We start from the raw sequence: 57,671 nt of genomic DNA on the forward strand, positions 1-57,671 counted from the left end.
CTGCACCGCCAGCATGAGGTGGGTGGCCTGGAAGTTGCGGCCGAAGACCGGGATGGACGCCCAGACCGTGTCGTCGGCGCAGTAGAGGCGACCGATCGGCATCCGGTTGGTCAGCTCCGACAGCTTGACGTAGAGCCGTTCGGTCGGCTCGACCTCGGTGAGCACCGGCGAGAAGACGTCCACCAGGGATGGATCGTCCCGCACCCGCACGAAGACCATCGCCGAGCCGGCCCGGATGGTGATGTCGCCGTCCGAGTCGATCTGCAACCGCTCGGCGTCGGACTTCAGCATCGTCGACACGACGGTACGGACGCGATCCGCCAGATCGAGCACGTCGTCCCGCTCGACCTGCGCGGCGGCCGCCTCGGCCAACGCCTCCTGCAGGTCACCCTCGACGTCGGCGTCCGGCCCGAACTCGCTGCGCGCGGTGCCCAGCGGCCCCACAGTCAACGGCTCACCCTCGGCGTCGTGCACCAGGTAGACGAGGAAAGCCGGGTGCGGGGCGCCGTACACGTCGCGCAGCGTGCGGGACAGCAGCGGGGCGATCCGACCGGCCTCCGCCGTCGTACCGTCCAGCCCGAACGAGCCGCCGGAGCCGGCCACCACCCCGGGCGGGGACCAGCCCAGCGCCACCATGTCCGCCACCGCGGCACGGTCCAGCCGGTAGCCCTGCGGCAGGGCGGCGTTGCCGACGGCCCGAGCGGAGAGCCCGCCGTCGCCGGTCACGTCGACGCTGATCGAGTAGACGGCGTCCCCCGTACCGGAGGCGGTGGGGTCGAGGGTCAGTTCGAGGTGCGCGCCGGCGGGCAACTCCCGCAGCCGCACGGCGAGCATCCGGGCGAACTCCCGCCACGCCTCCGTCACCTTGGCGCGCAGGTCGGTGGTGCTGGGCTCGTCGAGCAGGATCGACTCCGCCGGCTCGGATGTGCCGTCGGGCTCACCGTCCGGCGCCGAGGGGTGGTCAGCCGTCATGATCGCCTCCGTCCGTCCCGATCACCCTACCCACGCCGTCCGGGCGTCGAATCAGCCCGGACCGGGATCGGACACCACAGTCCTCGCGTCGTGGAGACGGCCTGGTCGCGGGGGCGCGGCGGTGGGCGGGTCAGGAGGTGGGGTCGTCGGGATCGGCGCCCAACCGGACCGGCCAGTCGGCCGCGAGGGCGCTGAGCCGGGCCGCGGCGTCCGCCGGGTCGGCACCCCTGCCGACAGCCAGTCCGAGCAGGTACGCGGTGACCGGCGCCCCCGGCCGCAACACCTGGTGGGCGACATCGCGGGCCAGGTCCAGCACCGCCGACACGGGCACCTCGGTCGGGTCCAGACCCACCTCGGCACAGGCTGCCGTGACCCAGTCGTCCAGCACCGTCATCGCACCCACTCCTCCGCCCGGCGTACGTCCTCGTCAGTGTCGCAGTCGAACCACGGCGGCGGACCGTCACCGGCCCACGGCACCTCCCCGACGGCGAGACCGGCCAGCAGCGCCCGTACCGGAGCACCCGCCAGGTTGCCGCCCCGCTCGGCGGCCAGCCGGGCCAGCCCGGCCCGAAGCGCGGCGACACGCCACACCCCGCAGAGCGACTGCCGCCGGCCGTCCGCATCGACGAAGCACACCCCCTCGACCGATCGCTCCCGGTCGAGGTGGGTCAGCAGGTCGCCGATCGCGGTACGGGTGAGCAGTGGGAGGTCTGCGGCGAGCAGCGCGACAAGCGTCGTGCCGGGATCGAGCAGTGCCAGCCCCGCCGCCGTCGCGGCGACCGGCCCGCCGCCGGGCGGGTCCTCCCGGGTGACCCGCACCCCGTCCGCGACACCGTCACCCGGGCCGACCAGCACGCGCGGCGCGGCATCGTCCACGGCGGCCAGCACCCGGTCACGCATCGACCGGCCACCGACCGGGAGCGCGGGCTTGTCCACCCCGCCCATCCGTCGGGCGGCCCCACCCGCGAGCACCACGGCGGCGTACGTCCCCATCCGGTCACGGTATCCGGGCCGGGTGCCCGGTGCCGGCGCGCGCTGCCCGGTGCTCCGGTGGCGGCGCGCGCTCCGCGATGCTGGTCGGCCGGTCACGGTGCCCGGCGGGGCCTTGCCGGTGGCCGGTGCCCGGCGGAGCCCTGCCGGGTGCCGGATGACCGGCGGCCGTGCGGGTGTGCCGGGCCGGGGTGCAGGATGGCGGGATGGGACGGGCGACTGACCGACGGGGCGTACTGCGGATCGACCTGGACGCGGCGGCCGAGGGGCGGGCGGCCGTCCGCCGGCCGGACACCCTGGCCGTGGAGGAGCCGCTGGAGATCCGGGTCGGCGCGGCCGGCCCGGGCCGGCGAAAGCCGCTCGCCGTCACCATGCGCACCCCCGGCGACGACCTGGACCTGGCGATCGGGTTTCTGCTGACCGAGGGGCTGATCCGCTCGACCGACGATGTGCTGACCGCCCAGCTCTGCGCGGGCGCGGAGACGCCGAACACGTACAACGTGGTGGACGTGGTGCTCGCCCCCGGCGTGCCGGAACCGACCACCGATCCATCCCGGAACTTCTACACGACCAGTTCCTGCGGGGTGTGCGGCAAGGCGAGCATCGACGCGATCCGGACGCGGTCGCTGTTCGACGTCACGGCGGACCCGCTCACCGTGCCGGCCGCGCTCCTCGCCGAACTGCCCGACCGGCTGCGGGCCGCCCAGCGCGGTTTCGACCGCACCGGCGGGCTGCACGCGGCGGGCCTGTTCAGCCCGGCCGGGGAGCTGGTGGTGCTCCGCGAGGACGTGGGCCGGCACAACGCCGTGGACAAGGTGATCGGCTGGGCCGTGCGGGAACGCCGGCTGCCGTTGACCGGGCACCTGCTGCTGGTGTCCGGCCGGGCCAGCTTCGAGCTGACCCAGAAGGCGTGGATGGCGGGCCTGCCGCTGCTGGCCGCGGTGTCCGCGCCGAGCACCCTCGCCGTCGAGCTGGCCGAGGAGGCGGGCATGACGCTTGTCGGCTTCCTGCGCGGCCGAACCATGAATGTCTACGCCGGCCCGCAGCGGATCACTGTCGACCAGCCGGCCTGACGCGGCGATGATCCACACCACATCGCCGATGTTGGGCCATCCAGACGTCCAGACACCCCCACGTCGCCGACCTGCAGTCGATCACCTCTCACGGGGGGCCTTTGCTGGTGGGGACCGGTCGCGCGCGGGTCAGCGGCGACCACGTCGGCTCCGCTTGCGGGGGCGGACCACCCCCGGCATCCCGACCGACGGCCAGCCGTCCAGCTCGGAGGGCGGCACACCGCGTCGGAGCAGGTCGTCCAGGAGCACTGCCAGCGAGTAATCGGGGTGCAGGCTCAGCGTGCGCTCCAGCGCGACCGCCGCCAGCGCCCCCTGCCCCGCCCGCCAGGCCGCGAAGGCCAGCAGCGCGCCCGGCGCGGCGGTCAGCTCCGGCTCGGCCCGGCGGAACACGTCGGTCCAGAGGGCGATGTCCCGGTCACGACCGTCGGTGCGCTCCCAGGCGTGATCGCGCACCGGCAGGTGACTCAGCAGCATGCTCAACCAGGCCACCTCGTCGTCGTCGAGGCGCTCACCGCGCCGCTGCCGGCGTTGCGCCTCGCGGACCGCCGCCACCCCGGCGGTACGCAGCGCCCGCCCGCCGAGCAGGTCACTGGCGGGCGCCTGCTCGACCAGCTCGACCAGTCGCCGTTCCGCCCGCACGGTGGCCGCGTGCAGCGCGTCGCGGGCCGGGCCGTCCACCGGCGACACCTGCGCCACGAGGGCCGCCCGGTCGGGGAGGGCGACCTGACCGGCGAACACGGCCGACGCGGTCACCGGGTTGGCCGTCGGGTCGTAGCGCCGGCCCTCGGGCGGGCAGCAGTCGGCCTCGGTGCACAGGTACGACCACCACCGGCCGTCGGTCACCCGCAGCGCGTCGAGCACGTCCAGGCCGGCGCCGGTCAGGGCGGCGCGTACGGCGTCCACGCTCGGCGTCACCCGGTCGGGTGGTCCGTAGCCCACGACGGTGGCCGCGTCGGCGCCCTGTCGAGAGATCACTCCGGCCAGGTGTCGGGCACGGTCGACCGCGTCCGTGGACGGTTCGGGCAGGTCGGCGCGGGCGGCGAAGATGATCTGCCGGCCGCGCAGCGCGACCGCGACCACGCTGTCGGCGGGATGGAAGCCGAGCAGGTACGGCACGGCGGCGATCAGGTCGGCGGGCGAGCGGACGGAGAGCTTCGCGCGTTCGGTCGAGGTCATGCAGGAAGGCTGCGTCCGGCCTGCGGAGGCTTCCAGACCCTGTGGATGACACGCGGCTTATCCACAGTTACCGAACGTATTGCCGCAGGTGGACGCGTTCTGATGTGCGCACACGACACCGCCGTGTCATGGGCGGCGGCTACCGTGCGCTGATGGACCTGGCGTACCTGCGCGCTCATCCGGCACACCTGCCGACGTTCCGGACCCATCAGCGACTCCGCGAGACGCCGGTCGCCGGGGGAGACATCTGCGCCGCCGCCCGCCTCACCCTGGACGACGGTCACTCGGTCTTCGCCAAGTCCTGGCCGGAGCGGGCCGACCGGCCGGTGCCCGAGGGCTTCTTCGCCGCCGAGGCCGCCGGGCTGCGCTGGCTGCGGGAGGCCGACGCGATAGGCGTACCCGAGGTGATCGTGGCGTTGCCCGACCTGCTGGCGCTCGACTGGGTGGAGCCCGGCGAGCCGACGCCGGCGGCTGCCGAACGCCTCGGTCGGGAGCTGGCGGCCCTGCACCGGGCCGGCGCACCGACCTTCGGTGCGGAGTGGACCGGCTTCATCGGGGCGCTCGGGCAGGACAACACGCCCGACGACGGTCCCTGGTCGACGTGGTTCGCACGACGCCGGCTCGCCCCCTACCTGCGGCTGTCGGTCGACGGCGGTGCGCTCAGCAGCGCCGACGCCGCGCTGGTCGAGCAGGTGATCGGCCGGGTCGACGAGTTCGGCGGGGACGAGCCGCCCTCCCGGATCCACGGCGACCTGTGGCCGGGCAACGTGCTGTGGGGCGTCGACGAGCGGGCCTGGCTGATCGACCCGGCGGCGCACGGCGGGCACCGCGAGACCGACCTCGCCCAACTGGCGCTGTTCGGCGGCGTCGCGCACACCGATCGGGTGCTTGCCGCCTACCGGGAGAGCTGGCCGCTGGCCGACGGTTGGCGCGACCGGGTGCCGCTGCACCAGCTGCACCTGCTGCTCGTGCACACCGCGCTGTTCGGCGCGGGTTACCGCGATGCGGTCATCGAACTCGCCCGAGCCGCCCTGGGCAGCGTCGAGCGCGCTACGGTCGACCGGTGAGTGTCGCCCCACGAACCGACGGCGTCCTCGTCGACCGGTACGGCCGGGTCGCACGGGATCTGCGCGTGTCCCTCACCGACAAGTGCAACCTGCGGTGTACGTACTGCATGCCGGCCGAGGGGCTGCCCTGGTTGGCCGGGCCGGAGCTGCTCACCGACGAGGAGATCATCCGGCTGGTCCGGGTGGCCGTCGAGCGGCTCGGTGTGACCGAGGTGCGGTTCACCGGTGGGGAGCCGCTGATCCGGCCCGGGCTGCTCGGCATCGTGGCAGCGGTCGCCGCGCTCGACCCCCGCCCACGGGTCTCGCTCACCACGAACGGCATCGGCCTGGACCGGTTGGCGCCCGCGCTGCGTACGGCCGGCCTGGACCGGGTGAACGTCTCGCTGGACACGCTGGACCCGGCCCGGTTCACCCAGCTCACCCGCCGTCCCCGCCTCGACGCGGTGCTGGCGGGGCTCGCCGGGGCGGCTGCCGCCGGGCTCAACCCCGTGAAGATCAACTCTGTGTTGATGCGCGGTGTCAACGAGGACGAGGCGCCGGCCCTGCTCCGCTTCGCGCTCGACCACGGCTACCAGCTGCGGATCATCGAGCAGATGCCGCTGGACGCGCAGCACGGCTGGGACCGCAGCACGATGGTCACCGCCGAGGAGATCCTGACCTCCCTGCGTACCCGTTTCGATCTCAGCCCTGACCCGGCCGAACGCGGCGCGGCACCGGCGGAGACCTGGCTGGTCGACGGCGGCCCGGCCCGGGTCGGCGTGATCGCCAGCGTGACCCGGCCCTTCTGCGGCGACTGCGACCGCACCCGGCTGACAGCTGACGGCCAGATCCGCGCCTGCCTGTTCGCCACCGAGGAATCCGACCTGCGGGCGGCGCTGCGCGACGGCGCGACCGACGACGAGGTGGCACAGCGGTGGCGCACCGCGATGTGGGGCAAGCGCGCCGGGCACGGCATCGACGACCCCACCTTCCTCCAGCCGACCCGGCCGATGTCCGCGATCGGGGGCTGACCCGTGCAGCCGAGACCGCTGACCGTCCGCTACTTCGCCGGCGCGCGCGCCGCAGCCGGCCGCGCCGAGGAGGTCACCGCCGCAGGCCGGTCACTCGACGACCTCACCACCGAGCTGGCCCAGCGCCACGGTGACCGGCTCGCCGCCGTGCTGCGGGTGGCCAGTTTCCTCGTGGACGGCGTCGCCTGTCATGATCGTCGGGCACCCCTGCCGGGCGGGGCCACGATCGATGTCCTGCCCCCGTTCGCGGGCGGCTGAGGGGGGCGCACACATGTTGGCGGTTCTGGGGTTCATGGGCGTCCTGGCGCTGGTCACCGGCCTGATCCATCTCTACCTCTGGAAGCGTCTCATCCGGGACACCACCACGCCGGGTCGCTGGCGGCGGGTCGGCGGGATCGTCGCCCTGGTGCTGGCGGTGCTCGTGCCGGCCACCCTCGTCGGCACGCAGGCCGGCCTGTACTGGCTCGCCTGGCCCGGCTACCTGTGGCTCGCGGTGATGTTCTACCTGCTGGTCACGCTCGTCGTGCTGGAAGTGCCGATGCTTGTCGTCCGGATGGTGCTGCGCCGCCGGGTGACCGCCGCCGAGCCGACCACCGCCGCGCCCGAGCCGGTTCTCGTCGGGGCCGCCGGGCCCGCCGATCCGCCGGCCACCGGCGCCGTCGCGACACCGGACCACGACCCGGCCCGCCGTCTGCTGCTGGCCCGCGGAGCCGCCATCTTCGCCGGCCTCACCGCCACCGGCATCACGGGGTACGGCGTCCGCACGGCACTCGGCCCGCCCCAACTCGACCGGGTGCAGATCCCCCTGCGCAAACTCCCGCGCAGCATGGACGGCCTGCGCATCGCCACCGTCTCGGACATCCACCTCGGCCCGCTGCGCGGGCGGGCGCACACCGAGCGGATCGTCGCCGCGATCAACCGTCTCGACGCGGACCTGGTCGCGGTCGTCGGTGACCTGGTCGACGGCTCGGTCGCCGAACTGGGGCCGGCCGCCGCGCCGCTTCGCGACCTGCGCTCCCGGTACGGCAACTTCTTCGTCACCGGCAACCATGAGTACTACTCCGGCGTGGAGGAGTGGGTCCAGGAGGTGGACCGTCTCGGCCTACGGGTGCTGCAGAACCGTCGTCAGGAGATCCAGGCCCGGGGCGGTGTGCTCGACCTGGCCGGCGTGAACGACCTGAACGCGGACCCGGCGGGCACCGGCCTCGCCGCCGGTCCGGACTTCGCCGCCGCCCTCGGTGACCGCGATCCGAGCCGCCCGGTCGTCCTGCTCGCCCACCAGCCCCTCGCCGCGAAGCAGGCGGCCAGCTACGGCGTCGACCTGCAGCTCTCCGGGCACACCCACGGCGGGCAGGTGGTGCCGTTCAACCTGGTCGTCAAGCTTCAGCAGCCGGTGGTCAGCGGCCTCGGCGAGGTCGACGGCACGAAGGTCTACGTGACCAACGGCGCCGGTTTCTGGGGCCCGCCGGTGCGGGTGGGCGCCAAGCCGCAGATCAGCCTCGTGGAGCTGCGCTCGGCATAGCGGACGTCACGTCCGCGCGTGGCGGAAGGCGGGCCGCGCGGCGGGCGTGACAGGATGCGGCGTGCCCCCGTTCAGCGCCGTACCCCCCGGTGGCCGTTCGCCCTTCGTCGCGGACCTGCACATCCACTCGAAGTATTCGCGCGCGTGCAGCCGTGACCTGACGTTGCCGACCCTCGGCTGGTGGGCGCGGCGCAAGGGCATCGCCCTGCTCGGCACCGGCGACTTCACCCACCCCGCCTGGTACGACCACCTGACCGAGACGCTGCGCCCGGCCGAGCCCGGGCTCTACCGGCTCGCCCCGGAGGCGGAGCGCGACATCGCCCGCCGACTGCCGCCGCGACTCGCCGGCACTAGCGACGCCGACGCGGTCCGGTTCATGCTGAGCGTGGAGATCTCCACCATCTACAAGCGGGACGACCGGACCCGCAAGGTGCACCACCTCATCTACCTCCCCGATCTGGAAGCGGTGGCGCGGTTCAACACCGCGCTCGGCCGGATCGGCAACCTCGGCTCCGACGGCCGGCCGATCCTCGGCCTGGACTCGCGGGATCTGCTGGAGATCACCCTGGAGGCGAGCCCGGACGGTTATCTCGTCCCGGCGCACATCTGGACGCCGTGGTTCTCGGCGCTCGGCTCGAAGTCCGGCTTCGACGCGATCGCCGACTGTTACGCCGACCTGGCCGAGCACATCTTCGCCGTGGAGACCGGCCTCTCGTCCGACCCGGCGATGAACTGGCGCGTCGGCAGCCTCGACGGCTACCAACTGGTCTCCAACTCGGACGCGCACTCGCCGCCGGCCCTGGGCCGGGAGGCCACCGTGCTGACCGCCGAGCGGGACTACTTCGCCGTCCGGGAGGCGCTGCGCACCGGTGACGGCCTGGCCGGCACCATCGAGTTCTTCCCGGAGGAGGGCAAGTACCACGCGGACGGACACCGGCTCTGCGGGGTCAACTGGTCCCCCGAGCGGACCCGGGCCGCCGGAGGGCTCTGCCCCGAGTGCGGCAAGCCGCTCACCGTGGGCGTGCTCAGCCGCATCGAGGAGCTGGCCGACCGACCCGACGGGCACCGCCCGGCGCACGCCCGGGACGTCACCCATCTGGTGCCGCTCGCCGAGATCCTTGGTGAGATCAACAAGGTGGGCGCCCGGTCGAAGAAGGTCGAGGGGAAACTCAACGAGCTGCTCGCCGCGCTCGGCCCCGAGTTGGAGATCCTGACCACGACGCCGTTGTCCGACATCGCGCAGGCCGGCGGCGACGTGCTCGCGGAGGGCATCGGGCGGCTGCGGCGTGGCGACGTACGCCGGGTGCCGGGTTACGACGGCGAGTACGGCGTGATCACCCTGTTCGACCCGGCGGAGCTGGGCACGGGCGCGGACACGGCACAGGAGACGCTGTTCGACGTACCCGTGCCGGCGCAGCGGCGACCCGCGGAGCCGGCGGCCAGGGCCACGGCCAAGCGCCCGGCGGCGGCCAAGGCGGAACCGAAGCGCAAGCCGGCCCCGGCGCCCGCGCCGCCGATCGCGTCGCCACCGTCACCGCACGAGCCGTTCGAGCCGATGCTCTCCGGCATGGAGGAGGTCGGCACCGGCCTGCTGGACCGGCTGGACGCCATGCAAAGGGTGGCGGCATCCGCGCCCGGCGGGCCACTGCTCATCGTGGCCGGTCCGGGCACCGGCAAGACCCGGACGCTGACCCACCGGATCGCGTACCTGTGCGCGGAGCTGAACGTCTTTCCCGAGCACTGCCTCGCGATCACGTTCACCCGACGGGCGGCCGAGGAGCTGCGGCACCGCCTCGACGGTCTGCTCGGCCCGGTCGCCGAGGACGTCACCGTGGGCACGTTCCACGCGCTGGGGTTGACCATCCTGCGGGAGAACGCCGACGCGGCGGGCCTGCCGGCCGGTTTCCGGATCGCCGATGACGCCGAGCGGGCGGCGGCGCGGTCGGAGGCCGGCGACGACACAGCCGCCTACACGGCGCTGCTGCGCAAGCAGGACCTGGTCGACCTGGACGAGCTGGTGAGCCTCCCGGTGGAGCTGCTGCGGGCCGACCGGAAGCTGGTCGAGCGGTACCGGGACCGCTGGCGGTGGATCTTCGTCGACGAGTACCAGGACGTCGACGAGGTGCAGTACGAGCTGCTGCGCCTGCTCAGCCCCGCCGACGGCAACCTCTGCGCGATCGGTGACCCGGATCAGGCGATCTACTCGTTCCGGGGTGCCGACGTCGGCTACTTCCTGCGCTTCTCCGAGGACTTCACGGACGCCCGGCTGGTCCGGCTCAACCGCAACTACCGCTCGTCCGCGCCCATCCTGGCCGCCGCCGTGCAGGCCATCGCGCCGTCCTCGCTGGTGCGGGGCCGGCGGCTGGACCCGGCCCGACTCGACCCGGAAGCCCCACTGGTCGGGCGGTACCCGGCGGCGTCGGTTGCCGAGGAGGCCGACTTCGTGGTGCGTACCGTCGACGAGCTGGTCGGCGGCCTGTCCCACCGTTCGCTGGACTCGGGCCGGATCGACGGCCGGACCACCTCGCTCTCGTTCTCCGACATCGCCGTGCTGTACCGCACCGACGCGCAGGCCGCCCCGATCGTGGACGCCCTGACCCGGGCCAACATCCCGGTGCAGAAGCGCTCGCACGACCGGCTGCGGGACCGGCCCGGGGTGGCGTCCATCGCCCGCGAGCTGCGGCACGCCGACGGGTTGGCCGGCTCGCTGGCCGCCCGGGTGCGCCTGGCCGGCCAGGTGGTCGCCGAGCGTTTCGCGGTGCCCACCCTGGACGGCGCCGGCAGCACGGTCCGCCCCGACGACGTCCGCTCGGCGGTGGACCTGCTGACCCCGCTGGCCCGCCGCTGCGGCGACGACCTGGAGGCGTTCCTGTCGCAGTTGGCCACCGGCGCGGAGGTGGACGCGCTCGACCCGCGTGCCGAGGCGGTCACCCTGCTCACCCTGCACGCCGCGAAGGGCCTGGAGTTCCCGGTGGTCTTCCTGGTCGGCGTCGAGGACGGGCTGCTGCCGCTGCGCTGGCCGGGCTCGACGCCCGACGAGGACGCGGTAGCCGAGGAACGCCGGCTCTTCTTCGTCGGCCTGACCCGGGCGCAGGACCGGCTGTACGTCAGCCACGCCGCCCGCCGGACCCGGCACGGCACCGAACGTGACTGCGCACCCTCGCCGTTCCTGGGCACGATCGACCCGGGCCTGTTCGAGCGGTTCGGCGAAACCGAGCCGCGCCGCCCGAAGGACCGCCAGCTCCGGTTGATCTGAGCGAGCCACCGCCCGCGCGACAGTGACCTGGGGTCAGCTCACGAGCGCGGCCAGCCACGTGCCCGCCAGCAGGGCCGGGCCCAGGGGCAGCAGGGTTTCGCGGCGGACCTTGCGCGCCGCCAGCAGGCCGAGGACCAGGATCCCGTGCAGCAGATGTGGCAGGAGCAGCCCGGTGAGCAGGGCGTCGCGGCCCAGCCAGCCCAGTGGCAACCCGAGGACGGCGGCGAGTTTCACGTCCCCGAAGCCGAGCCGGGATCCCGGCAGCAGGGCCAGCAGCACGTGCGCCGCGCCGGAAACCGCCGCACCGACAAGCGCGCCGACCAACCGCCCGGGAGTGCCGGCCAGCAGGGCCGCGCCGGTCAGGCCACCGAGGGCCAGCAGGCCGGCCGCCGCGACCATCGGGTCGGGTAACCGCAGACAGGCCAGGTCGACCACGGCCAGCACCAACCCCACCGCCGCCACCGCGAGGAGGACCGGCAGCGCCGGATCGTCACCCTGGGCGACGGCGAGCCCCAGGAACACCGCGGCCGCCAACGGCGGACCGAGCCAGGCCCGCGCGTCGCGTCGAGGCCGCGCCGGCAGGGTCGTGAAGCGCCGGGCCACCGGGGGTACGACGAGTCCGACCACCCCACCGACCAACGCCACCCCCACCAGCACCGCTGCCGACATCTGCCGGACGCTACCGGCGGTCGCCCGTCCGCGCCGTCCCCGATCGCGGTTCCGCGCCTGTCCGGCGCGAGCGTTCCGGGCCCGTCCGACCCGGGCGTTCCGCGCCCGTTCAGCGCGAGCGTTCCGCGCCCGTCCGGCGGGGACGTTCCGTGCTCACCACAAGCGCCACCCCGGCGACGATGACCGCCCCGCCGAGCAGCACCCGCGGGGTGATCGGCTCGGCCACCAGCAGCGCCCCGAGCGCCACCGCGACCGCAGGGTTCACGTACGCGTACGTCGAGACCAGCGAGATCGGCGCGTTCTGCAGCAGCCAGACGTACGCGGTGAAGGCCACCAGCGAGCCGGCCACCATGAGGTAGCCCAACGCCAGCCAGGACCGGGTGCTGACCGCCGCCGGGTGGAACTCGCTCAGCTCGCCCCGGCCGGCGGCGACAACTGCCAGCGCCACCGCGCCGGCCACCATCTGGTACACAGTGCCGACGAACGGGTCGGCGGGCACCCCGATCCGTCCGGACAGGAACGACCCGACCGACCACGCGACGGCTCCCGCCACCACCGTCAGCGCGCCGACCAGCGGCACCGCGTCCGCGCTGCCGGCGGGCAGCACCAGCAGGACCAGGCCGACGAAGCCGAACGTGACCCCCGCGAACGTCCAGACTCCAGGCCGGTCGCCGGTGGCGGAGCGCAGCAGGACCACGAGCAGCGGCACGGTCGCCACCAGCAGCGCCGCGATTCCGGACGGCACCGCCACCCCGGGCGGCCCGGACTCGGCGAGCACCACCAGGCCGTTGCCACCGGCGAGCAGGAGCACACCGACAAGCGCGGCGGAGCCGAGCTGCCGACGCTGCACGCGAAGCGCGCCCGGCCCTCGGCGCAACCGCAGCACCACCGCCAGCACGACGCCGGCGACGGCGAACCGCAGGGCGGCCGACAGCAGCGGCGGCATCGTCTCCACCGCGACCCGGATGGCCAGATAGGTCGAACCCCACAGCAGGTAGACCACGATCAACGCGGTCCAGACCAGGGTGGGCGCGGCGGCGGCGCGGCGGCCGGGCAGGGCGGCGGCGCTCGGTGAAGATGAGCTCATCGGTGGACCACGCTACGGTGACCTCGGAGTCGGCGTCGCGCATTGGTGGCCGGCCTCTCACCACTCGTGCAGGAGGGCGGCATGACGAACTACGGACCACCGGGTGAGGGCTTCCGAGGCCCGTGGCGTGGGCAACGGCCCGACGAGACGCCCGGCCGGCCGCCGCAGCAGCCCTACCCGTCCGGCCCGGAGCCCTACCCGCCGACGGTTGCGTCCTACCCGCCCGCCCCTGCGGAGCGCCCCGGGTCCTACGGCGACGGTCCGTACGGCGGCGAACCGGCGAGGCCCTACGGTGGCGGCCCCTCGTACGGCGGCGAGCGCGGGGCACCGTACGGGGCTGAGCCGTCCGGTGCGCCCTACGGCGGCGGACGGTACGGCGGGGAGACCGAGGCGCCGTACGGTGGCGCGTACCGGCCGGCCGAGGCGCATCCCCCGTACGGCGGGGAGCCGTACCGGCCCGACGACGGCCCGTACGGCGGTGACCCCGCACCCGTCCCGCCCCGACGCGGCAGAGGGCCGCTGATCGCTGTGGTGGCCGTCGTGGTGGTGCTGGCGCTGGCCGGTGGCGGCGCGTACTGGTTCCTCGGCCGGTCCGATGACCCTGCCGCACCGGTGGCCGCGCCGACCGGTTCGGCAGGTGTCGGGGCGCCCAGCGCGGCCGGGACCGAGCCGGCCGAGCCGGTGCCGAGCGCCGCCGCGCCGGAGTCGTCGGCCGACCCGCGGTTCGTCAAGGTCGGCCAGTGTGTGCGCAACGACGGAACGGCCGGGGGCAAGCCCAAGCTGCTGATCAGCGGCTGCACGGCGAAGTCGTACGAGGTGCTGCGCCGGATCGACGGCGCGACCAGTGGCGAACGCGACGCCGAGGCGAAGTGCGCCAAGGTCGAGGGCTACACCAACTGGTACTTCTTCGACAGCGAGCTGGACACCCTCGACTTCGTCCTCTGCCTGAAGCAGCGCTGACCACCCACCCCTGGGGATGAGATGACGACCTACGGACCATCGGGTTCCGGGCAGCCGGACGACCCGTACCAACGCCCGCCGATCGGGCCCGACGGCCCGTCCCCGGTCGACCCGACCGTCCCCCAGTGGGGCCCGCCGCCACCGCAGCCACCGCAGTGGGACGCGCCGCCGCCGCAGCCACCGCAGTGGGGCCCGCCGCCGCAGCCGGCGCAGTGGGGTCCGCCGCCGCAGCCCTCGGAGTGGGACGCACCGCCGGGGCCGTTCCCACCCGCCGGGCCCGGCCCCGGCCAGCCGGCGGCGCCGTGGCCTGCGCAGGCGCCCGGCGGGTACCCGATGCCGCCCGCCCCGCCGGTGAAGAGGAACGGCGGCAAGATCGCCCTCATCGTCGCGCTGGTGGTCCTGCTCGTGGTCTGCCCGTGCCTCGGCCTCTTCGGCTGGGCGGCGTTGAAGGCCGCCGACAGCGACAGCGACTCTGCCGCGCCAGCTCCGTCGCTGAGCGTCCCCGTCGTCCCGCCGGGTCTGCCCAGCGACGCCCCGAGCCCCGTCCTGCCGTCCCCGGACGAGGAGGAGTTCGCCAAGGGGGACTGCGTGGTCAACGACGGCAGCGAGGACGACGCGGACCTGCGCAAGGTGCCGTGCGGCCCGAACACCTACCAGGTGCTGCTGCGCATCCCGGCGACCACTGACGGGGACCGGTGCGCGACGCTCGCGCCGCAGGCGACCGCGAACTACGTGCACGACAACGCGATCGACGTGTTCGATTACGTGCTCTGCCTGAAGAAGCGGTAATCCTCACGGAAACTAGGGCTGTCTAGCGTGGACGCTAGACAGCCCTAGTTTTGTCTCGACGGTCGCAACACGCCGGTAGGCTCATCTATCCATATCTAGCTTCGCAGCTAGAGGGCCCGATACTCTGCGATGCGTGGATCCGGTCCGCAATCCGTACGCTCCCGGCGCCGGGCAGCGCCCGCCCGAACTCGCCGGGCGGGGGCGGGAGCTGGACGTCTTCGACATCGTGCTGGAACGCATCGCCCGCGGGCGTCCCGAACGCAGCCTCATGCTCACCGGCCTGCGCGGCGTCGGTAAGACGGTCCTGCTCAACACCCTGCGTTCCCAGGCGATCAACCGACTCTGGGGCAGCGGCAAGATCGAGGCCCGGCCAGACCAGTCACTGCGCCGGCCGGTCGCCGCCGCGTTGCACATGGCGATCCGCGAACTCGCCCCCCGGCACCGCGCTCCGGACCGGATCGACGCCTTCCTCGGGGTGCTCAAGGCGTTCGCCCAGCGGTCCACACCGACCGGCCGCGCCGGGGCGCCGTCGAAGCTGCGCGACCGGTGGCAACCCGGCATCGACGTGCCCGCCGCCAGTGGCCGGGCCGACTCCGGCGACATCGAGATCGACCTGGTCGAGCTGTTCACCGACGCCGCCGCCGTGGCCAGTGACGTGGGCACCGGCGTCGCGCTCTTCATCGACGAGATGCAGGACCTCGGCCCGGAGGACGTCTCCGCGCTCTGCGCCGCCTGCCACGAGCTGTCCCAGATCGGCGCCCCGCTGATCGTCGTCGGCGCCGGGCTGCCGCACCTGCCGGCCGTGCTGAGCGCCGCGAAGTCGTACTCGGAACGGCTCTTCCGCTACCAGCGCATCGACCGGCTCGATCGGATCGCCGCCGACCAGGCGCTCTGCGCGCCGGCCGAACGCGAGGAGGTGGAGTACGAGCAGAAGGCGCTCGACCTGCTCTACGAGAAGTCCGGTGGCTACCCGTACTTCGTCCAGGCGTACGGGAAGGCGACCTGGGATCATGCGCCACGGTCACCGATCACCGCCGCCGACGTCCGGGTCGCCGCCCCCGAGGCCGAGGCCGAGTTGGCGGTCGGCTTCTTCGGCTCCCGGTTCGAGCGGGCCACCCCGGCCGAGCGCGAGTACATGCGGGCGATGGCCACGCTGTCCCTGGTGGAGGGCGAGTCCGGTGCCGCGCCCCGCGACGACATGGACGCCGCGGTGCCCACCTCCGAGATCGCCCGCGCTCTCGGCCGGAAACCGGCCAGCCTGTCCCCGGCCCGCGACGCGCTGATCAAGAAGGGGCTCATCTACTCCGGTGAACGGGGCACGGTGGCCTTCACCGTTCCGCACTTCGGCCGGTACCTGCGCACCCAGCCAACCTGACCGCCGCGCCCGCAGAGGCGTTCAGACCCTCGACCAGGGTGCCGGGAAGACCACCTCGCCGCGCGGCGGCGGACCCTCCTCACTGGTGGACGGCGGCAGCACCAGCGCCTGCCAGGGCTCCCCGAGCCCGGCCCACGGGCTGGTGAGGCCCAGCTCCGCGGCCGGCCCGAAGCCGAAGCGGCGATAGAAGGCCGGGGCACCGAGGACCACGACCACCCGCTCGCTCAGCTCGGTGGCGGCGTCCAGAGCGGCCTGCACCACGGCGCTGCCGTGCCCGACCCGCTGCCGGTGCGGTGCGACCGCCACCGGCCCGAGCGCCAGGGCGGGCGCGACGGCACCGCGATCGGGTCGCACCCGCACCCGGGTGAGCAGCGAGTATCCGACCACCTCGCCGCCGTACTCGGCGACCATTGCCAGCTCGGGCAGCCAGGCGTCGGTGCCGCGCAGGTCATCGACCAGCCCCACCTCCGGCGGCGTCTGCACCTCCGGGCGGGCGAACGCCGAGGCCAGCACCCGACGCACCGGGCCGGCGTCGGCCGGGCCTTCGGGGCGGAGCCGCAGCGTCGTCACCCGCGCGACGTTACCCGTGACGGCCTGTCCATCAGCGATGGTCGCTCGAATCGGCGTGGCGTACGTGCACACCGACCGATCCGGATCCGGCGGTTGCCGGGGTAGCAAACGCCCCGACGGGGTATGACTGATCCATGACGCCCGTACGCTCCCTCGCCCGCGCCATGCTGAGCGGCATCTTCGTGGTCAGCGGGTACCGCAACTTCCGCAACCCCCACCGGCTCGCGGAGACCGCCAAGCCGGTCACCGACCGGGTCGCGCCGCTCCTGCAGAAGGCGCACCCGAACTTCCCCACCGAGACCGAGACGTTGATCCGCCTCAACGCGGCGGTGCAGGTCGGTGCCGGGCTGATGCTGGCCACCGGGCGGTTCAGCCGGCCCGCCGCGCTGGTCCTCGCCGGGACGCTGGTGCCGGTGACCCTCGCCGGGCACCCGTTCTGGAACAACGACGACCCGATCGCCAAGAACAACAACGAGATACACACCCTGAAGAATCTCGGGCTCTTCGGCGGCCTCCTGCTCGCCGCCGCCGACACCGGTGGCAAACCGGGCATCCGCTGGCGTACGGGTCACCGCATCGGCCACTCTCGACGTTCCATGCAGCGCGCCGTCCGCACCGCCCGCCGCGAGGCCCGGATCGCCGTCCGGTCCGCGGCCACCGCGCGTCGACTCCCCGGCTGACCTGCCTCGATCTGCGTCGGTGTCACCCCCACCCCCCGCTAAGGCCACGAATTACCTGAACCACCCGGTAGGCGTTAACGCGGTGGAAATGTCAAAAACATGTGTGGGATCGGACACGGTCGCATAACGCGGGAGGCACTGACGTGAGGCGCCGTTCTAGGCTCCGTGCAGGACCTGGACGGGTAGGACGACCTTGGTACGGGGGTGGCCACGCCATGCCGACGACTGTCGGTAGACGGGCGGACCGCCTCGCCCCAGTTCAACGCATGACGCGGGGGATCGATCGCAGGAACGTCGTACGGGGCGCCATCGTGGCCGCCGTCGCCTATGCCGCATGGCTCGCCATCGGTGAGTTCGGGCGACCGTACAACTTCTTCGACATGAAGATCTACCACGGTGCGGTGGTGTGGTGGGCGAGCGGTCATGAGCTCTACGAGTTCATCGCGCCCGGCACCACGCTCGGCTTCACCTACCCACCGTTCGCCGGGCTCGTCATGCTGCCCATGGCGCAGCTGCCGATCGACGCGGCGGGGATGGTCAACGCCCTCGCCAGCATCGCGGCGCTGACGCTGGTGCTGGCCGGCCTGCTACGCCCCATCGTGGACCGGCTGGCCTGGCCACTGTGGTTCACCGTGGCGCTGGCGGTGCCGCTCGCGCTCGCCATCGAGCCCAGCCGGGAGACGCTCGGCTACGGCCAGGTCAACCTCCTGCTGTTCGCACTGATCATGGCGGATCTGATCGGGCTGCGGTGGCGCTCGCGCCGAGGCACCCACTACGCCGCGACCGACGGCCCGCTGCTGCGCTTCCTCTACGGTGGCGCCTGGGCGGGCGCCGGCATCGGCCTGGCCACGGCGGTGAAGCTCACCCCCGCGCTGTTCATCGCCTACCTGCTGATCACCCGCCAGTGGCGGGTGGCGGCCACCGCGATCGGCACCACTATCGGCGTGACGATCGGGACCTTCGCGATCGTCGGCGACGAGTCGCGGACGTACTTCGGCAGCGTGCTCTGGCAGACCGAGCGGGTCGGCGCCGCCGACATGACGCCGAACCAGTCGCTCGCCGGCCTGTTGGCCCGGCTGTACGACTCGATCGAGACCCCCGGGCTGCTCTGGCTCGCCTTCTCGGTGCTGATCCTGGCGGTGGGTCTGTCCCGGGCCGCCAGCTCCCGCGCCGACGGTGACGAGCTGACCGCGTTCACGCTGGTCGGCCTGACCGCCAACGTGATCAGCCCGATCTCCTGGACGCACCACCTCGTCTGGGTGATCCCGGCGATCATCGTGCTGGCCGACGCCGCCGTCCGTCGACGGGAGGCGAGCAGGGGTCTGGGGCAGCGCACCGGTCAGGGCGCGGCGTTCGGTGGCCTGAGCGGGCTCAACGGTCTTCGCCCGCCGATCTGGTATCCGACGCTTACCGGGTTCCGGCACGGTGTCGCCGCCCTCGGCCTCTACCTGCTCTTCCTGATCTCCCCCATCTGGCCGTACGAGCACCAACTGCCGGAGGTGTCGCACTACCAGGACGGCTTGTTCGGGGCGCTGATGGAGAACTCGCTGGCCCTCGCGCTGATCGTGCTGGTCGCGGCGCTGCCCTGGCGGCCCGGCGCCGAGCCGGCGTTCTACGGCGAACGGCTCGCCCGAGCCGTGGCGGTCAACGGCCGCCGCTGAGCGGTCAGGGGCAGTTGACCCATTCCTCGGTGCCGTCGGCGAAGACCTGCCGTTTCCAGATCGGCAGCCGGGCCTTGGCCTCGTCGACGAGCCGGGCGCAGGCCGCGAAGGCCGCGGCGCGGTGCGCGGTGCTCACCGCGGCGACCAGCGCCACGTCACCGATGGCCAGCGGCCCGACGCGGTGCGAGACGGCCACCGCGTAGACGTCGGGGTCGGCGGCGATCTCGGCGGCCACCTCGCGCAGCACCTGCGCGGCGCTCGGGTGCCCCTCGTACTCCAGGCTCACCACCGGACGCCCGTGGTCGTGGTCGCGGACGACGCCCTGGAAGGAGACGACCGCGCCGGCCCGGCGCTCGGCGACCGCCGCCTCGTGCGCGGCGAGGTCGAGGGGCTGGTCGGTGACCTCGACGACGGTGATCGCCGGCGCGGTCACGACGCCCGCTCCCCGGGCAGCAGTGGCAACGGCACGATCGGCACCCGATCGCCCTGCGCACCGTTGGTGCCCGGTCGGATGACGGCGAACCCGTCAGCGCCCGCGAGACCGCGCAGCATCGCCGACCCGACGTGCCGCACCGGGTGCGCGGTGCCGGCCGCCCGGTCCAGGCGGACCAGCGCCAGATGGGTGTGGTCGCCGCGCCCGGGCACCGCCTCGGCCAGTGTGGCGTGGGGCAACACCGGCATCGAACGACCCTGGAGCCCGGCGAGCAGCGGCGCGACCAGGGACACCAGCGCGACGATTGCGGACTGCGGGTTGCCCGGCAGGCCGGCGACGAACCGGACCCGTCCGTCGTGATCGGCCAGCCGGGCCAGCAGCATCGGGAAACCGGGCCGGACCGCCACCGTGTTGACCACGTAGTCGGCGCCCAGCGCCTCCAGGGTCGGATGCAGGTGGTCGACCGGGCCGTGCATCGTGCCACCTGTGGTGCAGACCAGGTCGGCGTTGGTCAGCGCCGCGCGCACCGCCGCCACGTGCGCGGGCAGCGTGTCGGCCACCGGGCCCACCACGTCCGAGGGGCGGACGTGGCAGCCGTAGCGACGTAGCCACGCGGGCACCGCCGGGCCCAGCGCGTCGCGCACCCGGCCCGCACCAGGCGGGCCGGCCGTGAGCAACTCGTCGCCGAAGACCAGCAGCGCGGCACGCGGCGCCCGCCGGACCCGCAGCGTGTCGTGCCCGCAGGAGGCGGCCAGGCCGATCACCGCCGGGTCGACAGGCGTGCCGACCGGCAGAAGCTCCTCATCGGCGTACGCCTCCTCGCCCGGCTGCCGCCACTCCGGCGTTGGCCGGGGCGTGCCGCTGACCAGGCCGTCCGTGACGGTGGACTCCTCGATGCGCAGCACGGCGGAGGCGCCCTCGGGGACCATGGCCCCGGTCGCGATCTCGACTGTCGTGCCGTCCTCGGTGAGTGGCGCGGGGGTGTTGCCGGCCAGCACACGCCCGACGACGCGCCACGGCCCGCCGCCGCGCACCGCCCAGCCGTCCACGCTGGAGGTGGGAAACGCGGGCAGGTCGGTGCGGGTGGTCAACGGCTCGGCCAGGGTCAGCCCGTCGGTGTCGACCAGCGGTCGGGCGACGGCGGGCAGCGCGGCGGCCAGACCGACCGCGTACACCCGGGACCGCGCCTCCTCCCACCCTGCCGGTGGGGGCGCGACGACCCGGTCCGCGGTTGGTGCGGCTTTCGTGCTCACCGACCGAGCCTATCGGGGCGGACCGACGTCCGTCGGGCCTGGGCGCGGACGGGCGGTGGGCGCCGGCGGACCGATCAGTGGTCGCCGCCGCGAAGTTGGTCGACGGCGTGGCCGAGGATCGGCCCGAGCACTGCCAACCCGTCCCGGGCGCCGCCGGTCGAGCCGGGCAGGTTGACCACCAGCATCCGGCCGGCCACCCCGGCCAGGCCCCGGGACAGGGCCGAGGTGGGCACCCGCTCGCGACTGTGCGACCGGATCGCCTCGGCGATGCCGGGGATCTCGTAGTCCAGCAGAGCGCGGGTCACGTCCGGCGTCCGGTCGGACGGGGTGATCCCGGTGCCGCCGCTGGTCAGCACCACGTCGACGCCGTCGTTGAGGGCGGCCCGCAGGGCGGCGCCGACCGGTTCGCCGTCGGGCACCACGACCGGCTCGTCGACCTGACAGCCCAACTCGCGCAGACCCGAGACGAGCAGCGGGCCGCTGGTGTCGGCGTAGACACCGGCGGCGGCCCGGTTGGACGCGACGATCACCCGGGCCCGGATCACGGCCGGTCCTCCGGCCGGATCCACTCGCCGGTCTTGCCGCCCTCCTTGCGCAGCACCCGGACCGCCTCGACCGACGCCGCCGGATCAACTGCCTTGACCATGTCGATCAGGGCCAGGCCGGCGACCGCGACAGCGGTGAGCGCCTCCATCTCGACGCCCGTCCGGTCCGCCGTGCGGGCGGTGGCGGTGATCTCCACCGTGTCCGCGGTCAACCGCAGGTCGACTGTGACACCGTGCAGGGCGATCGGGTGGCAGAGCGGGATCAGATCCGGAGTGCGCTTGGCCCCCATGATGCCGGCGAGCCGACCGACCGCCAGCGCGTCACCCTTGGGCAACCCGTCGCGGTGCAGCAGGTCGACAACCTCGGGCGTGGTGCGCAGACGGCCCGCCGCGACGGCCACCCGGCCCGTCACCGGCTTGGCGGAGACATCGACCATGCGGGCCGCGCCGGCACGGTCGACGTGGCTGAGCTGCGCGGGTTCGGTCACGGCCGTGAGCCTATCGGTGCGGTACGACGCATCGGCGCTCGGAAGGGGCGGCGGCCCGGCACCCGCCGGGTGCGACAGCGCTCAACCGGACCGCGCCCCTGCCTCGCTGGACCCGCCGCCGAGGTCGCTGGGGGGACCTGACGGCGGGCGCGTGTCGACGACCCGGTTCTGCCCACGGGCAGAACCTCCCCCGTTCGTCGATACGATCGAAAAGCTACCGGGCCCGGCGATAAGAAATCGATAAGCGACGTTCGCCCAGGTCAACGCCCCACGTCGACGAGGGCTGAACCCAGTTCGGTGAGGCGGCGCTCGACATCGAGGCGCTCCGGTACGCCCATCCGACGGAAGATCGCCAACGCCCGCTCCCAGTACCGCCGGGCCTCGGTCGGGTCGACGGCACTGAAATGCTCCGCGAGGCCCGCCAACGCACGCCCCTGCTCGTGCGGGTGGGCGATCCGCGTCGCCAACCGCAGGGCCTCGCGGTGCATCTCGGCCGCCTCGCGGTCAAGCCCGCGTGCCCGCAGCGTCCGGCCCAGCTCGTTCAACGCCGCAGCCTCGATGTGCCGCTCGCCCGAACCGACCGCGAGGGCCCGCCCCATCTCATGCTCCTGCTGGGCCTCCGCCAAACGACCAAGACCGCGGTAGGCGATGCCGAGGTCGAGGCGTACCTCTGCCTCGCCGTATCGGTGGCCGGTGCGGTCGCGAAGCGCCAGCGAGGCCCTGAGGATCCTGATCGCCTGATGGAGGTCTCCCATCCGGGTGCGTACCGCTCCGATATGGCTGAGAGCGTTGAGTACGTGGAACTCGCTCGAGTTGGTTCGGGCCCAGGCCAGGTGACGCCGGTGTATCCATAACGCCTCTTCGTAACGACCCAGTGACGTGAGGGCTATGCCGACATTCGGTAACGCGTTCGGAGCTCCTGCGTTGCCGTAGCCCCGGTAGTCACGCAGCTGTTCCATACCGAGTGCCACTGCCTCGCTCAGATTGCCGCTCCAGTAGTGGACCGGGGCGAGATTGGCCTGGTAGCGAGCCGTGTTCAGCACGTCCCGGGATTCCTTGGAAAGCTCGACCGCGCGGGTCAGGTGTTTCAGGGCTTCCCGGTTGTCGCCGGTCCGGACGTAGGCGGAGGCCAGGTAGTTCTGCATCAGCGCCGTCGACTCGACGTTGCCCGTCGCCTCTGCCGCTGCCAGCCCCTGCTGGTGGGTCGTGATGATGTCCTCGAAGTATCCGCGGATGTAGCAGAACCGCCACAGGGCGCGAGCCAGCCGCCAGGCGTGCTCGTAGAAGCCCGACTCATGCGCCGACGCCACCATCGTCACCAGGTCCGCCCGCTCGGCCTCCAACCACTCGACGCTCGGCTCGCCAAGAGCCTCAAGCAGTTCAGGCCTGCCGAATGGAAGGTGACTGACCTGGCTTCCGATGACGACGGGCTCGATAATCTCAGCAATCCGCAGAGCCGCCGCCAGGGTGAAGTCGAGCAGTTGGGCCAGGGCCGACCGGCGGTCCCGCGCCGAATCGACGTACAGGCACAGCTCGACGGAGTATTGACGCATCAGGTCGTGCAATCCGTACTGCCGGGAGTTCAGATCCTCCACCAGGTGCCTGTCGGTGAGGTCGTCGAGAGCCGCGTGGGCTTCCGCCACCGTCAGCCCGGTCAGTGCCGCGACCGCCGTTGGGCTGAACCGGCTACCGGGGTACAGACCCAGAAAGCGGAAGACCCGCTTGGTCGACTCGGGGAGAGGTTCGTAGGAGGCGGCGAACGCGCCGGTGACTGTGCTGTTCTCCCCGGCCAGATGGAGGAGAACCGACGCCGCGCCGGCCATCTGTGCCGCGAGATCCGCCAACCGCCAACCACGTCGGTGCGCCAGCCGGGCGCCGGCCAGCCGAATCGCCAGAGGAAGATGGCCGCACCGTCGGACCACCTCGACCGCTGCTTCCGGCTCGGCGTCGACCCGCTCCCGCCCCACACTCAAGGCCAACAGGTCGACGCCCTCCCGAGACGACATGACCGGCAGGGACTGCGACGCGCCGAGGTCCGGGTGGGTGAGTCGGCGTCGAGACGTCACCAGCACGACGGCGGTGGGCTCGATCGGCAGAAGGGGCAGGATCTGGTCGCTGCTGGCGGCGTTGTCCAGAATGATCACCGACCTTCGGCGGGCCAGCTCGCGTCGCCAGAGTTCCGTCCTGTCGTCGAGGTCAACCGGCACCCGCTCGGGCGGCACCCCAAGCTGGCGGAGGAGGACGACAAGAGCCGACGCCGGTCCAACCAGGTCTTTCTCGCCATGCCCCCGCAGGTCGACGTACAGACGGGCATCCGGGTACCGGTCGCTCAGCCGGCGGGCCAGGTGCACGGCGAGTGTTGTCTTGCCGCTGCCGGCCATTCCGTCGATGACGTGCACGGCCGGGACGCGCTCCTCGACACGCCGTGTCTCCGCCAACAGCCTGGCCACGACGGCGTCCCGACCAACGAAGTCGGTGACCGAACGAGGCAAATGATCCACCACTGGGGGCAACTGCTTCGTCGTCGAGTCACCCGCCGGTGCCGGTGCGGACACAGCGCGGCGCCCAACCGCGCCTTTGCTCGGGCCGGGGACGTCGGGTACCGGGCTCGGCGCCTCGGCGAGGATCCTGCGCCGCAACTTTTCCAGGCTGGCCCCCGGGCTCACTCCCAACTCCGTCATCAGATGCCTGCGAATCTCGTCATACGCGACAAGCGCCTCCGCGTTGTCACCGCGCTCGTGCAGGGCCCGCATGAGAAGGAGGTATGTCGGCTCTCGGAGCGGATGAAGTGCAGTCACCGCCCGCAGTGACGGAATCGCGAGGTCATCCCGCCCGGATCGCAGATGAACCTCGGCGAGGAGTTCCACGGCCAGAAGACGCTCCTCCTCCGCAGCGACGGTTCGAGCCGTCAGGACGGGCCCAAGCGGGACGCCGGCGAGCATGGGACCCTGCCACCGCGCCAGTGCGCGGCCCAGCAGTTCCGATGCACGCGAGAGGTCGCCAGCGCCCAGAGCGCCCCGGCCAGCGCAAAGCTCGTCCTGGAAGCGGAAGACGTCGATCACATCCGGCCGCAAGGCGAGTCGATAGCCGTTGCCCTGCCGCACGAGAGTCGCGTCCGCGAGCGCTAACGTCTCGAACTCCCGGCGAAGATTGGCCGCATAGGTCCGCACATTCGCCACAGCGGAACGCGGAGGACGATCGGCCCACAGCTCGTCTATGAGGCTGGCCAACGTCACCAACTGGCCTGGCTGGACCGCGAGCATCGCGAAGATTACCCGTTGTTTGGGCGTGCCCAGGTGCAACTTGTGGTCGGCAAGCAGCACCTCCAGGCCACCCAGCAGGTTGATCTCCACCGGCCCTCCGAATTCGCGTCTATCGGTGTCTAGCTGATCACACTGGGGAAGGTTAACGGTGGTCAGAATGCAGGCCAATCCTCCAACGAGACACCTCAAATCCACACCGACCAGACGACGGAGCGCAGATTCTGTCCAACCGGATTGATCGGAGCCCAAACTGACGGATGAGGCTGGACGCGCACCGTCGCCAGACTGTGGGGGGACGGAGCAATGCCGATAGCCTCTCAGCAGCGCGCGCGCAAGCTGCGGATCACCAGTGCAGCACGACCGCGCTCCGCTCAGGTGGCATGGACAGACCGTCACAAAGGCCGCCGGCTTGGCTAATGTTGCGTATACCGACATTTATCGCTACTAAAACTGCCTAACTCCTCTTAGGCTCCCATCACAAGAACGGATCCGGAATACGGAAACGGCCGGACGAGTGGAGGGAGCATGCAATGCGCGGCAGCGACTGGATGTGACAGCGAGGTGGCACCACGCGGTAAGCTCCCGTCGTCAACACGTAACTGTCGGCGACGACAGGAGCTTCATGAGCCGGGTGTCACCGCAGAATCCCAGGACGGATCGACGGCTTTCGCTGCTCGTTGGTCTCGTCGTCGCAATGGCAATCGTTCCCACAGGCCTCGCTGGCACCGACGTGTTGACCCGTCCACCCGCCTCGGTAGGCGACGGGGCGACGATCGTGGCGCTGATCTTCATGACTGCGCTTGGCACGATCGTCATGGCACCCATCCGAATCCGCTCGACCACACATGCCATCACCTGGGTCGAGACGGCGGTCGTCATAGGACTCGCCGTAGCGCCACCCTCCTGGGTGGTGCTGGCAACGGGGGCCGGCGTCGGTGTGGCGTCAGCCATCATGAAGCTGCCGATGATCAAGGCGGCCTTCGGAGTCAGCAAGAACATTTTGGTGGCCGGCGGGGCGAGTGTCGCCGCACTGGCCGTTGACTGGCAGTGGCCCTCGGCCAGCGTGGTCGATCTGGCCACCCTCCTCGGTGCGATCTACCTGGTAGCGGCACTCCTCGACGACCTGCTCGCAATCCCGGTGATCGCGCTGGCCACCGGGACACCTGTCTCCCGTCAGTTCTTGAACAACCTCGACCTGCGGATCGCCGGCTTCGGCGTGCGGTTCATCGTGGCTGTCTGCACGCTACTCATCCTTCGCGAAGACCCCCGACTACTGCTTGCCGTCCCCCCACTGATGTTGAGCCTGCACCTGGCCTACTCCGCGCGCATCCGAGGCCGCACCGAGCAGCAGGCGTGGCAGCGGCTCGCCCGCACCACCGACGCGCTCAACGTGGTCGACCTGGACGACGTGCTCACCACCGCCGTCACCCAGGCCGCCGAGTTGTTCTCCGCCGACGAGGTCGAGATCGAGCTGCGCGACGGCGGTCGCACCGTTCGGGGCGGCACCGGCGGCATCGCCTTCGACGGGCCGACCGGCACGCCCACCGACGTGGACGGCACAGTCGTGCCCACCCCGCTGGAGGGCCACGACCGCTCCGTCGACGTCGGCATCCTGCGCCTGCGCTTCCGTGGGCCGGTGCAGCTCTCCGAGCGGGAGCAGTACACGCTGCGCACCTTCGCCTCGGCGCTGTGCACGGCGGTCCGCAACGCCCAGGCGTACGCCGAGCTGGCCCGTGTCGCCGACGAGCACGCGTACGCCGCCACCCACGACGCGCTCACCGACCTCGCCAACCGACGGCACCTGCTCGACCAGGGCACCGAGCATCTGAGTGCCCGGCACGCGGACGGGGTGACCGCACTGGTGTTGATCGACCTCAACCACTTCAAGGAGGTCAACGACACCCTCGGCCACGCCGCCGGCGACCAGGTGCTGGTCCAGGTCGCCGACCGGCTGCGACGCGCCGCCGCCTCCAGCGATCTGGTGGCACGCCTCGGCGGGGACGAGTTCGCCGTACTCCTGCGTGGGCTACCGGCCCCCGCGGTGGCCGCGCACCGGGCCGAGACGCTGCTCGCCGCCCTGCACGAGCCGTTCGAGCTGGACGGCATGCGCATCAGCGTCGAGGCCAGCGGCGGGATCTCCGTCGCCCCGGCCAGTGGCGGCATGGCCGAGCTGCTGCGCCGCGCGGACGTCGCGATGTACCAGGCGAAACGGGCCGGCCAGCGGATCTCCACGTACGCCCCGACCCGGGACACCGCAGACCTGAACCGCCTCACCCTCGGCGGCGACCTGCCCCGGGCCGTCGCCGACCACGAGTTCATCGTCAACTTCCAGCCGATCGTGGACCTCGGCACCGGCGAGGTGACCAGCGCGGAGGCCCTGGCCCGCTGGCACCACCCCACCCACGGGCTGATCGATCCGCTGCGCTTCCTGGAGGCGGTGGAGCGTTCGGGAATGCTGCCGGCCTTCGCCGAGGCGATCCTCGACCAGGCACTGATCGCCGCGGCCAACTGGCGCGACGCCGGCTTCGACGTACCGGTCGCGGTCAACGTGTCGCCGCGCAGCCTGCTCGACGCACGCTTCCCCGGCTCGGTGCTGGCCCGACTGCGTGCCCACGACCTTCCGCCGGACCGGCTGGTGCTGGAGCTGACCGAGACGTTGACACTCAGCCAGCTCGACGTGGTCGACCGGGTGCTCAGCCGGCTACGCGACGAGGGCGTGCGGTTGGCGCTTGACGACTTCGGCACCGGCTACTCCTCACTCTCCCTGCTCTCCCGGATCCCGGTGCACGAGCTGAAGATCGACCGCAGCTTCGTGACGACCATGGAGAGCTCGGCCGAGGCCGCGGCAGTCATCCGCTCCACCCTCGACCTGGGCCGCAGCCTCGACCTGGCGGTGGTGGCCGAGGGCGTGGAGAGCGAGCCGCAGCGACGTGCCCTCTGGGAGTTGGGCTGCGTGGCCGGCCAGGGCCACCTGTTCGCCCGGCCGATGCCCGCCGGCACCCTGCTCGCCGCGTTGCAGCGCGGGTCGGGCGGCCAACCCGGCACTCTGGCGCCACCGCTGCACGACACCGGCGCGGTGATCCGGCTGAGCCAGACCCGCCGCCAGGGCGGGCGTTCCCGCCCCGACCGCCTTCCGCACCTGCCCGCCTGAGCGGGGCACGAGCACGACATGCCGCCGCCGGTGTGACCGGCGCCGGCCGGAACCCCGCGGACAACCGGGTGAGCAGCGAGGTCTGCCAGACTGGCGCTCGTGATCGCCGACGCCCCGACCGCCAGCCGCAACCGCTGGCGGACGTTCGACACCGCCGCCGGCGGGCTCGCCCTCGACCTGGTGCTCTACGCCGTGTCGACCGTCTTCGCGGCGATCACCGCGCTCACGTCGACCCTGCTGCCGCACCGCGCCTGGGGTGCGGTCGCCGCCGTCGGCTACCTGGTCGCGACGCTCGCGGTGATCGTTCAACTCCTCCTGCGTCGACGCGACCCGGCGACCCGACTGGCCGGCCTGCCGACCCGCTGGGCGGTGACCGGTCTCGTGTGGGCGAGCACCGCGCTGCTACCCGCGCTCTGGCAGAGCGTCGAGCGGGCCACCGGACGCGCCGACCGCGCGCAGGAGGAGGTGCTGGTCGTCGAGCAGGCCGGCACCCGCCTGCTGGAGCACGGCACGCCGTACCTCGGCCGAGACGCGATCGCCGCCCTGCCGGCCGGTGAACAACTGCTCGGATACACGCCGTACCAACCGGGCATGGCGCTGTTCGGCCTGCCCCGGGCACTCGCCGACACCTGGTGGACCGACGCCCGGGTGTGGTTCGCGGTGGGCACGGCGCTGGCGCTCGCCCTGGCCGTGGCCGCCCTGCGCGCCGCACGCGGCACCGCCGGCGGTCCTCTCGTCGGGGCGCACCCGTCCGACGCCGCGCTGCTGCGGGGCGTGCAGGCCGCCACCGTCCTGCCGATCTGCGCGCTCACCCTCGCCACCGGCGGCGACGACATGCCCGTACTCGCGCTCTGCCTGCTGGCCCTCGCCCTCGCCGCCGCCGGCCGGCCCGGCCGGGCCGGCCTCGCGGTCGGACTGGCGGGCGCGCTGAAGCTGTTCGCCTGGCCGATCGCCCTGGTCCTGATCGTCTGGGGTCTGACCAGGCGAGCCGGCGCCCGCGTCGCGGCCGGCGCGATCGGGTTGCCCGTCGCCGCCCTGCTCCCGGCCCTGCTGGTCGACCGCGATGCGCTGACCGAGAACGTGCTGCGCTTCCCGCTCGGGCACGGCCTGGTCACCAGCCCGGCGCAGTCTCCGTTCCCCGGTCAACTGATCGCCGCCACGCTCCCCGGTGGCCGGCTGATCGCCGCCGCCCTGCTGATCGCGGCCGGCGTGGCCATCGCCGTCCGACTCGCGCGCCGCCCGCCGGACACGGCCGCCGCCACCGCGCTGATCTGCGGGTACGGACTCCTCGCCGCAATCGCTCTGATGCCGTCCACCCGATTCGGGTACCTGCTGTACCCGCTGGCCCTGCTCACCTGGGCTCCCGCCCTGCGCAACCCGGCCACCGCACCGACCACCCCGACGCCCGATCCCGTGCCCGGTCGGGCCACATCGGTCTAACCGGCGGGCGAAACGCCGCCACACGGCGTACACCTGAAGACATGACCACCTACCGCGACCGCGCCGAGGCGGGCCGGGTGCTCGCCGAGCGGCTCACCGCCCTCGTCGGCGAACCGGACACGGTAGTCCTCGGCCTCGTCCGCGGCGGCGTACCGGTGGCCCGCGTCGTCGCCGAACGGCTCGGCGCCCCCCTCGACGTGCTGGTCGTCCGCAAGCTCGGCATGCCCTGGGCCCGGGAGGTCGCCTTCGGGGCGCTCGGCCCGGGCGGGGTGCAGGTGCTCAACGACGCGATGGCCAGCCGCCTCAGCAGCGACGACATCGCCGAGGTCAGCCGCCGCGAACAGGTCGAGTTGGAGCGCCGCGAGCGGCTCTACCGGGGCGGTCGTCCACCGCTGGACCTCACCGGCCGCGTCGCCGTGATCGTCGACGACGGTCTGGCCACCGGCGCGACCGCCCGCGCGGCAGTCGAGGTCGTCCGCCGGCTCGGCGCCCGCCGGGTGGTGGTGGCCGTGCCGGTCGGCGCGCAGGAGGCGTACGAGCTTCTGGCTGCCGAGGCCGACCAGGTCGTCTGCGCGCAGCGCCCTTCGGATTTCGGCGCGGTGAGCGTCTACTACGACGACTTCCACGAGGTCTCCGACGACGAGGTCACCGACGCGCTCACAGCAACCGCTTAGCTCGACCAGGTACCGTCGGGTGATGAATAGCCTCACCTGTCCCAAGTGTCACGGCGAAATGCGTCAATACGAGCGCAGCGGTGTCGTCATCGACCAGTGCGGGGAGTGCCGGGGCATCTTCCTCGACCGCGGCGAGTTGGAGAAGCTGTTCGAGGCAGAGGCCAACTGGAGCCGCCAGCAGGCCGGCGGCCCGCCGCCGCAGCCCGTTCAGCAGCCGGGCGGCTACCCGCCGCCGCACGCCCCGGCGCAGCACCAGCCCGGCTACGGCGCGGTTCCCCCGCCGCCCGTTCACGGCTACCCGCCGGCGCCTGCCTACGGTCAGCAGCACCAGGGCTACCACGGGCACTACCGGCACAAGAAGCGCAAGGGCTTCCTCGACGAGATGTTCGGCTGAGCCCGACCGTCATCCCAGGTGACGGGCCTCTGGGTCACGGCTGTGACTCAGAGGCACGTCACCCGTGGCCCGTAGGTTGGCGGCCGGGGTGCGTTCTGCGAGGCTGCATCGCATGACCGAGATCCGGCCGGACGAGGCTCTCGCCCAGGCGTACGACGGCATCACGGCGGTGGTCGACGGCCTGGACGACGCGCACCTGCAACGAGCGACCCGCTGCCAGGGCTGGCTCGTCGCGGACCTGCTGCTGCACGTGCTCGGCGACGCCCAGCGGGCCCTCGTGGCCCTGGCCAGCCCCGTCGACGGTCCCGCCGACGTGGACGACGTGTCCTACTGGCGCGGCTTCCCGGGCGGCGATGACCAGGCCGCCCGGCACGCCTGGTGGGTGCGCCGGTCGGCGTCCGCCTTCGACCTGCCGATCGGCATCGTCCGCCTCTGGAAGGAGACCGCGCCGGCGGCGGTCCGCGCCGCCGCGTCGGCGGACCCCGAGGGGTACGTCACCACGCAGGGGCACGTGCTCCGCGTACCGGATCTCCTGGCCACCCTGACCACCGAGGCCGTGGTGCACCACCTGGATCTGACGCCGGAGCTGCCGGAAGCGCCGCCACCCGGCCCACTGGCGGTACGGGTCGCCGTCTCCACGATGGACGGCCTGTTGAGCGACGACGCGGTCCGCCCCGCCGGATGGGACGACAACGAGTTTCTCCTGAAGGCCACCGGCAGGATCCCGCTCACCGACCGGGACCGACTGGAGTTGGGTGAGGCGGCGGGCTGGTTCCCCCTGCTCGGCTGACCGATCCGGTACGCCTCAGCCGATGGCCATGTCGACGAAGCGGGACAGGTGCAGCTGGGCCGCGACCGTCACCGTGTCGGTCGGCCCATTCCGATGCTTGGCAACAATAAAATCCGCCTCTCCCGCCCGCGGCGACTCCTTGTCGTAGTAGTCGTCGCGGTGCAGCAGGATGACAACATCGGCATCCTGCTCGATCGAGTTGTGGGTGGCGATGCCGTTGGCGATGAAGTTGTGCTTCTCAAGCACGGTCGCGTCGAACACCTCCTGCTCACCGATCGACTCGATGGACACGATCGAGTCCCAGAAGATGTCGTTGGTGGCGTGTAGGTCCAGGTCCGCCGCGTCGAGAACGCCAGCAATGGCCGCCAGCCGGGAGCGGCTGGGGGCACGCTTCCAGAGGGTGCTGCCGCAGAACTGGGAACCGATGGCCTTCGCAAACTCGCGGTGGGACATCCCCTGCTCGACCAGGATCTCCTTGACCCTGGCCCACACCTCGCGCGGCACCGTGTCGACGTTTGTGTTGCTGTCCATCGCCTCCAACGAGGCAAGGAGAGCGGCACAACCCTCCGACCGCTGCCCGTGGACGCCAATCTCGCGCAGGAACCTCAACTGGTCGTCGCGGCCGGAGATGTCGAGTGTGTACTGCGGACGATGACCCGCTACTGGAACGTCCTTCAGCCGGGCTGTGATGCCGTACCTCAGGAGCAGTCGAGAGATGTCCTCAAGCATTCGTCGGCTCGTGGACGCGAAGTAGACGCGTCCGCCGCGACCTGACTTGTTGACGGTCGCCGACCCGTCCGTCGACCAGAGGTGGCGCAGGAATGTAGTGATCTGCTCCTTCGGTAGGCTGAAGAGAGGCGGGGGGAGGAATTTCTCGTGTGATCTGAGGCCGAAGAGCCCCAAGCTGTCCAGCCACTCCGCGATCGGGTTACGTCGACCACGCGCCAGTCGGTAAGGAGCGGGCAGGCGAAGCGTGGTCACTCTGGCCGCCGGGTAGTCGTCACGCACGGCGCTGATCCCGAAATGCTTCGCCGCGTCCGTCACCGCCTGGAGGTTCAGCTCATCGCAACTCGCGTAACGGATCGGCTGCCGGCGCACGAAGGAACCATCGCCGAGGAGATGCGCCAACATGATGACCTCGGCCTCGTCCCACGGCCGGACGGCCATGGGAGGCGGCAGGTGTCGCGGCGTAGCGATGCGGTCTCCCGGCGAGAGTTCGCCCAGGGGCACCCATCCGGTGAATGCTAGGAACGGGTGGTTGGCTGTGGCGTCAATTCGCTTGCCCGAAGCGAGGGTCAAACGGAAGACCTCGCGGGTGCCACTAGGAAAGACGTGGGTCATGGTGCGCGGGGTGTAGCGAAGGCCCTCATCCAGTGCCCAGACCGGGATGTCCTTCGCGCTGTTGGCGAGCAGCTCACCGAGCGTGATCTCGCTGTTGTCGTCCGCCCGTATCAGCCGGGTATCAGCCGTGAGACACCCAGATTCCCGCAAATCAGACAATTGGGGGCGCTTGTCGGTGCGCTGCTCGGGGCCACGGTTCAGCTGACTCACCGCGATGACCGGGCACTCGACCTCCTTGGCGAGCAGCTTCAGGCCACGGGAAAGGTCCGCGACCTCCTGCTGCCGGCTCTCGGTGCGCTTCGGCGAGGTCATCAGCTGGAGATAGTCGACGACGATCATCTTGAGGTCGTGTCGCTGCTTGAGCCGGCGAGCCTTCGCCCGGATCTCCATGAGGTTCATGCTCGGGGTGTCGTCGACGAACAGCGGCGCCTCACTGATCTCACCCATGCACCGGGCCAGCTTGGTCCAGTCGTCGTCGGAGAGCTGCCCGCTGCGCAGCACGTGCAGCGGCACTCGCGCCTCGGCCGAGAGCAGTCGCATGACGATCTCGACCTTGCTCATTTCGAGCGAGAAGATGGCGGCGGCCTGGTTAGCACGAATAGCAGCATTTCGAGCAAAGTCCATACTTGCCGTGCTGTTGTGGGTGGGGATCATCGCCCGGCTGGCAAGGTAGAGATGTTCGGGGTTGTCGACCGTGACGCACCGGACCGGCACACTCGGCACCTGACGTACGTCGACGATGTACCGCGAGGTCGTCCGGACGTCGGAGGTGCTCCGGCGACGTTCGACGTGCGCGTCCTGCTTGCGCTTGAGCCGGAAGACGACGTCGGGGGTGGAGAAGTTCAACGTGTACGCGATCGACGACTCGCTCGTGCGGCCGCGTACCTGCTTCAGGCTGACCGTGCAGCGGTAGCCAAGGCTGACGATGAGTTCGCGTACGTCCTCCGCCAGTCGCTTCGAGGTCGACGTGTACTGCAGGTTACCGGTGGGGGCGACGGTGCCGTCGGTGTCCATCAGGCCAGCCAGCAGCGCCCGGCGCTGCGCCTCGGAAGCGCGTAGGTAGGCATCAGGGATGTGTTTGTCGGCCGCTACCCCGATCTGACGCAGCAGCCCGAGGAAGGAACCGCTGCGGTGCCGGCAGTCCGCACACTTCCTGGTCGCCGGATTTTCACGCAACGCCCTGGTGGATACGCCGCAGTCCGCGCAGACGCCGTGCGGCTGAACAACCGGCGTGGGCCTCAGCAGGATGCTGTAGACCATCGGCCCGCTGGGCCGCACGGCGAAGCCATCCGACTCGACGTGCGTGATCATGTCCGGATCTGCGGTGGTGAAGCGGCTGGCGCCGGTGTGCCCGTCCCCGAGCCATGCCCCCAACGTGTAGGGCGGAACCAGCAGATCGCGTTCCGGGAGTTGGAGGGGGGCGCAGTTCTGTACGGCATGGTTGAGCCGTCGGTCGGCGGTGTCAGTACGCAGCGTGGCCGCGATCTCGGCAGTGGTGACGACGCCATCATGGTCGACCCGGCTGCCTGCGTTGACCTCCCGCTCAGCCCGTTCGAGAAGCGCTGTCACCAGCGGACCGGCCGGGTAGGCGGGCGCAGTCCAGTTCCTCGTCTTGCCGTTGCGGACGATCGGGCGGCTGATCCGGCCGGTCGACCCGACCTGACGCGCGACGGTGTGCAGGACGTGCCGGAACTCCGGCCCGACCTGCTCGAGCGTGTCGAAAAGGGTGATCGGCTGGTTTCCCGCGGCACCGAGCGTCTCGCGGGCCGCACGCAGGTTGGTCAGCGACGATTCGGGCCAGTGCCGCGTCCGCCGCGCCGGGCTCTGGCGACGGCTCGCTCGGGTGGTCGTCTTCCACAGGTGCTCCGCGTCCGCCACGATGACGGTGCCGTCGGAGAACTCCACCTCATAGCAGGGACGGTCGTGCATCACGTCGAAGGCGCGTGTGACAGTGGTCGGGGAGCCGTCCGCCGCCAGTAGTTGATCGCCCGCCTTGACCTCACCCATCGTGGTCCAGCCGTCAGGGGTCGGCAGAGGGGTGTCGAGCGCGAGCGCCTTGCCCAAACCCGGCCTGCCGGCCACGATGATCAATTGGCCGGCGTGCAGGCCGTTGAGCAGCCGGTCCAGGTCGGTGAAGCCGGTCGGCACACCGGTCATCATTCCGCCCTGCGCACCCACCGCCTCGATCTCGTCGAGCGTCGGCTGGAGCATGTCGGCCAGGATCGCGAAGTCCTCGCTGACCCGCCGTTCGGTGACGTCGTAGACCGCCTGCTGCGCGAGGTCCACGACATCGTCGACGTCGCGGCTGCCGCCGCTGGCGGTGCCGTAGCCGAGTTGCACGATCTTGGTGCCGGCCTCGACGAGCCGGCGCAGCACCGCCCGCTCGCTGACGATCCGCGCGTAGTAGGCGGCGTTCGCGGCCGTGGGCACGCTCGCGATGAGGGTGTGCAGGTAGGGCGCCCCGCCGACACGGACGAGGTCGCCGGAGTCGGCGAGTGCCGCCGCAACGGTGATCGAGTCGGCCGGCTCACCCCGGCCGTAGATGTCCAGGATGATGTCGAAGATGGTGGCGTGCACCGGCCGGTAGAAGTCGTTGGTCTTGAGGATCTCGACGACGTCGGCGATGGCGTCCTTGGAGAGCAGCATGCCGCCGAGGACGCACTGCTCGGCGGCGACGTCCTGGGGCGGGGTCTTGTCGAACTGGCCGTCCCGCTGCACGGGCGGCTGGCCGCCGCCGGGCCGTGACTCCGCCCGCCTGTCGTCGGTGACCGACACGGGTCCCCCCTCCACTGCGTCGGATCCGGTCCCAGCTCTACCGCCGGGGTACGACAGTTCCCTCCGACCAGGCCGGTCGATCGGGGGCCATCGCGCCGGCGGTCGAGGGCCAACCATACGGACCCCGAGGTCAGCGACTCAACAAGCCCGGTGGACGAGCCTCGGGACAACCTGTGGACACCGGTGGACGAGCATGTGCGCAGGGTGTGCACAGGCTGTGGACAACGGTTGGGGAATTCTCGGCCACAAGGCTCTGAGCTGCTGAAAAGCGGTCCCCAGCCTGTGGAGGAGAATATTTCGGTCGGTTCTGTGACACGATCTTCCCGTACTATCTCCAGCGAACGGCTACACCTGGACAGCGGATTACGCTTTCGGTTCAGAAGGGTCACACTCCGGCCGTGAGTTACCGGGACTGGGGACGCGGGGAGGGCAGCCCGCGCGAGCGCCCGCCGACCGCCTCGTGGGGTGAGCCCATGCTGCCCGCTCCGGTCGCCCCGTACGACGAGGACGCGCGCTATCGCACCTCCAGCCGGCGGCGCGCGCTGGACCGTGGGCAGGACGAGCCGGTCGACGCCTACCTGCCGCGGTGGGCGCTGGAGTCGGGGGTTCGGCACGCCGACGGCGGTGGCCGACACGCCGCGCCCGACGAGGACGAGCCCGACGTCGAGGTCGAGCGTCCGAGTTCCGGGGGCGGCTGGCGAAGCACCGAGACGGGCGCCCCACGGCGTGCCATCGAGACGGGTTGGCGTGCGCAGCCGGCGATCGGCGCGGGCCCCGATTCGGACCACACCCGGGAGTGGACGCTCGACCGACCGCAGGACGGGGGGTACGCCGGCCGCCGGCGTGCCGACGCGGCGGGCGAGGAGCCGGTCTCCGGCGCGGTCCCGGACCGTCGTCCCCGCCGTGCGCCCGCCGGCCGTCCCCAGGTGATCTGGTCCGGTGGGGATCTGGAGTCCGATCCGGCCGACGGGACGTCCCGTCCGGAGCCGAGCCGGCCGACACGGCGCAGCCGACGGGCGGCGGAGGAGTCCTGGACACGTCCGGCGGTGGATCCGTGGGAACGCGGGTCGGAGCGGCCGGCGGAGCCGGACCCGCCGTACGCGCCAGCCGTGGACCCGTGGGACGCGTCGGGTGTGCACGCGTGGCCGCCGGCCGGGCCGGACGGCACCGACCTGAGCGAGCAGTGGTCGCAGGCGGAGAGCATCGGTGGCTGGGAGCGGTCGGACCGCACCGGCCAGTGGGAACGATCGGCGGTCGAGGACGACCAGTGGGACCGGACGCTCCCACCCCGTTCCGACCGCTTCACGGCCGCCGAGGGGTGGCCGAGCCGGGACAACGGTTTCTGGTCCGGCACGCGGTTGTCCGGGGACGATCCGCGCTGGATGGACACGACGACGTCGGCGCCCCGGTCGCCTGTGGTCGGTTACACCGCTCCACGACCGCGCACTGCTCCCGTACCTCCTGAGGACGCCCGGCGTCGGCCGCCGGTCGGCGCGGCGTCGGTCCGACGGCGGGTGGAGTCGGTGGCGACTGGCGGTTGGGCGCGTCGTCTGGAGGACGACCTGCTCGACCCGGATCCCGGCGGGTCCGTCCGGCCTCTGCTCTACACCGCCGCCTGTTACCTGGTGCCGGCGGTGCTGATCTTCCTGTGGTTGCTGACGTTGGACGGGCAGGCACCGGCGGGGTGTGTCACCGACATCAGCGGGGGTGGCTGCGACTCCGCCCGGTCACGGGCGTTGGAGTCGCTGCTGGCCGGCTCGCCGCGCTTCGGGTTGGCGCTGGTGAGCAGTCTGGTGGTGGCGGCCCTGCTGCGGCGGGTGGGCACGACGTGGCGGTCGGCCACCATCGCGCTGGCAGCCGCGGTTGTCGGCGGTGGCCTCTCCACGGTGCTGATCAGCGCGGTGACCGGTCAACCGATCGGCTGACGGCGAGCCGTCACACGAGGGCATGCGCGAGGGCCCGCACCGATCGCTCGGTGCGGGCCCTCGTCGTGGTGCAGCTGGTCGTCAGCCCTGAACGACGTTCAGGTTGAACGACGCGGTGACCTCGGGGTGCAGCTTGATCTTCACCGGGTAGGTGCCGGTCGACTTGATGTGACCGGGCACCTCCAGCCGGCGACGGTCGAGGACCGGGCCGCCGGCGCCCTTGACGGCGTCGACGATCTCGGCCGAGGTGACCGAGCCGAAGAGCCGACCGCCGTCGCCGGCGCGGGCCTTCAGGTTGACCTTGAGACCCTCAAGCTGGCCCTTGACCTCGTTCGCGTGGTCGAGGTCGCGGATCTCGCGGGCCGAACGGGCCCGCTTGATGACCGTGACCTGCTTTTCCGCGCCCTTGGTCCAGGCGATCGCGAAGCCCTGCGGCAGCAGGTAGTTACGGCCGAAGCCGTCCTTGACCTCGACGATGTCGCCCGGGGCACCGAGGCCGGACACTTCCTGAGTCAGGATGATCTTCATATCGGTGCCTCCTCTCAGCGGGCCGTTGCGGTGTACGGCAGGAGCGCCATCTCGCGGGCGTTCTTGACCGCGCGGGCGATCTGCCGCTGCTGCTGCGAGGTCACGCCGGTGACCCGCCGAGCGCGGATCTTGCCGCGGTCGGAGATGAACTTGCGCAGCAGCGCCGTGTCCTTGTAATCGATATAGGTGATCCCGTCCTTGTCGAGCGGGTTCACCTTCTTCTTCGGCTTGCGAAGTGCCGCAGCCTTGGCCATTGACCTTGCTCCTGGTTTGCGATCGCGGGCGCTCGGCGCCATTAGAACGGAGGCTCCTCGTCGAAGTTGCCGCCCGAACCGGCACGCGCGGGAGAAGGTGCGGCCGAAGCCCAGGGGTCGTCGAAGTTGCCTCCGCCGCCACCCTGGCCACCACCGCCGCCACCACCGAAGCCGCCGCCACCGCCACCGGAGCGGGACATCTTCTGCACCTTCGCCGTGGCGTAGCGCAGCGACGGGCCGATCTCGTCGACCTCAAGCTCGATGACGGTGCGCTTCTCGCCCTCGCGGGTCTCGTACGACCGCTGACGCAGCCGACCCGAGACGATCACGCGGGCGCCCCGCTGCAGCGACTCGGCGACGTGCTCCGCCGCCTGACGCCACACGGTGCAAGCCAGGAAGAGCGGCTCGCCGTCCTTCCACTCATTGGTGGTCTTGTCCATGAAACGGGGCGTCGAAGCGACCCGGAACTTGGCGACCGCCGCACCGGACGGGGTGAACCGCAACTCGGGGTCATCGGTCAGGTTGCCGATGACCGTGATGGTGGTGTCTCCTGCCATGACCATCTCCTCGCGCACTCAGCGTCTCGTCGTACAGGCTCGCAGAGCCGTACGACAGAGTCGCGGAGGCTGATCCGGGCGAACCGGGTTGAATGCCGGACTGAATGCTTAGCGCATCTCCGGCCGGATGACCTTGGTGCGCAGCACGGACTCGTTCAGCCGGAGCTGACGGTCCAGCTCGGCCACGGCAGCAGGCGTGGCCTGCAGGTCGACGACGGCGTAGATGCCCTCGGCCTTTTTGTTGATCTCGAACGCGAGGCGCCTACGGCCCCACACGTCCGTCTTCTCAACCGAGCCACCCGCGGTCCGAATCACGTTCAGGTACGTGTCGAGCGACGGGGCGACGGTGCGTTCCTCGAGGCTGGGGTCGAGGATCACCATGATCTCGTAATGACGCAAGACGTGCTCACCTCCTGTGGGCTAAGCGGCCACGGTCCTTCCGTGGCAGGAGGTCGTGCGTCGCTGCCCGCACGTGCCGGGGGAACCCGGCCGGACGCGGACAACCTGACCAGGATACCCGGTCTGGACGATCATGCCCGGGGTGGTCGGGTCAGTGCCCCGGACATGCCGACGGGGGCCCGCCACCCGACCGTCACTGGTCGGTGGCGAGCCCCCGTCAACGAGGCCGCGGAGCGTCCCGTCCGCATTCCTTGGGTGGGACCTGGGGAGGAACGACCACACCGATGAGGTTGGACCGAAGACGCCCCGCGGAGCTTTATCGTGTTGTTATCTGACGATACAACGGCTCTTGTCCCTTGTCGGGGCAAAAGGCAGAATTTTCCGAGATTCTGCGTCGGCGGAGATCTGGTACGTCGAGGGGTCGCCCCCGCGACGCCGGGCCGCGCCGCGGGGATGACCTCGCTCCCGGGCCGACGAGCGCCGACTGCCATGCGCGGCGAACCGCCACGCGCAGCCCCGGGCCCTGCTCGCCGGGTTCCAACCCATCAACGATCGTCGACCGGCCGGGGTGACGCGACGAGCGACGACACCGCACCGGCCGTCGCCGCAGCCGTCGGGGTCGCGACGTAGGCTCGCTGCCATGCGTATCGGAGCCCACGTCGATTCGACCGACCCGCTGGCGGAGGCGGCCGCCCGGTCCGCCGACACCGTGCAGTTCTTCCTCTCCGACCCGCAGGGATGGAAGGCACCCAAGCCGCGGGAGGACGCCGAGCAGCTGCGCGCGGCCGAGGTCGACCTCTACGTGCACGCCCCCTACGTCATCAACGTGGCGACCCTCAACAACCGCATCCGGATCCCCAGCCGCAAGCTGCTGCTCGGGCACGCGACCGCGGCGGCCGAGATCGGTGCCAAGGGCCTGATCGTCCACGGCGGGCACGTCAACGCCGGGGACGACCTGGCGGTCGGCTTCGACAACTGGCGCAAGACCTTCGCGTACGCGGCCGACTCCGGCGGCTTCGGCGTCCCGGTCCTCATCGAGAACACCGCCGGCGGCGACAACGCCTGTGCCCGCCGGCTGGACGCGCTGGCCCGGCTCTGGGACGCCATCGGCGACCACGAGGTCGGCTTCTGCCTCGACACGTGCCACGCGTACGCCGGTGGTGAGGAGTTGCTCGGTCTGGTCGACCGGGTGAAGGCGATCACCGGCCGGATCGATCTGGTGCACGCCAACAACTCCAAGGGCGCGTTCAACTCCGGCCAGGACCGGCACGACAACCTGGGCGGCGGGACGATCGACCCGGAGCTGGTGGTGGCCGTGATCCGGGCCGCCGGTGCGCCGGTGGTCGTCGAGACCCCGGGCGGCGTCTCCGGTCAGGCGGCCGACATCGACTTCCTTCGCCAGCAGCTCGGGACGGAGCGCCCGGCCGCATGACCACCGGACAGCCCGGGAACCCCCGGCCCACTCCGACCGACGACGCGCCGAGCCCATCGGCGCCGACGCACGTCGGGGCCCCGCCCGCCCCGCCGTCTCCCGCCAGCGCCACGTCCCGGACCGACGCGACCGCCGGCACCGACGCGGCCAGCCCGCCCCGCGCCGATGACACGCCTGTCGCCACTGCCGGGGCCGAGGGCGACGCCGCCCCGAACGGCCGGGCAGAACGCGACGCCACGAAGGACGGCATCGTCAAGGTCGGCGGCAGGAGGTCCGCCGCGAAGGGCCGCCGCGCGAAGAACGGCGCGGCCAAGGACACCACGGCCAAGGACACCACGGCCAAGGACGCAGCGGTCAAGGACGCAGCGGCCAAGGACACCGCGGCCAAGGACGTCGCAGCCAAGGACGTCGCGGTCAAGGACGCAGCGGCCAAGGATGTCGACGAAGCCGAGGGTACGAAGGCGGACGACGCCGACGCTCCGCGCAAGGCCGACGGTGACGCGAAGCCGGTCGAGGCCGAACGCTGGGAGGCGTTCGCCTCGGCGCCGGAGCCGCGGCCCAGCCGACTCAGCCGAGCCGCCCGCGCCGTCGGCCGGTTCCTGGTCCACGAGTGGACCCTGGCGACCCTCGCCTCGCTGACGCTGGCCGTGCTGATGACCTGGCCGACGCTGCGCTACCCGCGCTACACCCTGCCGCAGGACACCTGGGATCCGAGCCTGCAAGCCTGGCAGATGGCCTGGTCCGGGCACATCCTGCTGGCCGACCCGGCGCGACTGTGGCAGTCCAACACGTTCTTCCCGGAGCTGTGGAGCTTCGCGTTCTCCGACACGCTGCTCGGCTACGCCCCGGCCGGGATGCTCGGCAGTGGTCCCCAGGACGCGGTGCTGCGCTACAACATCATGTTCGTGCTGGCGCATGCGCTCGCCACGCTCGGCGCGTACGCGCTGGCCCGGCAGCTCGGCGCCGGTCGAATCGGCGCCGCCGTCGCCGGGGTCGCCTACACCTACGCGCCGTGGCTGCTGGCCCAGGCCGGGCACCTGCACGTGCTCTCCAACGGTGGCATTCCGCTGGCGCTCGCGATGCTCGCGCGGGGGCACGGCTGGTCGCTGCGGCACGGCTACCGGCCGGAGCGGCGGCATGACGGCTGGGTGTACGCCGGCTGGCTGGTGGCGGCCTGGCAGGTCAGCCTCGGCTTCGGCATCGGCCTGCCGTTCGCGTACTTCCTGGCCGCCGCGGTGCTCGTCGTCGCGGTGCTGTTCGGAGTTCGCCGGCTGAGGTCCGGTCGGGCGCTGCCGTTCGGCCGCCGACTCCTCGTGGCCGACATGGTGGGTGGGTTGTTCTTCGCCGGGGTGGGCGTGCTGATGGCGTCCCCGTACTTCATGGTGACCGAACTGCACCCGTACGCCGAGCGGACGATCCGCGACATCAGCATCTTCTCGCCGCCGGCGTCCGGCTTCGTGACCGCACCTGCCGAATCACGGATCTGGGGTGGGTTGCACGAGGGCGCCCGTGCGGCGCTGCCGTGGCATCCCGAGATGACGCTGCTGCCGGGCTTCGTGCTCTACGCGCTGGCCGCCGGTGGGCTGTTCTTCTCGGTCTGGCGGCTACGGCACCGGTTGCTGTTGCTCGTCGGGGTGCTGGTGACGATGGCCTTCGCGATGGGCACCCGCTTCTTCGACGGCACGTTCACCTACGTGCCGCTCTTCGAGCACGCACCGGGCTGGAACGCGCTGCGTACCCCGGGCCGGTTGATGCTGTGGACCACGTTGCTGCTCGCGTTGCTCGCGGCGGGCGCGGTGACCGCTCTCACCGACCGGGTCCGTGAGCTGGCCGCGCAGCGGATCCCGTCCTGGCCGGGGCCGTGGCTGCGGATGGCCACCCTGCTGCCGCTGCTGCTGGTCACACTCGAGGGCCTGAACGCCACCCCGCATCCGGTGGTGCCGACCGAGCCGGCGGCGATGCGCTCGGCTGAGGGACCGATGCTGGTGCTGCCCAGCAACCAGAGCATCGACCAGCACGTGATGCTCTGGTCGACCGATGGGTTTCCGGACGTGGTGAACGGCGGCAGCGGTTTCACGCCTCGGCAGCTCGACGACGTCCGGCGGATCAGCCAGTCGTTCCCCGACCAGAAGAGCGTCGACTACCTGCGGACGTTCGGCGTGCGCACGGTGGTGCTGCTCCGCAGCCAGGTGCCCGGCACCCCGTGGGAGATCACCATCGACGCACCTGTCGAGTCGCTCGACATCACGCGTCAGGACGTCGGCGACGCCGTCGTCTATCGACTCTGACGCTCTCTCACGTGGTGATGGCCGGCTCCGGTTCGGGTTCGGTGGGCGTTGCTCGGCGGCGCCAGCGGTCCAGCCAGGGTGCGTCCGGTGCGCCGTCGAGCACGCCGCCGTCGGGGTCGTCGGCATAGGTGGCCCGTACGGCGTCCTGCTCGGGGTGCATGATCTCCCGGATGACCAGCACGCACAGGGTCACCACTGTCGCCAGCCGCAGCGTCGAGGCCAGCACGAACACGCCCTCCGGGAAGACCGGGCGGCTGGTCGCCGCGCCGAGCAGCTCACCGTAGAAGGCGACGAAGTAGCAGACCTCGGCGAGTTGCCAGGCCAGGAAGGCCCCCCACTTCGGGCGGGCCAGCACCACCAACGGCAGCATCCAGAGCACGAACTGCTGGGACCAGACCTTGCTGAAGATGAGGAACGCGGCGACCACCAGGAAGGCGAGTTGGGCGAGCCGGGGCCGGCGCGGCGCCCGCAGCGCCAGCACGGCCACGCCGAGGCAGGCCAGCCCGAAGAGGGCGTACGAGATGGTGTTGAGGGCGGGGATGTTGGCGTTCAACCATTCGAACGGGCCCTGCTGGCCGGGGTCGTTGCCGACCTTGCCGTCGAGGTAGCGCCCGATGTACCAGAGCGTGCCCCAGTCGATCGGCCGGGTGGTGTTCAGCTCGAAGAACCGGCCCCAGTTGTCGGGGTTGGCCCGGAAGGCGGGCAGGTTCACGAGCACCACGGCCACCGCAGCCGTACCGAGCGCGGTGAGCGCGGCGCGGAGCCGGTTGGCTCGCAACGCCAGGACGAGGATCGGCCCCAGCAGGAACAGCGGCCAGAGTTTCGCCGCGCCGGCCAGGCCGAGCAGGACGCCGGCCACCGCTGGTCGTCGTCGGGCCCAGGCCAGCAGACCGAACGCCGCCAACCCGACGGCGAGCAGGTCCCAGTTGACGGTGGCGGTGAGCACCAGGGCCGGGGCGAGTGCGAACAACGCGGCGTCCCAGGGTCGTCGGCGCCGCAATGCCAGGATCACCGCCACGGTGGCAATGGCGAGCGCACCGAGCACCAGCGCGTTGAGGTTGTAGAACCACTGGCCCTGGTTGATGCTCGGGTCGCCGTCGCCGATCGCGTGCACCGGAAGGCCCAGCGCCCCCATGAAGTAGCCGGTCAGCACCGGGTATTCCACCGGGTGGTCCCGGTAGGGCACCTTGCCCTCGTTGAGACCCTCGGCGTAGTAGAGGGCGAGGACGTCGGTGTAGCAGAACCGCGTGTACTGGACGTTCTTCTGCCAGGCGCCGTCCTGGCACGGGGATTTCTGCACCCAGTGCAACGCGAGCGTGAGGCAGGCCAGCGCCAGGACGATCCGGACGACGGTCCAGAACCGACGCTCGTGGCCGGCTGGCCGGTCCAGTGCCGTCGCGTGGTCGCCGAGCGGCCCACCGATGGCGCCGGAGAGGCCGCGGACGAACCCGTCGGAGCGGGACGGGTGGTCGGTGGTGCCGGCGTCGTCGATGCCGGGCGTCGACTGGGTGCTCATAAAAAGGCATCCTGCCGTACGACGGGGGGTGCGTGGAACACGCACGTCACAGTCTGGTTCGACTTGACCCATCGACGTCGGAAGCTGTGAGCGTCCGGACGCCGCACCTGACGGACCGGATCTGGGTGACCTTCGGACGTGCCGTCGCGGGCAGCTCGCGTACGGAAAACGCCGCCGCCGACCGGACGGGTTCGTCCAGCCGGCGGCGGCGTCGTGCGTGGTGCGGGTCAGTCCCGCGTGGTGGGTGTCAGCCCGGGCAGCAGCCCCCCACCGTTTCCGCCATTCCCGGGACCGCCCGGACCGCCGGGGCCGTTGCCGCCGGTGTTGCCGTCGGTACGCGGGCAGAACGGGTTGGTCAGCGGGTCACAGGGCGTTCCGCCCGGCCCGCCCGGTTGACCCGGCCCACCCGGCTGCCCCGGGGGCGGCGTCGGCGGAGGTGCTGCCTCACCGTTGCCGGACTCCGCGTCGCCGATGTTCGCCGCGGCCGGGAAGTCGAGCTTGTCCTTGCCCTTCAGCGCCTCGTTCATGTACCGCTCCCAGATGTCACCCGGGAGGTTTCCACCACTGACCTTGCGCTTGTCCTTGAGGATGAGTGGCTTGCGGTCCTTCACGTTGCCGACCCAGACCGCAGTGGCCAGCTGCGGCGTGTAGCCGATCATCCAGGCGTCGCCGTTGTCGGAGCTGTCGCCCTTGAGTTCCCAGGTACCGGTCTTGGAGGCAGCCTTGCGGCCGTCATCGAGCCGGTGGTTGACCGCAGCCGGGTAGTCCTTCAACACCGACGTGACGTCGGCTACCACGTCCTTGTCGATCCGCCGCTTCGAATCGAGCTTCTCGCTGGACACCTTGTCCCACTTGCCGGTGTTCGGGTTCTGCTTCTCCACCGAGTAGAGGAAGTGCGCCTTGTTGTAGACGCCACCGTTGGCGAAGGTGGCGACGCCGTTGGCGTGGTCCAGCACCGTGATCGGGTACTGGCCGTAGCCGACCACGTTGAAGAACGGCTCCGGCGTGATGTCCTTCGCGTCCGTCTTGGTCAGGTCGTACGCCTTGGCCGGGTTGGTGTCCGTACGCCACATGGTGGTGATGCCGGCCTGCTTGGCCATGTCGACGACCTTGTCGGCGCCGATCTCCTGGGTGACGTAGTAGAACGGCACGTTCAGCGACTTGAGCGTCGACACCCTGAGCGTGCAGGAGTTGTGGCAGGTCGGGTCATCCGTACCAGCGTTGCTGACCTTGAACTTGGTGCCCTCCGGGGTGAACGCCTTGCCCTTCCACCGGGACTCGAGCGCCTTTCCGGCCTTGAGGGCGGCCGCGAGGGTATAGATCTTGAAGCTCGAGCCGGGTGAGTGGCCGCCGCTGATCGCCCCGTTGGAGTCGGTGTTCTTGCCGGCGTAGTCGGTGCCGGTGCCGTTGTCGCCGCCGTAGTAGGCGACCACCCGCCCATTCGCCGGATCAACCGAGACCACCGCGGCCATGAGGTTGGACGGCTGATCGCTCAGTTCGGAGCCCTTGGTCTTGCGCTGGGCCGTCTCGACCGCCGCCGCCTGCATCTTGGTGTCGATGGTGGTGCGAATCCGGTAACCACCGGCCATCAACGCCTGCGTGCACAGTGGCTTGGCCTCCGTCACCTGCTCGTCCTTGTCGACGCAGATGCCCTTGTCCCGCATCTCGTCCCGGACGTAGTTGATGACGTTGCCGTACGGCGTGTCGACGCCGTAGTCGAGCCCGACGCCGCCCTTCTTCGGGCTCTTGATGCTCTTCAACGGATATTCGGTGGGCCGCTCGGCCGCGCTCAGCCAGCCCTCCTTGACCATGCCGTCGATCACGTAGTTCCAGCGATCCTGGGCGTCCGTCGGGTTGATCGCCGGGTCGTAGCCCTGGTGCGTCGCACTGGGCTCCGGTTGCTTGATCAGAGCGGCGAGCACCGCGCCCTCGGCCGGAGTCAGCTTCGACACCGACTTGCCGAAGTAGGTCTGCGCCGCCGCCTCGATGCCGTAGGCGCCGCGGCCGAAGTAGATGACGTTCAGGTAGTGCTGCATGATCTGCGGCTTGGTGTACTCGTCGTTGAGCTTGGAGGCGAAGATCGCCTCCTTGACCTTCCGGCCGTAGGTGTCGTCCTTGAGGTTCTCGATCGCGTTGCGGGCGTACTGCTGCGTGATCGTCGAGGCGCCCTGCTTGTCACCGCCGGAGACGTTGTTCCATGCGGCCCGGACGATGCCCTTGTAGTCCACACCGGAGTGCCGGTAGAAGTTGCGGTCCTCGGCGGCCGCGACCGCGTGCTGGACGTACTCCGGGATCTGCTCGATCGTGACCAGCGTGCGGTTCTGGGTGCCGACCTTGGCGATGATCGTCTTGTTGTCGAACGCGTAGAGGGTGGTCGCCTGCGGCGGAGTGATCTCGTCTGGCATGACCACGTTCGTCGAGTAGTAGGTGAACCCGACCACGCCGACACCGGCGAGCATGATGAAGACGGCGAACCCGGCGATCAGCAGGTTCATCCGCTTGCGCTTCTTGGCCTTGGCCGCTGCGGCGGGGTCGCCCGCACCACGGCCGCCTCGCCCACCTCGGCCCGGCCCGTTCGGCCCACCAGGACCACCGGGGCCGCCCGGTCCACCGGATACCGGCGAGACGCTCGCCCGAGCGACAGCGGCGCGGCCACCCACCGATGCGGAACCGACGCTGGCCCGGCCCGCCGAGGCGGCGCCGACGGCGGCGGTGCCGACCCGCGCCCGGCCGGCGGGTGCGCCCGGCGCCGGGGAAACCGGCACGGAGGCGCGGCCCGCGCCGGCACGTCCGGCAGCCGCACCCGGCGCCGGCGACACGGGCACCGAGGCTCGGCCGCCACCGCCCGGCGTGGCCGAACCCACCGACGCGGATCCGGCCGCGGCACCGCCACGTGGCGGCACGGACGCCGAACCACCCACCGACGCGCGACCACCGGCGGCCGGCGGTGTCACAGAGGCACGACCGGGGGGCGCCGCAGGCTCCGAGGCGGACCAGCCGCCTGCCCGGGAGTCACCTCCGGGCCGGCGGTACGCGTCGTCCGCGCCCGGTCCGGGGTCGCCGTTCGGGCCCGGGTACTGGGCCCGCCCGCGCGCAGAACTGGGATCGCCGTACGAGTTCATTCCTCACACCCTGCCGGTCGCGGTGGGGCGCGACTGCGCCGCCACCGGGTTGCCGTGAGTTGTTTCACCCGGGACGCCGGCACGGGGGTGCCGGCTCGCCAAGGTCATTGCCGTATCAATGGGGCCAATCGGACCAACGAGTGGTCGACCGTCCCGGGCGATGTGCACGGCCCCGGAGCCGGTCGAACCAACTGAGATCACCGTTGCGCCTCTCGCCTCCGCCGACCCACGTTCCCGGCGCCCGCCGCGTCCTGCTCGCTGCCGCCAGCACCGTCGCCGTCACCCGTGAGACCGTCCCGGCCGAGCAGGTACTGCTCGACGAGATGGTTCCAGTCACAGCCGAGGCACACCTCCACCACGAAGACCTGGAACTCACGTAGCGTCATCGCCAGCACGGGCAGCTCGGCCAGTGTCCGAGCCTGTCCGGCGGACTGCTTGAGTTCGTCCCCGTAAATGTAGTGGACGAGAGTCAGATTCTCGCTGCGACAGATGGGGCATCGACGGTCGGTTGGTTCACCGTGGAACCGGGCAGCGTTCTTCAGGTACGGCGACGCGTCACACACGTCGTACGTGCCGACCCGGCCGGCCAGGAGCTCACGCAGCACTGCTCGCTTCTGAAGCGAGTAGTCGACGACCTGGCGCTGCGTACGCATGCGGAGAAGGGTACGCGGTCCGGCTCGACGAGGCGACCACGGTCACGATCCGTGACGGAAGGACCCCGGAACGGGGGTTTGCCCTGGCCCACGCGACCCGCTAACGTGCGATGTATCGGTCCGATACATCGCGGCGGTTACCGCTCCGCGCCGGAGGGTAAAGAGAGGGTGGCCAGTGCTCGAATTCGCCATCCTCGGCCTCCTGCAGGAGTCTCCGATGCACGGCTATGAGCTGCGCAAGGAGCTGACCGCCAAACTCGGCGCGATCCGGGCGGCGATCAGCTACGGCTCGCTCTATCCCACGCTACGCAGGCTCCAGGCGGCGGGATGGATCACCGAAGCTGCTGAGACGCCCGCCACCGCCGAGGAGGTTCCCGCGCTGACCAGCCGACGAGGTCGGGTGGTCTACAAAATCACCGCGGAAGGCAAGGAACGCTTCGCCCAGCTGATCGCACAGGCCGGGCCCGAGACGTACGACGACACGGGCTTCGGGGTGCACTTCGCGTTCTTCGCCCGGACCGACCAGGCGACCCGACTCCGCATTCTGGAGGGTCGCCGCCGCAAGATCGAGGAGCGTCGCGAAGGGCTTCGTGACGTGCTGGGCCGGGCGGCCGAGCGCCTCGACGCTTACACGCTGGAACTGCAGCGCCACGGTCTTGATGCCTGTGAGCGCGAGGTCCGCTGGCTGGAGGAGCTCATCGCCAACGAGCGCTCCGGCCGAGCCCCGACGGTCCCGAACATCGGGACAGCCGGCGGCCGACGAGAAGACAACAGCCCGCCTCCGCCTGGAGAGACCAGGAAAGAGCGGCCGTGACAGAAAAGAAGGAGGCAGACGCTATGGGCTCCGTCCGCGTCGCCATCGTCGGTGTGGGTAACTGCGCCTCGTCCCTGGTTCAGGGCGTCGAGTACTACCGGAACGCCAACCCGAACGACCGCGTCCCGGGTCTCATGCACGTCGCCTTCGGCGACTACCACGTCAACGCCGTGGAGTTCGTCGCGGCATTCGACGTGGACGCCAAGAAGGTGGGCATGGACCTCGCGGAGGCGATCGTCGCCAGCGAGAACAACACCATCAAGCTCTGCGACGTGCCGCCGACCGGCGTCACCGTGCAGCGCGGCCCGACCTTCGACGGTCTGGGCCAGTACTACCGCGAGATCGTCGAGGAGTCGGACGCCACCCCGGTCGACGTGGCGCAGGCGCTGCGCGACGCGCAGGTCGACGTCGTCGTCTGCTACCTCCCGGTCGGCTCCGAGCAGGCCGCCAAGTTCTACGCCCAGGCCGCGATCGACGCCGGCTGCGCGTTCGTCAACGCCCTGCCGGTCTTCATCGCCTCCGACCCGGAGTGGGCCCAGAAGTTCACCGACGCGGGCCTGCCGATCGTCGGTGACGACATCAAGAGCCAGGTCGGCGCCACCATCGTGCACCGCGCCCTCGCGAAGCTCTTCGAGGACCGCGGCGTCGAGCTGCTGCGCACGTACCAGCTCAACTTCGGCGGCAACATGGACTTCATGAACATGCTGGAGCGCAAGCGGCTCGTCTCGAAGAAGATCTCGAAGACCCAGTCGGTCACCTCGCAGATCCCGCACGAGATGAGCAAGAGCGACGTGCACATCGGCCCGTCGGACCACGTGCCGTGGCTGGACGACCGCAAGTGGGCGTACATCCGCCTCGAGGGCCGCTCGTTCGGTGACACCCCGCTCAACGCCGAGCTCAAGCTCGAGGTGTGGGACTCGCCGAACTCGGCAGGCGTCATCATCGACGCCGTGCGCGCCGCGAAGATCGCTCTGGACCGGAAGATCGGCGGCCCGATCCTGTCGGCCTCGTCGTACTTCATGAAGTCCCCGCCGGTGCAGTACGCCGACCACGACGCCCACCAGGCCGTCGAGGAGTTCATCGCCGGCGAGGTCGAGCGCTGACCCGCTGAGCACCAGCACGGCCGAGGGGCCGGGTCCTGTCGGACCCGGCCCCTCGCCGCGTCTGGCACCGCAGTGCTGCGATCGGTGGCGGCTCGGCAGCACGGTGCTCGGCGTGTCGAACTGCTCAGCAGCCAACGATCAGCCGATGGACCTGCGAGCGACGCCGTCAGGACCAGGCGTGGCGCAGCGCGACGCTCGCCTCCAGCTCCAACAGCGTGACCTTGCGCGGCAGGCCCCCGCCGAAGCCGACCAGCTTGCCGCCCGCGCCGACGATCCGATGACAGGGCACGATCACCGGGATCGGGTTGCGGTTGCAGGCCACCCCCACCGCCCGCGCCGCACCGGGATCGCCGACCAGCCGCGCCACCTCGCCGTACGTCAGCGTCTCGCCGTACGGGATGCGCGTCATCTCCCGCCACACCGCCCGCTCGAACTCGGAGCCGCGCGGCATCGACACCGGGGCGGTGAAAGCGGTGAGCTCACCCGCGAAGTACCCCCGCATTTCGGTCATCACCTGCCGGGACAACGCGTCGCCGGGCTCGTCGGCCGCCGCCCCGACCCGCCCGAAGGCCGCGCCACAGACGTTCGTGCCGTCGGTGGCCACGGAGAACTCGCCGATCGGTGAGTCGAGCACGGTCCAGCGCATCCACCCATTCTCCCCGACCCGTACGTCGCTACCCCTCCGGCTACCAGCGTCGGGTCGAACGCCATTCCTCGGCGGCCCGGACGGCTTCTTTCGCCGCGGCCCGTTCTGCCTGTGCCCGGTCGCGGTCGCGGAAACCCAGATAGAGCTTGCGGCCGGCGTAGATGGGGAGCAGCACAGCCCCGTAGAAAAGCACGACAGTTTCGTCGTTCGAGCTGAGCAGGTAGTAGGCGTAGTAGCCGGCGAGAGCACCACCGATGCCGGCCAGTACCCGATCGACCCGGGATGTGGTGGCGAACGAGGTGACCGCGACGCCCAGCAGCGCGACTGCGGTCAACGCCAGGCTGACGATGTAGAAGACGACCACGATGTTCGGGAGGGTCGGGTCGGCCACGGGCAGGTCCTCTCGATGCGCGTTGACCGGGACGATCTGCCGGCGGCGGAGAAGATAACGCGCCCGAGCCATCCGGCGCTGCCCTGTTTTCGATCAGCTCGGGAAAGATTCATCTCCGCGTCGAGCGCGACCGTTGAACCTTGCACCACGTCGATACCGTGCGGGTCGTGGCCACGGGGACGCTCATCTTTCTGATCATCGGTGGGGCGGGTGTCGGCGTGCTGGCACTCGCCCTGCTCGGCAGCGAACTGCTGCACTTCGGGCACGCCGACGTGGACGGGCCGATCTCCACCGAGACGGTCGCCGGGTTCGCCGGCGCTTTCGGGTTCGGCGGGGCGATCGTCAACGAGCTGCTCGGCGCGCGTACCCCCGCGCTGATCGCGGGTGCGGCGGCCGGCGGCCTGCTCGCGGCCGTGCCCACGGCGTGGCTGGCGTCGCGGCTCAGTCGGGCGGCGCGCAACATGCGCACCGACCCCACCCCCACCCGTGACGACCTGGTCGGCGCGCTCGGCCTGGTCGTCACTCCGGTGCCAGCCAACGGGTACGGCGAGGTCCGCATTCGCCTCGCCGGCCAACCGGTCAAGCTCAGCGCCCGCGCGGACCAGCCGATCCCGATCGGTGCCCAGGTCTTCGTCGTGCAGGCGCTCAGCGAGACCAGCGTGCACGTAGAAACCTACTGACCTCCCCCTCATAGACGGGACTCCTCATATGGCCCTACTCATCGCCATCGGTGGTGCGGTTCTCCTCGCGCTCGTCCTGGTGTTCTTCGTTCTCTCCCGGATCAAGGTGGCCGGACCGAACGAGGCGTTCATCGTCACCGGCCGCAAGGGCCGTACCACGCAGACCGCCGACGGTGCCCGGTCGACCGACAATTCCGGGCAGAAGGTGGTGCTGGGCGCCTCGGTCTTCGTGCTGCCGGTGGTGCAGAAGCTCCAGTCGCTCGACCTGTCCAGCCGGCGGATCGACGTCGGCATCCGGGGCGCGGTCAGCAAGCAGGGCATCCGCGCCGACCTGCACGGGGTGGCGATCGTCAAGGTCGGCGGGACCGAGGACGCGATCCGGGCAGCCGCGCAGCGGTTCCTGCACCAGCAGGACGAGATCGACAACTTCACCCGGGAGGTGCTGGCCGGCGCGCTGCGCTCGATCGTCGGCCGGCTCACCGTCGAGGAGGTCATCCGGGACCGAGCGGCGTTCGCCAGCGCGGTGGCCGAGGAGGCCGAGCACTCGATGACCAACCAGGGTCTCGTGCTGGACACCTTCCAGCTGCAGGACATCCTCGCCGAGGGTTCGTACCTCCAGGACCTGGGGCGACCCGAGGCGGCCCGGGTGCTCAAGGACGCGGCGATCGCCGAGGCGCGGGCCCGCCAGCAGGCCGAGCAGGAGCGGCTGCTCGCCGAGGAGGCCATCGCGGAGGCGAACCGGAACCTGGCCCTCAAGCAGGCAGGCATCCAGGCGGAGATCGATGCGGCGAAGGCCAAGTCGGCCGCAGCCGGGCCGCTCGCCCAGGCCGAGCGGGACCAGGCGATCCTCTCCGAGCAGCAGAAGGTCGCGGAGCGCAACGCCGAACTCAAGCAGCGTCAGCTGGACACCGAGGTGCGCAAGCCGGCCGACGCCGCCCGGTACAAGGTGGAGCAGGAGGCCGAGGCGGCCCGCAACGCGGCGGTGCTGAGCGCCGACGCGCAGCGCCAGGCCGTCATCGCCGCCGCGCAGGCCTCCGCCGAGCAGGCACGGCTCACCGGTGAGGGCGAGCGCGCCCGGCGGGCCGCGCTCGCCGAGGCGAACGCGATCGAGGGCGCCAAGGAGGGTGAGGCCGAGCAGCGGCGGCGCTCCGCGATCGCGGAGGCGGTCGAGCGGGAGGGTACGGCCGAGGCCGCGGCCATCCAGGCGCGAGGCCAGGCCGAGGCCGACGCGATGGCCCGCAAGGCCGAGGCTTTCGCTGCGTACGGCGAGGCCGCGGTGCTGGACCTCCTGGTCAAGGTGCTGCCGCAGGTCGTCGAGGCGGCGAGCGCTCCGATCGGGGCGATCGACAAGATGACAGTCATCTCCACCGACGGCGCGTCGTCGCTGACGAAGTCGGTGGCCGGCAACGTCGCCCAGGGACTTCAGCTCGGCAGCGACCTGACCGGGATCGACCTGGCCGGTCTGCTGGGCCGACTCGGCGCCCGTGCCGACGACGACGCCGCTCGCGCCGCCGATTCGGCGACGCGGGGCGGAACGCCGACGGCGGGTAACGCGGTCGTCCCGAGCACCCGCTGATCGGACTCCATCGTCCGGTAAGCAGTGACGCCGCCGAGCCGAACGGTTCGGCGGCGTCAGGCAGGCCACGGCTGGGCCAGCCAAACGCCGGTCGGTCCGCTGGACCCAGCGGACCGACCGGCGTCGGTAGAGAGGGCTGTTGGTCAGGCGAGCCCGATGGTGAACTTCTCCCAGGGCCCGAGCCCGTAGGTGGGGCTGGACCAGTCGATGTTCCGGTTCGCGATGAGCGGCTTGCCACCGCCGCTCTCGGCCGTCACGGCCTTGTCATTGACGTACGCACCGAAATGGACCGTTCCGTCGGCGTTGTGGTCGATGACGTAGAAGACGGTCGAGTCGGTGATCGCCGTGCCACTTGCGAGCAACGGGTTGGCCCCGGCGGCCACGTACTTGTTGTTGACCAGCGCCCGCAGCGCGTAGTACTGGTATCCGAGGTCGACCAGCTCGTACTTCTCCCATGCACCCGGTGCGGTGGCGCGGGCGATGAGCGGCTTGGTCCCGCCATTCTCCGCGGTGACGAACTTGCCGTTCGCTGACGCCTTGAGGCTGATCACCGGGTTCGGCGACTCCAGGTCGAACTTCTCCCAGGCACCGATGGTCGTGCCACGGGCGATCAGCGGCTTGGTGCCTGCGGACTCCGCGGTAACGAACTTGCCGTTGACCTGCGCCTTGAGGCTGACGCTGCCGTCGGTGTTGTTGAGCAGCTGGAACTTCTCCCAGGCCCCGATGGCCGTGCCACGGGCGATCAGCGGCTTGGTGCCTGCGGACTCCGCGGTGACGAACTTGCCGTTGACCTTCGCCTTCAGGGCGACAAGCCCACTGCCGGCAGCGACGAGGTCGAACTTCTCCCACGCCCCGAGGACGGCGCCGCGCGCGACAAGCGGCTTGGTGCCAGCGGACTCCGCGGTCACCAGGCTGTCGTTGGTCCGGGCCCGCAGGCCGACGTCGCTGCGGGTCGTCACCGCCGGTCCGACGTAGAGCAGCCGGTCCAGGGAACCCGTCGTGCCGAGCACGGCCCCCGAGATACCGCTGGTCACGATGTAGTCCCGTACCTGGGCCGGGGTCGAGGTGGGGCTGACGGCCAGCCGCAGTGCCGCAGCGCCGGCCACATGTGGCGACGCCATGGAGGTGCCGTCGCCGACCAGGGATGCGGTAGGGCTGGCGATACCCGCCGAGGTGATGCCCACGCCCGGGGCGAACGTGTCAAGGCACGAACCCCAGTTCGAGAAGGTCGCGCGCATGTCGATCCGGTCCGTCGCGCCCACCGTGATCGCCGTCGGCAACGCGCTCGGTGAGTAGTTGCAGGCGTCGTCGTAGCTGTTGCCGGCGGCGACCGCGTAGGTGATCCCGGAGGCGATGGAGGTGGCCACCGCCTGCTCCATGGCCGGGTCACGGCCGAAGACGGTCCCGAGACTCATGTTGGCGACGGCTGGCTTGACGGCGTTGGCCGTCACCCAGTCGATCCCGGCCAGGATCGTCTCGGTGTCACCCTTGCCCGAACAGTCGAGCACCCGTACCGCCACCAATTTGACATCCTTGGCGACGCCGTAGGTGCTGCCGCCGAGGGTGCCGGCGACGTGTGTGCCGTGACCCTCGCAGTCCTCGGCGACCGTGTCGTCGTCGACGGCGTCGTAGCCGTACGAGGCCCGGGTCCCGAAATCCTGGTGGTCGATCTTGATGCCCGTGTCGATCACGTACGCGGTGACGCCGCTCGCCGACGCGGAAGGGTAGCTGTACGTCTTGTTCAGTGCCGGCGTGACCTGGTCGATCCGGTCCAGACCCCACGACGGCGGGTTGGTCTGCGTACCACTCGCCCGGTAACGCCGCACCGGCTGGACCGACGCCACGTCCTCGTCTGCCGCCAACCGCTTCGCCTGCGTCGCGCTCAGCTGGGCGGAGTAGCCCCGCAGAGTGCGGGTGAAGACCTGCCGGACCGCCCCGCCGTTGTTTCGCGACAGTGCGGTCGCCGCCGCGCGGGTCTGCGCAGGGGTTGCCTTGGTGTCCTTCAACACGACGATGTAGCGACCGGGCACGACCGCGTCCGCCTGGTCATTCGGCGAATCGGCCGGGGTACGCGGAGCGGAGGGAAGCTGCGCCCCACCCGGCTCGGCCATCGCCGGCACGGTGGTGAGGACGGACGTCAAAGTTGTCACTGAGGCGAGCACCAGGCCCACCGCCGCCGTTCGGTATGTCACGCCACGGCTGAAAATCACATGTACTCCCCGTAAGCAGACCAGCGCCCACCCACGATGGATCATCGATGAGGCCCGCAATCCTGCGGCGCCTGACAGGCGCTGGTGAATGTTGCACCATCGTCTATGAGCGCCAATGCTGAGGCTTCATCCGTTCGGTGGACAACATTGGATATTCACCCGGCCCGCCGTCTCCGGAGTCCTTACCGGACTACCGAATACCCTGTTCGTTGGCCCAGCGCAGCAGCTCCGCCTCGGCGGCGTCGCGGTCCAGCGGGCCGTGCTCCAGACGCTGTTCCTTGAGGTGCTTCCAGGCCCGCCCCACGACCGGCCCCGGCGGTACGCCGAGCAGCTCCATGATCGCGTTGCCGTCCAGGTCGGGACGCACCCGGGCCAGGTCCTCCTCGGCGGCGATCCGGGCGATCCGGTCCTCCAACGCGTCGTAGTCGGCGGCGAGCTGCGCGGCCTTACGACGGTTGCGGGTGGTGCAGTCCGAGCGGGTCAGCTTGTGCAGCCGGGGCAGCAGGTCGCCGGCGTCGGCGACGTAGCGGCGCACCGCCGAGTCGGTCCACTCGCCCCGCCCGTACCCGTAGAAACGCAGGTGCAGCGCAACAAGCGCGGTCACCTTCGCGGTGATCTCCTTGGGGTAGCGCAGGGCCTTCATCCGGGCCTTGGTCAGCCGCGCGCCCACCACCTCGTGGTGGTGGAAGCTGACCCGACCGTCGGACCCGACGGCCTTGGTGGCCGGCTTGCCCACGTCGTGCATGAGGGCGGCCATCCGCAGGATGAAGTCGCAGCCCTCCTCCTCGAAGGAGACCGCGTTCTCGACGACCGTCAGCGTGTGCTCGTACACGTCCTTGTGCTGGGCGTGCTCGTCGATCTCCAGCTTCAGGCCCGTCAGTTCCGGCAGGAACCGCTCGGCCAGCCCGGTGTCGACAAGCAGCCGCAGCCCGGTGATCGGGTCGGCGCCGCAGAGCAGCTTGGTGAACTCGTCCCGCACCCGCTCGGCGGTGATCCGGTCCAGGTCGGCGGCCATCCCGGTCATCGCCGCGTGCACGTCCGGGTGGACGGCGAAGCGCAGTTGGGCGGCGAACCGGGCCGCGCGCAGCATCCGCAGCGGGTCGTCACCGAACGACTCACGCGGGGTGCTCGGCGTACGGATGACCTTGGCCGAGAGGTCGTCCAGCCCGCCGTGCGGGTCGGTGAAGCGGTGCTCCGGCAGGCTGACGGCCATCGCGTTGATGGTGAAGTCACGCCGCTTCAGGTCCTCGTCGAGGCTGGTGCCGTACACCACCACCGGGTTGCGGCTGACCTGGTCGTACGACTCGGCCCGGAAGGTGGTGATCTCCAGCCGGAGGCCGTCGCGCTGAGCGCCGATGGTGCCGAACTCCCGGCCGGTCTCCCAGATCGACTCGGCCCAGCCCTTGATGATCCGCAACGTCTCGTCGGGGTGGGCGTCGGTGCAGAAATCCAGGTCGTCGCCGAGCCGGCCGAGCAGGGCGTCGCGGACCGAACCGCCCACCAGGTGCAGCTCGTGACCAGCGCGAACGAAGCGGCGGCCCAACTCGTCGGCGACCGGCGAGACCCGGAGTAGTTCGGCGACGGCGTTGCGCTGCGCGGCGGTGAGTTCGCGGCGGTCGGCGGCGTGAGGAGCGGAGGCTTCGGACATGGGATCGCCAGCTTATCGGGCCTGGGTGTGATCCGATCCGCCGGGCGCGGGTAACGGGCAGGGGTTGACTATGGTCTGTGACGTGCGGGTCGGCGCCCGGCTCGACGTACCCCTGGGAGGCTGGAGATGAGCGGCGGGCTCTACCGCAGCGCGAACGCCGCGCGGGACGGCGGTGCGGGAGCCAACGTCCGCCCCTCCGACGGCGCCACGTTCATTTCGGCCGAACCACTGAACCAGCCGGCCATGGAGTCGACCGCCCCGCCGCAGGAGCAGGTGGGCGAGGCGAGCGCGGCGGCCAACAGCGCGGTGATGGCGGTCGGCAGCCTGGTCAGCCGGGGTACGGGCTTCCTGCGCACGCTCGCGTTGACCGCCGCGCTGGGCGGCGCGCTGGTCGGTGACGCGTACACGACCGCGCAGATCCTGCCCGGGATGGTGTACGAGTTCCTGCTCGGCGGCATCCTCACCAGTGTCCTGATCCCGGTTCTGGTGCGCCGGCGCAAGGTCGACAGCGACGGCGGCCAGGCG

Annotated in this window: 47 protein-coding genes and 1 pseudogene (2 of these 48 only partly in view); 24 read left to right on the plus strand and 24 right to left on the minus strand. The window is 71.3% G+C overall.

All coding sequences use genetic code 11. The annotated features are described in order from the left end of the window. The 3 genes from ACLQ27_RS12855 to mobA all read right to left on the minus strand — a co-directional run. Positions 1-972: the 5' portion of a T3SS (YopN, CesT) and YbjN peptide-binding chaperone 1 gene (locus ACLQ27_RS12855; protein WP_425866922.1), read on the minus strand. 132 nt of this gene lie to the left of the window's left edge; 972 of the gene's 1,104 nt are visible here — the first part of the coding sequence; it begins with the start codon at positions 970-972; its stop codon lies beyond the left edge, outside the window. Positions 973-1,102: 130 nt separating this feature from the next. Next, positions 1,103-1,366: a DUF6457 domain-containing protein gene (locus ACLQ27_RS12860; RefSeq protein ID WP_234582654.1), complete on the minus strand. Its 264-nt coding sequence runs from the start codon at positions 1,364-1,366 to the stop codon at positions 1,103-1,105. After that, entirely contained in the window at positions 1,363-1,965 is a 603-nt protein-coding gene (gene mobA, locus ACLQ27_RS12865; RefSeq protein WP_425866924.1) for a molybdenum cofactor guanylyltransferase, read from the minus strand. The genes ACLQ27_RS12860 and mobA overlap by 4 nt, the downstream gene beginning before the upstream one ends. Before the next feature lie 203 nt (positions 1,966-2,168). On the opposite strand from mobA, the gene fdhD reads away from it, so the two are divergent. Beyond that, complete coding sequence (gene fdhD / locus ACLQ27_RS12870; protein WP_357491790.1) at positions 2,169-3,035, plus strand: formate dehydrogenase accessory sulfurtransferase FdhD; 867 nt, start codon at positions 2,169-2,171, stop codon at positions 3,033-3,035. Between the two features lie 129 nt (positions 3,036-3,164). Here fdhD and ACLQ27_RS12875 read toward each other — a convergent pair whose 3' ends face one another. Then, on the minus strand, positions 3,165-4,211 hold the full coding sequence (locus ACLQ27_RS12875) for a DUF4192 domain-containing protein (RefSeq protein WP_425866926.1): 1,047 nt from the start codon (positions 4,209-4,211) through the stop codon (positions 3,165-3,167). A gap of 152 nt (positions 4,212-4,363) precedes the next feature. On the opposite strand from ACLQ27_RS12875, the gene ACLQ27_RS12880 reads away from it, so the two are divergent. From ACLQ27_RS12880 to ACLQ27_RS12900, 5 genes are all read left to right on the plus strand, one after another. Further along, positions 4,364-5,278, plus strand: coding sequence for a fructosamine kinase family protein (locus ACLQ27_RS12880; RefSeq protein WP_357491786.1), 915 nt, complete (start codon positions 4,364-4,366; stop codon positions 5,276-5,278). After that, complete coding sequence (gene moaA / locus ACLQ27_RS12885) at positions 5,275-6,288, plus strand: GTP 3',8-cyclase MoaA (RefSeq protein ID WP_357491784.1); 1,014 nt, start codon at positions 5,275-5,277, stop codon at positions 6,286-6,288. The genes ACLQ27_RS12880 and moaA overlap by 4 nt, the downstream gene beginning before the upstream one ends. Before the next feature lie 3 nt (positions 6,289-6,291). Next, positions 6,292-6,546, plus strand: coding sequence for a MoaD/ThiS family protein (locus ACLQ27_RS12890; protein ID WP_234582666.1), 255 nt, complete (start codon positions 6,292-6,294; stop codon positions 6,544-6,546). Positions 6,547-6,559: 13 nt separating this feature from the next. After that, complete coding sequence (locus ACLQ27_RS12895; protein WP_425866928.1) at positions 6,560-7,810, plus strand: metallophosphoesterase; 1,251 nt, start codon at positions 6,560-6,562, stop codon at positions 7,808-7,810. Positions 7,811-7,871: 61 nt separating this feature from the next. Then, positions 7,872-11,066 (plus strand): UvrD-helicase domain-containing protein, encoded by a 3,195-nt coding sequence (locus ACLQ27_RS12900; RefSeq protein ID WP_425866930.1) that lies wholly within the window; start codon positions 7,872-7,874, stop codon positions 11,064-11,066. 33 nt (positions 11,067-11,099) lie between these two features. Here the strand turns inward: ACLQ27_RS12900 and ACLQ27_RS12905 are convergent, their stop codons facing one another. Both ACLQ27_RS12905 and ACLQ27_RS12910 read right to left on the minus strand, forming a co-directional pair. Next, positions 11,100-11,735, minus strand: coding sequence for a prepilin peptidase (locus tag ACLQ27_RS12905; protein WP_425866931.1), 636 nt, complete (start codon positions 11,733-11,735; stop codon positions 11,100-11,102). A 109-nt stretch (positions 11,736-11,844) separates the two neighbouring features. After that, a complete protein-coding gene (locus ACLQ27_RS12910) occupies positions 11,845-12,822 on the minus strand; it encodes an EamA family transporter (RefSeq protein ID WP_425866933.1) in 978 nt (325 codons plus the stop codon). Between the two features lie 489 nt (positions 12,823-13,311). On the opposite strand from ACLQ27_RS12910, the pseudogene ACLQ27_RS12915 reads away from it, so the two are divergent. The 3 genes and pseudogenes from ACLQ27_RS12915 to ACLQ27_RS12925 all read left to right on the plus strand — a co-directional run. After that, positions 13,312-13,782 (plus strand): annotated as a pseudogene (locus ACLQ27_RS12915) (LppU/SCO3897 family protein); the annotation flags it as partial. 333 nt (positions 13,783-14,115) lie between these two features. Then, positions 14,116-14,571, plus strand: a complete 456-nt coding sequence (locus ACLQ27_RS12920) for an LppU/SCO3897 family protein (RefSeq protein WP_357573792.1) — start codon at positions 14,116-14,118, stop codon at positions 14,569-14,571. Between the two features lie 133 nt (positions 14,572-14,704). Next, positions 14,705-15,946 (plus strand): ATP-binding protein, encoded by a 1,242-nt coding sequence (locus tag ACLQ27_RS12925; RefSeq protein ID WP_357491774.1) that lies wholly within the window; start codon positions 14,705-14,707, stop codon positions 15,944-15,946. A 21-nt stretch (positions 15,947-15,967) separates the two neighbouring features. Here the strand turns inward: ACLQ27_RS12925 and ACLQ27_RS12930 are convergent, their stop codons facing one another. Next, positions 15,968-16,516: a GNAT family N-acetyltransferase gene (locus ACLQ27_RS12930; protein WP_357491772.1), complete on the minus strand. Its 549-nt coding sequence runs from the start codon at positions 16,514-16,516 to the stop codon at positions 15,968-15,970. A 134-nt stretch (positions 16,517-16,650) separates the two neighbouring features. On the opposite strand from ACLQ27_RS12930, the gene ACLQ27_RS12935 reads away from it, so the two are divergent. Together ACLQ27_RS12935 and ACLQ27_RS12940 are read left to right on the plus strand one after the other, a co-directional pair. Beyond that, the gene (locus ACLQ27_RS12935) at positions 16,651-17,196 is read left to right on the plus strand and encodes a DoxX family protein (protein ID WP_234582674.1); all 546 of its coding nucleotides are present in this window, start codon (positions 16,651-16,653) and stop codon (positions 17,194-17,196) included. Positions 17,197-17,411: 215 nt separating this feature from the next. Further along, positions 17,412-18,857, plus strand: coding sequence for a glycosyltransferase 87 family protein (locus tag ACLQ27_RS12940; RefSeq protein ID WP_234582675.1), 1,446 nt, complete (start codon positions 17,412-17,414; stop codon positions 18,855-18,857). Between the two features lie 4 nt (positions 18,858-18,861). Here ACLQ27_RS12940 and ACLQ27_RS12945 read toward each other — a convergent pair whose 3' ends face one another. The 5 genes from ACLQ27_RS12945 to ACLQ27_RS12965 form a co-directional block, all read right to left on the minus strand. Further along, positions 18,862-19,290 (minus strand): molybdenum cofactor biosynthesis protein MoaE, encoded by a 429-nt coding sequence (locus ACLQ27_RS12945; RefSeq protein WP_357491767.1) that lies wholly within the window; start codon positions 19,288-19,290, stop codon positions 18,862-18,864. Further along, the gene (locus tag ACLQ27_RS12950; protein WP_425866937.1) at positions 19,287-20,543 is read right to left on the minus strand and encodes a molybdopterin molybdotransferase MoeA; all 1,257 of its coding nucleotides are present in this window, start codon (positions 20,541-20,543) and stop codon (positions 19,287-19,289) included. The genes ACLQ27_RS12945 and ACLQ27_RS12950 overlap by 4 nt, the downstream gene beginning before the upstream one ends. Before the next feature lie 74 nt (positions 20,544-20,617). Then, positions 20,618-21,088, minus strand: a complete 471-nt coding sequence (locus tag ACLQ27_RS12955) for a MogA/MoaB family molybdenum cofactor biosynthesis protein (RefSeq protein WP_357573727.1) — start codon at positions 21,086-21,088, stop codon at positions 20,618-20,620. Further along, positions 21,085-21,576, minus strand: coding sequence for a cyclic pyranopterin monophosphate synthase MoaC (gene moaC / locus ACLQ27_RS12960; protein ID WP_234582679.1), 492 nt, complete (start codon positions 21,574-21,576; stop codon positions 21,085-21,087). The genes ACLQ27_RS12955 and moaC overlap by 4 nt, the downstream gene beginning before the upstream one ends. A gap of 260 nt (positions 21,577-21,836) precedes the next feature. Further along, entirely contained in the window at positions 21,837-24,929 is a 3,093-nt protein-coding gene (locus tag ACLQ27_RS12965; RefSeq protein ID WP_425866940.1) for an AfsR/SARP family transcriptional regulator, read from the minus strand. Between the two features lie 532 nt (positions 24,930-25,461). Between ACLQ27_RS12965 and ACLQ27_RS12970 the strand changes: the two genes are divergently transcribed. The 5 genes from ACLQ27_RS12970 (at position 25,462) to ACLQ27_RS12990 (ending at position 31,288) form a co-directional block, all read left to right on the plus strand. After that, positions 25,462-27,990 carry a putative bifunctional diguanylate cyclase/phosphodiesterase gene (locus ACLQ27_RS12970; protein WP_357491759.1) on the plus strand — a complete coding sequence of 843 codons (2,529 nt, stop codon included), beginning with the start codon at positions 25,462-25,464 and terminating at the stop codon, positions 27,988-27,990. Between the two features lie 102 nt (positions 27,991-28,092). Continuing rightward, on the plus strand, positions 28,093-29,430 hold the full coding sequence (locus ACLQ27_RS12975; RefSeq protein WP_425867322.1) for a glycosyltransferase 87 family protein: 1,338 nt from the start codon (positions 28,093-28,095) through the stop codon (positions 29,428-29,430). Positions 29,431-29,471: 41 nt separating this feature from the next. After that, positions 29,472-30,104 (plus strand): phosphoribosyltransferase, encoded by a 633-nt coding sequence (locus ACLQ27_RS12980; RefSeq protein ID WP_357573723.1) that lies wholly within the window; start codon positions 29,472-29,474, stop codon positions 30,102-30,104. 22 nt (positions 30,105-30,126) lie between these two features. Further along, positions 30,127-30,498 carry a zf-TFIIB domain-containing protein gene (locus ACLQ27_RS12985; RefSeq protein ID WP_425866943.1) on the plus strand — a complete coding sequence of 124 codons (372 nt, stop codon included), beginning with the start codon at positions 30,127-30,129 and terminating at the stop codon, positions 30,496-30,498. 112 nt (positions 30,499-30,610) lie between these two features. Next, positions 30,611-31,288, plus strand: coding sequence for a maleylpyruvate isomerase N-terminal domain-containing protein (locus ACLQ27_RS12990; protein WP_234582684.1), 678 nt, complete (start codon positions 30,611-30,613; stop codon positions 31,286-31,288). 15 nt (positions 31,289-31,303) lie between these two features. Here the strand turns inward: ACLQ27_RS12990 and ACLQ27_RS12995 are convergent, their stop codons facing one another. Next, on the minus strand, positions 31,304-35,521 hold the full coding sequence (locus ACLQ27_RS12995; protein WP_425866945.1) for a replicative DNA helicase: 4,218 nt from the start codon (positions 35,519-35,521) through the stop codon (positions 31,304-31,306). 281 nt (positions 35,522-35,802) lie between these two features. Here ACLQ27_RS12995 and ACLQ27_RS13000 point away from each other — a divergent pair, with 281 nt between their 5' ends. Then, complete coding sequence (locus tag ACLQ27_RS13000) at positions 35,803-37,329, plus strand: hypothetical protein (RefSeq protein WP_425866947.1); 1,527 nt, start codon at positions 35,803-35,805, stop codon at positions 37,327-37,329. A gap of 81 nt (positions 37,330-37,410) precedes the next feature. Here the strand turns inward: ACLQ27_RS13000 and rplI are convergent, their stop codons facing one another. The 4 genes from rplI to rpsF all read right to left on the minus strand — a co-directional run bounded on the left by rplI (position 37,411) and on the right by rpsF (position 39,067). Beyond that, positions 37,411-37,857: a 50S ribosomal protein L9 gene (gene rplI, locus ACLQ27_RS13005; RefSeq protein WP_007453817.1), complete on the minus strand. Its 447-nt coding sequence runs from the start codon at positions 37,855-37,857 to the stop codon at positions 37,411-37,413. Between the two features lie 14 nt (positions 37,858-37,871). Next, positions 37,872-38,111 (minus strand): 30S ribosomal protein S18, encoded by a 240-nt coding sequence (gene rpsR / locus ACLQ27_RS13010; protein ID WP_007073789.1) that lies wholly within the window; start codon positions 38,109-38,111, stop codon positions 37,872-37,874. 41 nt (positions 38,112-38,152) lie between these two features. Beyond that, complete coding sequence (locus ACLQ27_RS13015) at positions 38,153-38,686, minus strand: single-stranded DNA-binding protein (protein WP_234582687.1); 534 nt, start codon at positions 38,684-38,686, stop codon at positions 38,153-38,155. A 90-nt stretch (positions 38,687-38,776) separates the two neighbouring features. After that, positions 38,777-39,067, minus strand: coding sequence for a 30S ribosomal protein S6 (gene rpsF, locus ACLQ27_RS13020; protein WP_007453836.1), 291 nt, complete (start codon positions 39,065-39,067; stop codon positions 38,777-38,779). 640 nt (positions 39,068-39,707) lie between these two features. Here rpsF and ACLQ27_RS13025 point away from each other — a divergent pair. Beyond that, complete coding sequence (locus ACLQ27_RS13025) at positions 39,708-40,499, plus strand: deoxyribonuclease IV (protein ID WP_425866949.1); 792 nt, start codon at positions 39,708-39,710, stop codon at positions 40,497-40,499. After that, positions 40,496-42,787, plus strand: coding sequence for a hypothetical protein (locus tag ACLQ27_RS13030; protein ID WP_425866951.1), 2,292 nt, complete (start codon positions 40,496-40,498; stop codon positions 42,785-42,787). Before ACLQ27_RS13025 ends, ACLQ27_RS13030 begins: the two co-directional genes overlap by 4 nt. A 7-nt stretch (positions 42,788-42,794) precedes the next feature. Here the strand turns inward: ACLQ27_RS13030 and ACLQ27_RS13035 are convergent, their stop codons facing one another. The 3 genes from ACLQ27_RS13035 to ACLQ27_RS13045 form a co-directional block, all read right to left on the minus strand. After that, a complete protein-coding gene (locus ACLQ27_RS13035) occupies positions 42,795-44,303 on the minus strand; it encodes a glycosyltransferase family 87 protein (protein WP_425866953.1) in 1,509 nt (502 codons plus the stop codon). A 227-nt stretch (positions 44,304-44,530) separates the two neighbouring features. After that, positions 44,531-47,425 carry a transglycosylase domain-containing protein gene (locus tag ACLQ27_RS13040; protein ID WP_425866955.1) on the minus strand — a complete coding sequence of 965 codons (2,895 nt, stop codon included), beginning with the start codon at positions 47,423-47,425 and terminating at the stop codon, positions 44,531-44,533. 197 nt (positions 47,426-47,622) lie between these two features. Continuing rightward, positions 47,623-48,078 (minus strand): DUF5318 domain-containing protein, encoded by a 456-nt coding sequence (locus ACLQ27_RS13045; protein ID WP_357491741.1) that lies wholly within the window; start codon positions 48,076-48,078, stop codon positions 47,623-47,625. A 175-nt stretch (positions 48,079-48,253) separates the two neighbouring features. On the opposite strand from ACLQ27_RS13045, the gene ACLQ27_RS13050 reads away from it, so the two are divergent. Together ACLQ27_RS13050 and ACLQ27_RS13055 are read left to right on the plus strand one after the other, a co-directional pair. After that, positions 48,254-48,892, plus strand: coding sequence for a PadR family transcriptional regulator (locus tag ACLQ27_RS13050; RefSeq protein ID WP_074315526.1), 639 nt, complete (start codon positions 48,254-48,256; stop codon positions 48,890-48,892). Positions 48,893-48,915: 23 nt separating this feature from the next. Beyond that, the gene (locus ACLQ27_RS13055) at positions 48,916-49,995 is read left to right on the plus strand and encodes an inositol-3-phosphate synthase (protein ID WP_234588668.1); all 1,080 of its coding nucleotides are present in this window, start codon (positions 48,916-48,918) and stop codon (positions 49,993-49,995) included. Positions 49,996-50,161: 166 nt separating this feature from the next. Here the strand turns inward: ACLQ27_RS13055 and ACLQ27_RS13060 are convergent, their stop codons facing one another. Beyond that, positions 50,162-50,641 (minus strand): methylated-DNA--[protein]-cysteine S-methyltransferase, encoded by a 480-nt coding sequence (locus ACLQ27_RS13060; protein ID WP_357573717.1) that lies wholly within the window; start codon positions 50,639-50,641, stop codon positions 50,162-50,164. Between the two features lie 40 nt (positions 50,642-50,681). Further along, positions 50,682-51,104: a hypothetical protein gene (locus ACLQ27_RS13065; protein ID WP_357491736.1), complete on the minus strand. Its 423-nt coding sequence runs from the start codon at positions 51,102-51,104 to the stop codon at positions 50,682-50,684. A gap of 86 nt (positions 51,105-51,190) precedes the next feature. Here ACLQ27_RS13065 and ACLQ27_RS13070 point away from each other — a divergent pair, with 86 nt between their 5' ends. Both ACLQ27_RS13070 and ACLQ27_RS13075 read left to right on the plus strand, forming a co-directional pair. Then, positions 51,191-51,712 (plus strand): hypothetical protein, encoded by a 522-nt coding sequence (locus tag ACLQ27_RS13070; protein ID WP_357492091.1) that lies wholly within the window; start codon positions 51,191-51,193, stop codon positions 51,710-51,712. A 28-nt stretch (positions 51,713-51,740) separates the two neighbouring features. Then, positions 51,741-53,288 carry a flotillin family protein gene (locus tag ACLQ27_RS13075; protein ID WP_234588674.1) on the plus strand — a complete coding sequence of 516 codons (1,548 nt, stop codon included), beginning with the start codon at positions 51,741-51,743 and terminating at the stop codon, positions 53,286-53,288. Positions 53,289-53,431: 143 nt separating this feature from the next. Here the strand turns inward: ACLQ27_RS13075 and ACLQ27_RS13080 are convergent, their stop codons facing one another. Both ACLQ27_RS13080 and ACLQ27_RS13085 read right to left on the minus strand, forming a co-directional pair. Continuing rightward, positions 53,432-55,480: a S8 family serine peptidase gene (locus tag ACLQ27_RS13080; protein WP_357491733.1), complete on the minus strand. Its 2,049-nt coding sequence runs from the start codon at positions 55,478-55,480 to the stop codon at positions 53,432-53,434. 208 nt (positions 55,481-55,688) lie between these two features. Beyond that, entirely contained in the window at positions 55,689-57,146 is a 1,458-nt protein-coding gene (locus ACLQ27_RS13085) for a CCA tRNA nucleotidyltransferase (protein ID WP_234588678.1), read from the minus strand. 126 nt (positions 57,147-57,272) lie between these two features. On the opposite strand from ACLQ27_RS13085, the gene murJ reads away from it, so the two are divergent. Then, on the plus strand, positions 57,273-57,671 hold the 5' end (the start) of the coding sequence (gene murJ, locus ACLQ27_RS13090) for a murein biosynthesis integral membrane protein MurJ (protein ID WP_357573716.1). It continues 1,359 nt past the right edge of the window; 399 of the gene's 1,758 nt are visible here — the first part of the coding sequence; it begins with the start codon at positions 57,273-57,275; the stop codon falls past the right edge of the window.

The organism is Micromonospora sp. DT63 (genome assembly GCF_049841615.1).
Lineage (GTDB): Bacteria > Actinomycetota > Actinomycetes > Mycobacteriales > Micromonosporaceae > Micromonospora.

Bases quoted from the DNA above. Each gene is read 5' to 3' on its own strand.
- ACLQ27_RS12860 (WP_234582654.1), bottom strand. From the start codon at position 1,366: ATGACGGTGCTGGACGACTGGGTCACGGCAGCCTGTGCCGAGGTGGGT.
- mobA (WP_425866924.1), bottom strand. From the start codon at position 1,965: ATGGGGACGTACGCCGCCGTGGTGCTCGCGGGTGGGGCCGCCCGACGG.
- fdhD (WP_357491790.1), top strand. From the start codon at position 2,169: ATGGGACGGGCGACTGACCGACGGGGCGTACTGCGGATCGACCTGGAC.
- ACLQ27_RS12875 (WP_425866926.1), bottom strand. From the start codon at position 4,211: ATGACCTCGACCGAACGCGCGAAGCTCTCCGTCCGCTCGCCCGCCGAC.
- ACLQ27_RS12880 (WP_357491786.1), top strand. From the start codon at position 4,364: ATGGACCTGGCGTACCTGCGCGCTCATCCGGCACACCTGCCGACGTTC.
- ACLQ27_RS12895 (WP_425866928.1), top strand. From the start codon at position 6,560: ATGTTGGCGGTTCTGGGGTTCATGGGCGTCCTGGCGCTGGTCACCGGC.
- ACLQ27_RS12905 (WP_425866931.1), bottom strand. From the start codon at position 11,735: ATGTCGGCAGCGGTGCTGGTGGGGGTGGCGTTGGTCGGTGGGGTGGTC.
- ACLQ27_RS12910 (WP_425866933.1), bottom strand. From the start codon at position 12,822: ATGAGCTCATCTTCACCGAGCGCCGCCGCCCTGCCCGGCCGCCGCGCC.
- ACLQ27_RS12920 (WP_357573792.1), top strand. From the start codon at position 14,116: ATGCCGCCCGCCCCGCCGGTGAAGAGGAACGGCGGCAAGATCGCCCTC.
- ACLQ27_RS12935 (WP_234582674.1), top strand. From the start codon at position 16,651: ATGACGCCCGTACGCTCCCTCGCCCGCGCCATGCTGAGCGGCATCTTC.
- ACLQ27_RS12940 (WP_234582675.1), top strand. From the start codon at position 17,412: ATGCCGACGACTGTCGGTAGACGGGCGGACCGCCTCGCCCCAGTTCAA.
- ACLQ27_RS12970 (WP_357491759.1), top strand. From the start codon at position 25,462: ATGAGCCGGGTGTCACCGCAGAATCCCAGGACGGATCGACGGCTTTCG.
- ACLQ27_RS12980 (WP_357573723.1), top strand. From the start codon at position 29,472: ATGACCACCTACCGCGACCGCGCCGAGGCGGGCCGGGTGCTCGCCGAG.
- ACLQ27_RS12985 (WP_425866943.1), top strand. From the start codon at position 30,127: ATGAATAGCCTCACCTGTCCCAAGTGTCACGGCGAAATGCGTCAATAC.
- ACLQ27_RS12990 (WP_234582684.1), top strand. From the start codon at position 30,611: ATGACCGAGATCCGGCCGGACGAGGCTCTCGCCCAGGCGTACGACGGC.
- ACLQ27_RS12995 (WP_425866945.1), bottom strand. From the start codon at position 35,521: ATGGTTGGCCCTCGACCGCCGGCGCGATGGCCCCCGATCGACCGGCCT.
- rplI (WP_007453817.1), bottom strand. From the start codon at position 37,857: ATGAAGATCATCCTGACTCAGGAAGTGTCCGGCCTCGGTGCCCCGGGC.
- rpsR (WP_007073789.1), bottom strand. From the start codon at position 38,111: ATGGCCAAGGCTGCGGCACTTCGCAAGCCGAAGAAGAAGGTGAACCCG.
- ACLQ27_RS13025 (WP_425866949.1), top strand. From the start codon at position 39,708: ATGCGTATCGGAGCCCACGTCGATTCGACCGACCCGCTGGCGGAGGCG.
- ACLQ27_RS13030 (WP_425866951.1), top strand. From the start codon at position 40,496: ATGACCACCGGACAGCCCGGGAACCCCCGGCCCACTCCGACCGACGAC.
- ACLQ27_RS13035 (WP_425866953.1), bottom strand. From the start codon at position 44,303: ATGAGCACCCAGTCGACGCCCGGCATCGACGACGCCGGCACCACCGAC.
- ACLQ27_RS13040 (WP_425866955.1), bottom strand. From the start codon at position 47,425: ATGAACTCGTACGGCGATCCCAGTTCTGCGCGCGGGCGGGCCCAGTAC.
- ACLQ27_RS13045 (WP_357491741.1), bottom strand. From the start codon at position 48,078: ATGCGTACGCAGCGCCAGGTCGTCGACTACTCGCTTCAGAAGCGAGCA.
- ACLQ27_RS13055 (WP_234588668.1), top strand. From the start codon at position 48,916: ATGGGCTCCGTCCGCGTCGCCATCGTCGGTGTGGGTAACTGCGCCTCG.
- ACLQ27_RS13060 (WP_357573717.1), bottom strand. From the start codon at position 50,641: ATGCGCTGGACCGTGCTCGACTCACCGATCGGCGAGTTCTCCGTGGCC.
- ACLQ27_RS13065 (WP_357491736.1), bottom strand. From the start codon at position 51,104: ATGGCTCGGGCGCGTTATCTTCTCCGCCGCCGGCAGATCGTCCCGGTC.
- ACLQ27_RS13075 (WP_234588674.1), top strand. From the start codon at position 51,741: ATGGCCCTACTCATCGCCATCGGTGGTGCGGTTCTCCTCGCGCTCGTC.
- ACLQ27_RS13085 (WP_234588678.1), bottom strand. From the start codon at position 57,146: ATGTCCGAAGCCTCCGCTCCTCACGCCGCCGACCGCCGCGAACTCACC.